At 58.8% G+C, this 57671-nt stretch carries 53 protein-coding genes, 1 tRNA gene and 1 riboswitch (1 of these 55 running past the window's edge); of the genes, 38 read left to right on the top strand and 16 right to left on the bottom strand.

The features are described 5' to 3' along the window. Window positions 1-278: the final stretch of an ABC transporter permease gene (locus tag GOW98_RS17175; RefSeq protein ID WP_170334233.1), read on the top strand. Its footprint begins 544 nt before the window's first position; 278 of the gene's 822 nt are visible here — the last part of the coding sequence; the start codon falls outside the window, past its left edge; the stop codon is at window positions 276-278. Here the strand turns inward: GOW98_RS17175 and GOW98_RS17170 are convergent. Next, window positions 275-877, bottom strand: a complete 603-nt coding sequence (locus GOW98_RS17170) for an alpha-ketoglutarate-dependent dioxygenase AlkB family protein (RefSeq protein WP_170334231.1) — start codon at window positions 875-877, stop codon at window positions 275-277. The genes GOW98_RS17175 and GOW98_RS17170 overlap by 4 nt on opposite strands. A 212-nt stretch (window positions 878-1089) precedes the next feature. Between GOW98_RS17170 and dnaK the strand changes: the two genes are divergently transcribed. From dnaK to radC, 9 genes are all read left to right on the top strand, one after another. After that, window positions 1090-2997, top strand: a complete 1908-nt coding sequence (dnaK, locus tag GOW98_RS17165) for a molecular chaperone DnaK (protein ID WP_170334229.1) — start codon at window positions 1090-1092, stop codon at window positions 2995-2997. Window positions 2998-3071: 74 nt separating this feature from the next. Beyond that, window positions 3072-4226: a molecular chaperone DnaJ gene (gene dnaJ, locus GOW98_RS17160; protein ID WP_170334226.1), complete on the top strand. Its 1155-nt coding sequence runs from the start codon at window positions 3072-3074 to the stop codon at window positions 4224-4226. 129 nt (window positions 4227-4355) lie between these two features. Then, window positions 4356-4462: riboswitch (TPP riboswitch) on the top strand. Between the two features lie 44 nt (window positions 4463-4506). After that, the gene (gene thiD, locus GOW98_RS17155) at window positions 4507-5310 is read left to right on the top strand and encodes a bifunctional hydroxymethylpyrimidine kinase/phosphomethylpyrimidine kinase (protein WP_170334224.1); all 804 of its coding nucleotides are present in this window, start codon (window positions 4507-4509) and stop codon (window positions 5308-5310) included. Further along, window positions 5307-6284 carry an FAD-dependent oxidoreductase gene (locus GOW98_RS17150; RefSeq protein ID WP_170334222.1) on the top strand — a complete coding sequence of 326 codons (978 nt, stop codon included), beginning with the start codon at window positions 5307-5309 and terminating at the stop codon, window positions 6282-6284. Before thiD ends, GOW98_RS17150 begins: the two co-directional genes overlap by 4 nt. Beyond that, a complete protein-coding gene (gene thiS, locus GOW98_RS17145) occupies window positions 6268-6462 on the top strand; it encodes a sulfur carrier protein ThiS (protein WP_170334221.1) in 195 nt (64 codons plus the stop codon). The genes GOW98_RS17150 and thiS overlap by 17 nt, the downstream gene beginning before the upstream one ends. A 2-nt stretch (window positions 6463-6464) precedes the next feature. Beyond that, the gene (locus GOW98_RS17140; RefSeq protein WP_170334219.1) at window positions 6465-7229 is read left to right on the top strand and encodes a thiazole synthase; all 765 of its coding nucleotides are present in this window, start codon (window positions 6465-6467) and stop codon (window positions 7227-7229) included. Then, window positions 7226-7822 carry a thiamine phosphate synthase gene (locus GOW98_RS17135; protein ID WP_170334217.1) on the top strand — a complete coding sequence of 199 codons (597 nt, stop codon included), beginning with the start codon at window positions 7226-7228 and terminating at the stop codon, window positions 7820-7822. Before GOW98_RS17140 ends, GOW98_RS17135 begins: the two co-directional genes overlap by 4 nt. Then, window positions 7819-8781 (top strand): HesA/MoeB/ThiF family protein, encoded by a 963-nt coding sequence (locus tag GOW98_RS17130; RefSeq protein WP_170334215.1) that lies wholly within the window; start codon window positions 7819-7821, stop codon window positions 8779-8781. Before GOW98_RS17135 ends, GOW98_RS17130 begins: the two co-directional genes overlap by 4 nt. A 214-nt stretch (window positions 8782-8995) precedes the next feature. Continuing rightward, a complete protein-coding gene (radC, locus tag GOW98_RS17125; protein ID WP_170334213.1) occupies window positions 8996-9751 on the top strand; it encodes a RadC family protein in 756 nt (251 codons plus the stop codon). A gap of 3 nt (window positions 9752-9754) precedes the next feature. Here the strand turns inward: radC and GOW98_RS17120 are convergent, their stop codons facing one another. From GOW98_RS17120 to secA, 3 genes are all read right to left on the bottom strand, one after another. After that, window positions 9755-11311 carry a phosphate ABC transporter substrate-binding/OmpA family protein gene (locus tag GOW98_RS17120; RefSeq protein WP_170334211.1) on the bottom strand — a complete coding sequence of 519 codons (1557 nt, stop codon included), beginning with the start codon at window positions 11309-11311 and terminating at the stop codon, window positions 9755-9757. Between the two features lie 25 nt (window positions 11312-11336). Beyond that, window positions 11337-12260, bottom strand: a complete 924-nt coding sequence (locus tag GOW98_RS17115) for a hypothetical protein (RefSeq protein WP_170334209.1) — start codon at window positions 12258-12260, stop codon at window positions 11337-11339. Window positions 12261-12360: 100 nt separating this feature from the next. Further along, window positions 12361-15078, bottom strand: a complete 2718-nt coding sequence (gene secA, locus GOW98_RS17110) for a preprotein translocase subunit SecA (protein ID WP_170334207.1) — start codon at window positions 15076-15078, stop codon at window positions 12361-12363. A 176-nt stretch (window positions 15079-15254) separates the two neighbouring features. Here secA and GOW98_RS17105 point away from each other — a divergent pair, with 176 nt between their 5' ends. The 3 genes from GOW98_RS17105 to mutT are packed head-to-tail and all read left to right on the top strand — an operon-like array spanning window position 15255 to window position 17731. Continuing rightward, on the top strand, window positions 15255-16103 hold the full coding sequence (locus GOW98_RS17105) for a peptidylprolyl isomerase (protein WP_170334205.1): 849 nt from the start codon (window positions 15255-15257) through the stop codon (window positions 16101-16103). Window positions 16104-16109: 6 nt separating this feature from the next. After that, window positions 16110-17336, top strand: a complete 1227-nt coding sequence (argJ, locus tag GOW98_RS17100) for a bifunctional glutamate N-acetyltransferase/amino-acid acetyltransferase ArgJ (RefSeq protein ID WP_170334203.1) — start codon at window positions 16110-16112, stop codon at window positions 17334-17336. Continuing rightward, window positions 17333-17731 (top strand): 8-oxo-dGTP diphosphatase MutT, encoded by a 399-nt coding sequence (mutT, locus tag GOW98_RS17095; protein ID WP_170334201.1) that lies wholly within the window; start codon window positions 17333-17335, stop codon window positions 17729-17731. Before argJ ends, mutT begins: the two co-directional genes overlap by 4 nt. A 76-nt stretch (window positions 17732-17807) precedes the next feature. Here the strand turns inward: mutT and GOW98_RS17090 are convergent, their stop codons facing one another. Next, window positions 17808-18227, bottom strand: a complete 420-nt coding sequence (locus GOW98_RS17090) for an antibiotic biosynthesis monooxygenase (RefSeq protein WP_170334199.1) — start codon at window positions 18225-18227, stop codon at window positions 17808-17810. A gap of 301 nt (window positions 18228-18528) precedes the next feature. Here GOW98_RS17090 and GOW98_RS17085 point away from each other — a divergent pair, with 301 nt between their 5' ends. The 10 genes from GOW98_RS17085 (at window position 18529) to GOW98_RS17040 (ending at window position 29440) form a co-directional block, all read left to right on the top strand. Beyond that, window positions 18529-20472: an AMP-binding protein gene (locus GOW98_RS17085; protein ID WP_170334495.1), complete on the top strand. Its 1944-nt coding sequence runs from the start codon at window positions 18529-18531 to the stop codon at window positions 20470-20472. 78 nt (window positions 20473-20550) lie between these two features. Further along, window positions 20551-21369 carry an ABC transporter ATP-binding protein gene (locus GOW98_RS17080; protein ID WP_170334197.1) on the top strand — a complete coding sequence of 273 codons (819 nt, stop codon included), beginning with the start codon at window positions 20551-20553 and terminating at the stop codon, window positions 21367-21369. A gap of 29 nt (window positions 21370-21398) precedes the next feature. Further along, window positions 21399-22385, top strand: a complete 987-nt coding sequence (locus GOW98_RS17075; protein WP_170334195.1) for a branched-chain amino acid ABC transporter permease — start codon at window positions 21399-21401, stop codon at window positions 22383-22385. Between the two features lie 3 nt (window positions 22386-22388). Beyond that, complete coding sequence (locus tag GOW98_RS17070) at window positions 22389-22646, top strand: hypothetical protein (RefSeq protein WP_170334193.1); 258 nt, start codon at window positions 22389-22391, stop codon at window positions 22644-22646. A 3-nt stretch (window positions 22647-22649) separates the two neighbouring features. Next, on the top strand, window positions 22650-23726 hold the full coding sequence (locus GOW98_RS17065; protein ID WP_170334191.1) for a branched-chain amino acid ABC transporter permease: 1077 nt from the start codon (window positions 22650-22652) through the stop codon (window positions 23724-23726). Between the two features lie 71 nt (window positions 23727-23797). Beyond that, window positions 23798-25081, top strand: coding sequence for an ABC transporter substrate-binding protein (locus GOW98_RS17060; protein WP_170334189.1), 1284 nt, complete (start codon window positions 23798-23800; stop codon window positions 25079-25081). A 72-nt stretch (window positions 25082-25153) separates the two neighbouring features. Then, complete coding sequence (locus GOW98_RS17055) at window positions 25154-25987, top strand: ABC transporter ATP-binding protein (protein ID WP_170334188.1); 834 nt, start codon at window positions 25154-25156, stop codon at window positions 25985-25987. 13 nt (window positions 25988-26000) lie between these two features. Continuing rightward, window positions 26001-27227, top strand: coding sequence for a phenylacetate--CoA ligase family protein (locus GOW98_RS17050; protein ID WP_437436863.1), 1227 nt, complete (start codon window positions 26001-26003; stop codon window positions 27225-27227). A 121-nt stretch (window positions 27228-27348) separates the two neighbouring features. Next, window positions 27349-29013 carry an ABC transporter permease gene (locus GOW98_RS17045; RefSeq protein WP_170334184.1) on the top strand — a complete coding sequence of 555 codons (1665 nt, stop codon included), beginning with the start codon at window positions 27349-27351 and terminating at the stop codon, window positions 29011-29013. A gap of 76 nt (window positions 29014-29089) precedes the next feature. Then, window positions 29090-29440, top strand: coding sequence for a DUF2794 domain-containing protein (locus GOW98_RS17040; RefSeq protein ID WP_170334182.1), 351 nt, complete (start codon window positions 29090-29092; stop codon window positions 29438-29440). Here the strand turns inward: GOW98_RS17040 and GOW98_RS17035 are convergent. From GOW98_RS17035 to GOW98_RS17025, 3 genes are all read right to left on the bottom strand, one after another. Continuing rightward, window positions 29437-30174, bottom strand: coding sequence for a C40 family peptidase (locus GOW98_RS17035; protein ID WP_170334180.1), 738 nt, complete (start codon window positions 30172-30174; stop codon window positions 29437-29439). The genes GOW98_RS17040 and GOW98_RS17035 overlap by 4 nt on opposite strands. Further along, on the bottom strand, window positions 30171-31553 hold the full coding sequence (locus GOW98_RS17030; protein WP_170334178.1) for a leucyl aminopeptidase family protein: 1383 nt from the start codon (window positions 31551-31553) through the stop codon (window positions 30171-30173). The genes GOW98_RS17035 and GOW98_RS17030 overlap by 4 nt, the downstream gene beginning before the upstream one ends. A gap of 63 nt (window positions 31554-31616) precedes the next feature. After that, complete coding sequence (locus GOW98_RS17025; protein ID WP_170334176.1) at window positions 31617-32006, bottom strand: hypothetical protein; 390 nt, start codon at window positions 32004-32006, stop codon at window positions 31617-31619. Between the two features lie 174 nt (window positions 32007-32180). Here GOW98_RS17025 and GOW98_RS17020 point away from each other — a divergent pair, with 174 nt between their 5' ends. The 8 genes from GOW98_RS17020 to GOW98_RS16985 all read left to right on the top strand — a co-directional run bounded on the left by GOW98_RS17020 (window position 32181) and on the right by GOW98_RS16985 (window position 40760). Next, a complete protein-coding gene (locus GOW98_RS17020; RefSeq protein WP_170334174.1) occupies window positions 32181-32654 on the top strand; it encodes a phosphoribosyl-AMP cyclohydrolase in 474 nt (157 codons plus the stop codon). 131 nt (window positions 32655-32785) lie between these two features. Continuing rightward, entirely contained in the window at window positions 32786-33322 is a 537-nt protein-coding gene (locus tag GOW98_RS17015; RefSeq protein ID WP_170334172.1) for an SRPBCC family protein, read from the top strand. 131 nt (window positions 33323-33453) lie between these two features. Beyond that, entirely contained in the window at window positions 33454-34611 is a 1158-nt protein-coding gene (locus GOW98_RS17010) for a LacI family DNA-binding transcriptional regulator (protein WP_170334494.1), read from the top strand. Next, window positions 34608-35963 (top strand): ABC transporter substrate-binding protein, encoded by a 1356-nt coding sequence (locus GOW98_RS17005; RefSeq protein ID WP_170334170.1) that lies wholly within the window; start codon window positions 34608-34610, stop codon window positions 35961-35963. Before GOW98_RS17010 ends, GOW98_RS17005 begins: the two co-directional genes overlap by 4 nt. Window positions 35964-36020: 57 nt before the next feature. Further along, window positions 36021-37253, top strand: coding sequence for a carbohydrate ABC transporter permease (locus GOW98_RS17000; protein ID WP_170334169.1), 1233 nt, complete (start codon window positions 36021-36023; stop codon window positions 37251-37253). Further along, the gene (locus GOW98_RS16995; RefSeq protein ID WP_170334167.1) at window positions 37253-38461 is read left to right on the top strand and encodes a carbohydrate ABC transporter permease; all 1209 of its coding nucleotides are present in this window, start codon (window positions 37253-37255) and stop codon (window positions 38459-38461) included. The genes GOW98_RS17000 and GOW98_RS16995 overlap by 1 nt, the downstream gene beginning before the upstream one ends. Further along, on the top strand, window positions 38458-39714 hold the full coding sequence (locus GOW98_RS16990) for an MGH1-like glycoside hydrolase domain-containing protein (protein ID WP_170334165.1): 1257 nt from the start codon (window positions 38458-38460) through the stop codon (window positions 39712-39714). Before GOW98_RS16995 ends, GOW98_RS16990 begins: the two co-directional genes overlap by 4 nt. Then, a complete protein-coding gene (locus GOW98_RS16985) occupies window positions 39714-40760 on the top strand; it encodes an ABC transporter ATP-binding protein (RefSeq protein WP_170334163.1) in 1047 nt (348 codons plus the stop codon). The genes GOW98_RS16990 and GOW98_RS16985 overlap by 1 nt, the downstream gene beginning before the upstream one ends. 547 nt (window positions 40761-41307) lie before the next feature. Here the strand turns inward: GOW98_RS16985 and GOW98_RS16980 are convergent. From GOW98_RS16980 to GOW98_RS16970, 3 genes are all read right to left on the bottom strand, one after another. Then, window positions 41308-42330, bottom strand: a complete 1023-nt coding sequence (locus GOW98_RS16980) for an aspartate-semialdehyde dehydrogenase (RefSeq protein WP_170334161.1) — start codon at window positions 42328-42330, stop codon at window positions 41308-41310. Window positions 42331-42443: 113 nt separating this feature from the next. After that, on the bottom strand, window positions 42444-43481 hold the full coding sequence (locus GOW98_RS16975) for a glycosyltransferase family 4 protein (protein ID WP_170334159.1): 1038 nt from the start codon (window positions 43479-43481) through the stop codon (window positions 42444-42446). A 20-nt stretch (window positions 43482-43501) separates the two neighbouring features. Beyond that, window positions 43502-44674: an MFS transporter gene (locus GOW98_RS16970; protein ID WP_170334158.1), complete on the bottom strand. Its 1173-nt coding sequence runs from the start codon at window positions 44672-44674 to the stop codon at window positions 43502-43504. A 142-nt stretch (window positions 44675-44816) separates the two neighbouring features. Between GOW98_RS16970 and GOW98_RS16965 the strand changes: the two genes are divergently transcribed. Beyond that, window positions 44817-45959 carry a DUF3095 domain-containing protein gene (locus GOW98_RS16965; protein ID WP_170334492.1) on the top strand — a complete coding sequence of 381 codons (1143 nt, stop codon included), beginning with the start codon at window positions 44817-44819 and terminating at the stop codon, window positions 45957-45959. Window positions 45960-45963: 4 nt separating this feature from the next. Here GOW98_RS16965 and GOW98_RS16960 read toward each other — a convergent pair whose 3' ends face one another. Continuing rightward, on the bottom strand, window positions 45964-46734 hold the full coding sequence (locus GOW98_RS16960; RefSeq protein ID WP_170334156.1) for an HpcH/HpaI aldolase family protein: 771 nt from the start codon (window positions 46732-46734) through the stop codon (window positions 45964-45966). 10 nt (window positions 46735-46744) lie between these two features. Next, a complete protein-coding gene (locus GOW98_RS16955; RefSeq protein ID WP_170334155.1) occupies window positions 46745-48157 on the bottom strand; it encodes a pyridoxal phosphate-dependent decarboxylase family protein in 1413 nt (470 codons plus the stop codon). Window positions 48158-48392: 235 nt separating this feature from the next. Here GOW98_RS16955 and hpaR point away from each other — a divergent pair, with 235 nt between their 5' ends. Then, complete coding sequence (gene hpaR / locus GOW98_RS16950; RefSeq protein WP_170334154.1) at window positions 48393-48827, top strand: homoprotocatechuate degradation operon regulator HpaR; 435 nt, start codon at window positions 48393-48395, stop codon at window positions 48825-48827. Window positions 48828-49360: 533 nt separating this feature from the next. Further along, window positions 49361-50059 (top strand): fumarylacetoacetate hydrolase family protein, encoded by a 699-nt coding sequence (locus GOW98_RS16945; RefSeq protein WP_170334153.1) that lies wholly within the window; start codon window positions 49361-49363, stop codon window positions 50057-50059. A 3-nt stretch (window positions 50060-50062) separates the two neighbouring features. Here the strand turns inward: GOW98_RS16945 and GOW98_RS16940 are convergent, their stop codons facing one another. Both GOW98_RS16940 and GOW98_RS16935 read right to left on the bottom strand, forming a co-directional pair. Continuing rightward, window positions 50063-51271, bottom strand: a complete 1209-nt coding sequence (locus GOW98_RS16940; RefSeq protein WP_170334152.1) for a winged helix-turn-helix domain-containing protein — start codon at window positions 51269-51271, stop codon at window positions 50063-50065. 4 nt (window positions 51272-51275) lie between these two features. Next, window positions 51276-52301 (bottom strand): LacI family DNA-binding transcriptional regulator, encoded by a 1026-nt coding sequence (locus GOW98_RS16935; protein ID WP_170334151.1) that lies wholly within the window; start codon window positions 52299-52301, stop codon window positions 51276-51278. A gap of 115 nt (window positions 52302-52416) precedes the next feature. On the opposite strand from GOW98_RS16935, the gene GOW98_RS16930 reads away from it, so the two are divergent. The 4 genes from GOW98_RS16930 to GOW98_RS16915 all read left to right on the top strand — a co-directional run bounded on the left by GOW98_RS16930 (window position 52417) and on the right by GOW98_RS16915 (window position 56124). Continuing rightward, window positions 52417-52493 (top strand) — tRNA-Arg (locus GOW98_RS16930). Window positions 52494-53191: 698 nt separating this feature from the next. Next, on the top strand, window positions 53192-53713 hold the full coding sequence (locus GOW98_RS16925) for a hypothetical protein (RefSeq protein ID WP_367646860.1): 522 nt from the start codon (window positions 53192-53194) through the stop codon (window positions 53711-53713). Window positions 53714-53825: 112 nt separating this feature from the next. Continuing rightward, window positions 53826-54557 (top strand): metallophosphoesterase family protein, encoded by a 732-nt coding sequence (locus GOW98_RS16920; protein WP_367646859.1) that lies wholly within the window; start codon window positions 53826-53828, stop codon window positions 54555-54557. Window positions 54558-54675: 118 nt separating this feature from the next. Further along, a complete protein-coding gene (locus tag GOW98_RS16915) occupies window positions 54676-56124 on the top strand; it encodes a mannose-1-phosphate guanylyltransferase/mannose-6-phosphate isomerase (RefSeq protein WP_170334150.1) in 1449 nt (482 codons plus the stop codon). Window positions 56125-56392: 268 nt separating this feature from the next. Here GOW98_RS16915 and GOW98_RS16910 read toward each other — a convergent pair whose 3' ends face one another. Next, window positions 56393-57559 (bottom strand): nucleotide sugar dehydrogenase, encoded by a 1167-nt coding sequence (locus GOW98_RS16910; RefSeq protein WP_170334149.1) that lies wholly within the window; start codon window positions 57557-57559, stop codon window positions 56393-56395. Between the last annotated feature and the right edge of the window lie 112 nt (window positions 57560-57671).

Genomic DNA, 57671 nt, shown 5'->3' with positions numbered 1-57671 from the left:
CAATACTAAAAACCATCTACCGCCGACTAAACATGATCTTTTCGGGAAAGATGTTTGTGGCAAACGCGCTGGGCGGTGCAATGCTGGCCATGTTTGCATGGAATCCACTGTTTCACATTATCGACCAGTGCCGGGGGTTTGTTTTTCGCAATTACTATCCCCGTAACACCAATTGGGAATACCCGCTTTGGGTGGGGTTGGCGCTGCTGCTAATCGGTTTGTTGGGGATATTCTTCACGCGGCAACACGTCTCGCAAAGCTGGAGTGCGCGCCGTTAACCTGCCACCCGCAGGGTCAGGTTGATCCGGCCACCCTTGGGCAGAAGTTTCGAAGACCCGAAGCGGATGCGATCAATCCCGTGATAGGTCAGCCGGGCGGGTCCGCCCATGATCACCACATCGCCGGAGCTCAGCCAGATCGACTCGGTTTTGCCGCCACGAGTCTGGTTGCCGATGCGAAAGAGGGCATCATCGCCCAATGAGATTGACAGAACCGGCCAGGAAAAATCGGCCTCGTCCTTGTCTTGATGCAACCCCATCCGGGCCCCTTCGCCGTAGTAGTTGATCAGGCAGCAATCGGGATCGCGGTCGGGGCTGGCCAGTGCCCGCCAGATATCGAGGATCGGATCGGGAATCTCGGGCCAATCCGCGCCTTTGGGGTGTCGTGGCTGATACCTGTAACCCGCCTTGTCCGTCACCCAGCCCAACGATCCGGCCGAAGTCATGCGTACGGACATTTCCTTGCCCGAAGGTGTGACCGGCCGGAATAAAGGGGCAGATTTCAGAATCGGGCGCAGAAGTTCGATCAACTGCATCTGTGTCTGAGTATTCAGACAGGCTTTTCTGATATCAAAACCGCGCAAGAGCAGCCGCGCCATCCAAGATTCCCCAATCCTTGCCAAAACCTTGCCAAAAAAGGTCACAGATTCCCAAAAACCTGCGATTTACACCGCTTGCAGGCCATTCATCCCGCCCTTATATACGCCGGGACGCGCGATGGTGTAGGGCTGTTGCGCATATCAGATCGGGGCCGGGTGCCATAACGGGTTCGGACCTCGGACATCGCCTTGAAGAGAAAGGGATTGAACATATGGGAAAAGTAATCGGGATTGACCTCGGAACCACCAACTCGTGTGTGGCTATCATGGACGGCTCGCAGCCGAAGGTCATCGAAAACGCCGAAGGGGCGCGGACCACGCCCTCGATCGTCGCCTTCACCGAAGATGAGCGACTGGTCGGTCAGCCTGCAAAACGTCAGGCGGTCACCAACCCCGACAACACGATCTTTGGCGTCAAGCGTCTGATCGGTCGTCGCGTGGATGATGCAGAAGTCGAAAAAGACAAGAAAATGGTGCCGTACGCCATCGTTGATGGCGGCAATGGCGACGCGTGGGTTGAAGCCCGCGGTGAAAAGTACTCCCCAAGCCAGATCTCGGCCTTCACTCTGGGCAAGATGAAGGAAACCGCCGAGAGCTATCTGGGTGAGGAAGTCACGCAGGCGGTTATCACCGTTCCGGCATACTTTAACGACGCACAGCGCCAGGCTACCAAAGACGCTGGCAAAATCGCCGGTCTGGAAGTGCTGCGGATCATCAACGAACCGACAGCGGCTGCTCTGGCCTATGGTCTGGATAAAGAAGAGACCCAAACCATCGCGGTTTATGACCTTGGTGGTGGTACCTTCGACGTGACCATCTTGGAAATCGACGACGGCCTGTTCGAGGTGAAGTCGACCAATGGTGACACCTTCCTGGGTGGTGAAGACTTTGACATGCGCATCGTCAACTACTTGGCGGATGAGTTCAAAAAGGAACACGGTGTCGATCTGTCTGCCGACAAGATGGCCCTGCAGCGTTTGAAAGAAGCCGCTGAAAAAGCCAAGATCGAGCTGTCCTCGACCTCGCAGACCGAAATCAACCAGCCGTTCATCTCGATGGGTTCGAACGGTCAGCCGCTGCACATGGTCATGAAACTGACCCGTGCCAAGCTGGAATCGCTGGTTGGCGATCTGATCAAAAAGTCGATGAAGCCCTGTGCCGCTGCCCTGAAAGACGCGGGCCTGTCGGCTGGCGACGTGGATGAGGTTGTTCTGGTCGGTGGTATGACCCGGATGCCGAAAGTGATCGAAGAGGTCACCAAGTTCTTCGGCAAAGAGCCCCACAAAGGTGTGAACCCGGACGAAGTTGTTGCCATGGGCGCCGCCATTCAGGCCGGTGTTCTGCAGGGCGATGTCAAAGACGTGGTTCTGCTGGACGTGACCCCGCTGAGCTTGGGTATCGAAACGCTGGGTGGCGTGTTCACTCGCCTGATTGACCGCAACACGACCATCCCGACCAAAAAGTCTCAGGTCTTCTCGACCGCCGAAGACAACCAGAACGCCGTTACCATCCGCGTGTTCCAGGGTGAGCGGGAAATGGCCGCGGACAACAAGATCCTTGGTCAATTCAACCTCGAAGATATCCCGCCTGCACCGCGCGGTATGCCTCAGATCGAGGTGACTTTTGACATCGACGCCAACGGCATTGTCTCGGTTTCGGCCAAGGACAAAGGCACCGGCAAAGAGCAGAAGATCACCATCCAAGCATCGGGCGGTCTGTCCGACGAGGACATCGACAAGATGGTCAAGGACGCCGAAGAGAACGCGGAAGCCGACAAGGAACGCCGCGAGCTGGTCGACGCCAAGAACCAGGCGGAAAGCCTCATCCACTCGACCGAAAAGTCGATGGAAGAGCATGCCGACAAGGTCGACCCGACCACCATCGAAGCCATCGAGCTGGCGATTGCCGCGCTGAAGGACGAGCTGGAAACCGAAAATGCCGACAAGATCAAATCCGGCATCCAGAACGTCACCGAAGCAGCCATGAAGCTGGGTGAGGCGATCTACAAGGCGCAAGCCGAAGAGGGCGAGGATGAGCCTGCTGCAGCCGATGCCGCGCCGGGTGATGACGATATTGTCGACGCCGAGTTTGAAGATCTGGACGACGACAAACGTAAGTAACGGGTAACCGGGCCAATTTGGGCCGGTCCGGTTGCCGGGCCGGCCCGATTACGTTGAGGCAGAAGGAAATACTGATGTCAAAACGCGACTACTATGATGTGCTCGGTGTTACAAAGGGCGCATCGGCGGACGAGATCAAGAAGGGCTTTCGCAAGAAGGCCAAGGAATTGCATCCCGACCGCAACAAAGACAACCCGGATGCCGAGGCGCAGTTCAAGGAAGCGAACGAAGCCTACGACGTGCTGCGCGATGCCGATAAAAAGGCTGCTTATGACCGCTTTGGTCACGCTGCCTTTGAAAACGGCATGGGTGGCGGCGGCGGCCGTCCCGGTGGCGGCTTTGGGCAGGGCGATTTCTCCAGCGCATTCTCGGACGTGTTCGACGATTTGTTCGGCGATTTCATGGGCGGCCAGCGCGGTGGTGCTGGTGGCGGACGTCGCGCTGCGCGCGGGTCCGATCTGCGCTATAACCTGCGCGTGTTTTTGGAAGAAGCCTTCTCGGGCCTGCAAAAAACCATCAGTGTTCCTGCGGCCGTAGCCTGTTCCGCCTGTGACGGTACAGGCGCCGAAGGTGGCGTGGAGCCGACCACGTGCCCGACCTGTTCGGGTATGGGCAAAGTCCGCGCGCAACAGGGTTTCTTCACCGTTGAGCGCACCTGTCCGACTTGTTCGGGACTGGGTCAGATCATCAAGAACCCCTGCAAGTCCTGCAACGGTGCTGGCCGTGTTGAAAAAGAGCGTGCGCTGTCTGTGAACATCCCCGCCGGTGTTGAAACCGGCACTCGCATTCGTTTGGCGGGCGAGGGTGAAGCCGGGATGCGCGGTGGCCCTCCAGGCGATCTGTATATCTTTGTTGAAGTTTCCGACCACAAGCTGTTCGAACGTGACAGCGTGAACCTGTATTGCCGTGTGCCTGTCAGCATGGCCAAGGCAGCGCTGGGCGGATCGATTGAAGTTCCCACCATCGACGGTGGTCGTGGCCGTGTGCAGATTCCGGCAGGCAGCCAATCCGGTCGCCAGATGCGCCTGCGCGGTAAGGGTATGCCCGCTCTGCGCGGTGGTGGCGTCGGTGACATGTTCATCGAACTGGCCGTGGAAACCCCGGTCAATCTGACCAGCCGACAAAAGGAACTGCTGCGGGAATTCGACGATTTGGGTGAGGATAACCATCCGGAATCCAAAAGCTTTTTCTCGTCCGTCAAGTCGTTCTGGGACGGCATGAAGGGCTAGGTTTCCGCCACGGAGCATCAAAGAAAAGCCGGTCCAGTGAGGCCGGCTTTTGCGTTACATAAGTCCAGATTGATTGGTGCTTGCGCCAAAATTGGCCCTTGATTCCCCTGACAACCCCTGAGATTGTCCGCCCAACCGTTGGGGTGCCTCGATCAAGGGGCTGAGAGGCGTGAATGCGCTAACCCATCGAACCTGATCCGGGCAATACCGGCGTAGGGAACGGTCTAACATACACAGACGTTTTCCATGCTGCGTTGCCCATTGATGATGGAGCAACGATATGGCGCATATTGCCCTGACTATTGCGGGCTCGGACAGCGGCGGCGGGGCCGGGATACAGGCCGACCTCAAGGCGATGTCCGCTTTGGGCGTGTATGGTGCCAGTGTGATTACTGCGGTGACGGCGCAGAATACCCGGGCCGTGACTGCGGTGCATGGGATCCCGCTGGATGTGGTTACTGCCCAGATCGAAGCGGTTCTAACCGATCTGGATGTCGGCGCGATCAAGATCGGAATGCTGGCAACGCCGGAAATCATACAGACGGTTGCGGAGGCTATTACCGGGTTTGAAGGCCCCGTGGTGCTGGACCCGGTGATGGTTGCTAAATCCGGTGATGCTTTGTTGGCGCAAGACGCGGTGCAGACTTTGCGCGACGTCCTTCTGCCGCGCGCCACCTTGTTGACCCCGAACCTGCCTGAAGCCGCCTGTCTGTTGGGTGATGCCGAAGCTGCGACACCTGACCAGATGATCGCGCAGGGGCGGGCCTTGTGTTGGTCGGGCGCAGGTTCGGTTTTGATGAAAGGCGGGCATGGGCGCGGGGACGTCTGTCACGACCTGCTGGTTGATGCCTCGGGCCTGGTGGCCGAGTACACCGCCCCCCGACGCGAGACACGGAACACGCATGGCACAGGGTGCACCTTGTCGTCGTCGATTGCAGCGGGGCTGGCTCAGGGGCTTGGCCTGACCAACGCCGTTGCGCAATCGCATGAATACTTGCAGGGGGCGATCGCCTTGGCGGACGGTCTGATGATTGGGCAGGGTCACGGACCGGTGCATCACTTCCACCGGGTTTGGTCTGCATGACGGTCTGGTCGGTCATAGGGTCCGGCGTGGCTGGCTTGGCCGTTGCCAGCGAGCTTGTCTCGCGCGGTGCCAAGGTTGAGGTGTTTGATCCCGCTGGCCCTCCGGGGCCGCATGGGTGTTCGTGGTGGGCGGGCGGTATGCTGGCCCCGTGGTGTGAGTATGAAAACGCCGAGGAACCGGTTTTGCGGTTGGGTCAGATTGCGCAGGACTGGTGGGCAGCGCGCACTCGGGTAGAACAGCGAGGAACGCTGGTTGTAGCCAATCTGCGCGACTTGCCTGATCTGCGCCGATTTGCTCGTCGGACCGAGGGGTACAGTGAAGTCGAGCAATCCAATATCGCTGAATTAGAGCCTGATTTGCATGGATTCCCCAAAGGGCTACATTTTACGAAAGAAGCCCATCTGGACCCACGCCAAGCCTTGAGGGACCTTCATAGGCAACTGTTGGATCATGGTGTTGAATTCCACCTCAAGCTCGCCCCATCGCGGCTTGAAAATGCTATCGATTGCCGGGGTTTGCACGCTCGTGAGGTGCTGCACGATTTGCGGGGCGTAAAGGGTGAGATGTTGGTGATCCGTTGCCCGGACGTGACCCTTACACGACCCGTGCGTCTGCTGCACCCAAGAATGCCGCTTTACATCGTGCCACGCGGCGACAGTGTTTACATGCTGGGCGCCACGATGATCGAAAGCGAGGATAGCAGCCGCATCACTGCGCGCTCGATGCTGGAACTGCTCAGCGCGGCTTACGCGCTGAACCCCGCGTTCGGAGAGGCCGAGGTGCTCGAGATCGGCGTCGATCTGCGCCCGGCCTTTCCTGACAATCTGCCGCGTATTCGACGGCTGGGGCGCACGATCTATGCCAATGGCCTCTATCGCCATGGTTATCTGTTGGCCCCGGCGCTGGCGCAGGGCGTGGCGGATCTGGCGCTGAACAACAAACATTCGGAGATGGTCGATGAAGATCGTGCTTAATGGCGAACCGCGCGAGGTGCGCGCCGAAACCCTCTCGGACATCTTGGTCGAGTGCGGGTTTTCGGGGCGGGTGGCAACGGCCGTGAACGAGGACTTCGTGCCATCGGGTCTGCGCGTTGCTCACAGACTGGCCGACGGCGACCGGATTGAAATCGTCGCGCCGATGCAGGGGGGCTGAGGATGAAGGTTTTTTATGGCACCCGCTTGCCCAACCCGCTGATGCTGGGCACGGCGCAATATCCCAGCCCCGCGATTCTGGAGCAGGCGTTTCGCGACAGCGGCGCCGGGGTGGCCACGGTGTCGCTGCGGCGTGAATCCGGTGCTGGGCAGACCTTTTGGCAGATGATCCGAGACCTCGGCGTGCTGCTTTTGCCGAACACGGCTGGGTGTCACACGGTCAAAGAGGCTGTAACCACTGCCCACATGGCGCGGGAGGTGTTTGATACAAAGTGGATCAAGCTGGAACTGATCGGCCATACCGACAGCCTGCAGCCGGACGTGTTTCAACTGGTCGAGGCGGCGCGCATTCTGACCGAGGACGGGTTTCAGGTTTTCCCCTACACCACGGATGATCTGATCGTGGGCGAGCGGCTGCTAACTGCAGGGTGTGAGGTGTTGATGCCTTGGGGCGCACCGATTGGCTCGGGGCGGGGGTTGAACAACGAATATGCCTTGCGCGCGATGCGGGCTGAATTCCCGGACGTGCCTTTGGTAATCGACGCCGGGATTGGATTGCCCAGCCACGCTGCGCAAGCGATGGAGTTGGGATATGACGCGGTTCTGTTGAACACCGCTGTTGCGCGGGCCGGAGACCCCGCCACCATGGCCCGAGCCATGAAGCTCGCCATCGAGGCCGGACAATTGGCCCATCAGGCCGATCCGATCGAGGCGCGCGACATGGCAGAGCCGTCTACCCCCGTGATCGGAAAGGCGTTCTTGTCATGAAACTCGACCGGTTTTACCCGATCTTCGACCATTCGGACTGGTTGCGTCGAATGCTGCCCTTGGGTGTGAAACTTTTGCAGTTGCGGACCAAGGATCAGCCCGTCGCGGCGGTGCGCGAACAAATTACTTTGTCGCGTGACCTGTGCCGCCAACATGATGCCGTTCTCGTGGTCAACGACTATTGGCAACAGGCGATTGAAGCCGGGTGCGACTGGATTCACCTCGGGCAGGAGGATCTGGATGACGCCGATTTGAAAGCCATCCGTAAGGCGGGGCTGAAACTGGGCGTCTCGACCCACGACGATGATGAGTTGGAGCGGGTTCTGGCGATGGACCCGGACTATGTCGCTCTGGGGCCGGTCTATCCGACGATCCTGAAAAAGATGAAATGGGAACAACAGGGCTTGCCCCGTGTCACCGAATGGAAGGCGCGGGTGGGTGATATCCCTTTGGTCGGGATCGGCGGGATGAGCGTTGAACGCGCTCCGGGTGTGTTGCAGGCGGGGGCGGATATCGTCTCGGTCGTCACCGATATCACGCTGAATGCCGATCCAGAGACTCGTGTGCGCCAATGGATCGAGGTCACGCGATGAACCGCTATGCCCGCCAGATGATCCTGCCTGAGGTTGGGGCAGAGGGGCAGGCTCGTTTGTCCGCCGCGCGGGTTTTAGTGGTGGGCGCTGGCGGGCTGGCAGCACCGGTGTTGCCACAGTTGGCTGGAGCCGGGGTAGGGCAGCTGACCATCATGGACCGCGATGAGATCGCCTTTTCGAACCTGCACCGGCAGGTTTTGTTTTCTGAGTCGGACTGTGGACGCCCGAAGGTAGAGGTCGCGGCGGATCGTTGCCGGGACTTGAACCGTGAGGTCACTGTAGTCGCCGAAAAACAGGCTCTAACAAGCCAAAATGCGGCTGAATTTGTAGAACAGGCGGGCATGGTTCTGGACTGTGCCGACAGCTATTCGGCCAGCTATATCCTGTCAGACACCTGTCTTTCGCTTGGTAAGCCGCTGATTTCTGCATCCGTGCTGGGGCTTTCGGGTTATGTCGGTGGCTTTTGCGGTGGCGCACCTTCCCTTCGGGCCGTGTTCCCGGATGCGCCTGACAGTGGTGCGAGCTGTGCAACGGCTGGGGTGCTTGGCCCCGTCGTTGGGATCATCGGAGCGCTGCAGGCGCAGATGGCACTAAATCTGATCCTTGGCCTGCAACCTTCACCGCTGGGGCAAATGGTGCAGGTCGATGCGCGCTCGTTCCGTAGCACTACGTTCCGATTTGATGAAGCCCCGGAACCGATGCGGTATTTCCCGTTTGTTTCGGCCAACCAACTGACCGCAGACGATCTGATCATCGAATTGCGTAACACGGATGAGGCCCCCGACCCCGTCCACCCCGATGCCCGACGTGCAACAGTGGAGTCTCTGAAATCAGAGTCGACCAAAACGAAAAGACTGGCATTTTGTTGCGCAACGGGTTTGCGCGCGTGGCGGGCCGCTGAAGAATTACATCCGGATTGGTCCGGCGAGATCGTCCTCGTCGCGGCATCAACCTCGTGACCGAAAAGAAACCGTGAGACCATAAGAAGTTGATCACAGCTTTCGCTCTGCGTGTACTGATGCCGATTGACATGCCGAGTATGAGACGTTTCCCAAAGACGGCAACATAGTCGACAGACCAAAACGGGCACATGCTTGATTATCGTTCCCCCGCGCTGAGTAAAACTCGGGCGCGTTAACCTTTCAGAAACCGATTTTGCGTCAATCTGCTTGCATGACCAAGGACGCCTTTGCCGAAGCCCCGATGCTCTTCGAAAGCGATGAAGCCCCGGTGCAGCCGCTGCCGTCCGGGCGATTACCGTCTTACATCAAGGATCACCGCAAACGCCTGCGCGAGCGGTTCATGTCCGGCGGCTCGGCGGCGATGCCGGATTACGAACTGCTGGAGCTGGTCCTGTTCCGGTCCATACCCCGGCAAGATGTAAAACCACTGGCGCGGGCGCTAATGGATACGTTCGGCGATTTCAATCGGGTTCTAACCGCGCCCGAAGAGCGGCTGCGGCAGATCAAGGGCGTTGGTGATACGGTGATCACCGACCTGAAAATACTCGAGGCCTGCGCCCACCGCATGGCCCGCGCGCGGGTGATGCAGCGGCATGTAATCTCGGGTTGGGACGCGCTGCTGGACTATTGCCACACCACCATGGCCCATCGCGAGACCGAGCAGTTTCGGGTTTTTTATCTGGATCGTAAGAACGTGCTGATCGCGGATGAGGAACAGGCCAAAGGTACTGTGGACCACGTGCCGGTCTACCCACGTGAAGTTGCAAAACGGGCGCTGGAACTGAACGCTTCGGCTCTGATCCTGGTGCACAACCACCCATCAGGCGACCCGACCCCGTCCCAGTCGGATATCGATATGACCAACCGGATTCAGGATGCCTGTCTGGCGCTGGGCCTGACGCTGCACGATCATCTGATCATCGGCAAATCGAATGAGCTGAGCTTTCGGTCTCATGGCTATCTTTGAGAGTTACTTCACCCAGACTTCGACCCTGCGATTGACCTTGCGGCCCCACTCGGTGTCATCGCAGGCCATCGGCATGGCCTCGCCAAATCCATCGACCTCCAGTTCGATACTGTCCGGAATCGCGGTTTCAACTGCGGCCAGCACCGCATTACGTACTGTTTTCGCACGCAACAAAGAAATTCGCGCATTGGCGGTCGCGGCACCGTCGCCATCGCTGAACCCCACAAAGATCAGTTTGCGCACATCAAGCGTTCCGGCCTCTAGCTGCTGCGCCAGGTGTTGGATATTCGACCGGGATTGTGCATCGGGGCGTGAGGATCCTGCCTCGAACCGGAAAGAAAGAGCCAGCCGGGCCAAAGGCCGCAATGTAGTGACCATGCGCTGCAACTCTTCCAAACCAACTTCGGACGCACCTGAGGCGACGGCATTGGCAAACCGGTTTCCCTGAAGATCGATAGGCAGAGTCTCGGGTGCCTGATCGACAAAGCCCGCGTTACGGATCACCATCTGCGCCTCGGCACTTTGGGTATAGGCCAGAAACTGACGGGCAATGCGGGGCAATCGACGTTCCGGCAGGTACAGGAACATGGGCGACGTCAGCGGATAATCCTCGGTTTTGATCGTTTGACGGTTGGCCATTAGCGCGTGACCGCATCCACCGGCTAGAGGTAGCGCGCGGGCCACATCGGCCTCTGCCTGACTGGAAATACCAATAGCAAAGGGGTCATCAGCTACCGCACGGCCCAGATCGCTGCTGCGCGTGTGTCGGAGTACGGATTCAGATAGCTTGGCCTTTGCGGGGGCCAGCAATCGATCTTCGACCCCTTGCGCCAGCCCGGACCCGGTATCGGGCAGATGCACAGAAATCGGCGCATCCGGGCCACCCAGGGCGGACCAGTTATCGATCTCACCTGAAAAAACCAACGCCAGATCGGACAGAGAAATGTACGGCACCGGGTTTTTGGGCGCAACGATGGGGACCAACGCATCCAGCGCCACAACCCGTGACCGGCGCGCATGGGTCAGGTCGCCCAACCCGGCGGCTTCGGCAGTCTCTTGCTCTTGTGGGCGGATTTCGCGCAAGGCCATCGCGATGTCGGCTTGATCCGCGATCAGATCGGAAAAACCACTACTTGTGTTGCCGATCTCAAAGTAGAACCGCCCGAGAGGAGCCGTGCGCCCGTTTTGGTGCAGTTCATAAACCAGACCTGTGCTGTCAAGCGCACGGTGAGTAACTAACAATGCTTGTTGTTCGGCAAAGCCCATCAACAAGGCGGGCAGAACTTTCTCGGCCATGACGGACGAGCCAGAGAACCTCAGTTCTGCTACGAAATCGGTCAGGTTAGGGCAGGCGGGCCCGTCGCACGTGACCCCGGAGCCGTCGACCGTCAGTTCTCCGAATTTGGTATCGACGCGGTAGAACTCACCATCGAATCCCAGAAGGGTTCCGGTTACTTCGACCTTGCCGTCATGCGAGGTGAGCGTGAGATCCTGTGCCAGAACGGCAGAGGTTATAGCTGCCGAAAACAGTGCAGCTGCCGCCACACGAAGAAATGTCATTGGAAGTTCGAGCCTGCCTGCGGTTTTAGTTTGCCGCGATTGTCAGGTTTTGAAGCAGATTATTCAACACCAGAAACTCACCGGTTTTGGAACAATCCGGAAAGCTGAGTGTCAGATCGCGCGACCGAAGGGTCCGGTCGGCGTGCAATTCCATAGATTGTACGCTCAGGTCCTGGCCGCAATTGGCTTCGGTTACCTCGGCCTCGACGGTTAATGCGATCGAACCCGATTGGTGCGATCGCGCCGCGGGGAAGGAATAGATTTCAACGTTGCGGGAATCGCTGAACGAAGACTCGGCCAGATGCATGACTTGGCCTGTGCCTTCTGTGCCCGAACCGGCTGAAACATGGCCCGCATCGCCATAGCTCGCGCCAAACTCCAACGCGTGGATCTGCAGATCAGTCTCACCCTTCCATTGCAGGGCAACGCGCGAATATTGGCCGATGTCGGGAATGTGAGTGGTGGCTACGGTCCCCTTCTGATCGTCAAGAGAGATCAGAAAGATCGCGTATTCCGACAAGGCCGGTATGGTCAGATCCAATGTGCCATTTGCGTCTGTTTCCTGCGTGACGGTCAGGCCGCTGTGATGCACCTCAATCCGTTCATTGCTATGGCAGGGGGCTTTGACGATCAGGCGAGCTGCCGCACCAGGTACGGCACGTGCCCGGGCGCTAAGGCCACAGTTGGCTCGATCAGAGGGGGCTGACCAGCTGGGGTTGAGTGTCCGTTGCGCCGAAGTGGTAGCTTGGTCTGTTTCCGGGGCAGGAGACGAGGAGGTCAGGACGATGTCCTCCAGCCCGGAAAACACGGCGGTTTGCTCAGTTGACGCAACTTCAAGATCCTGCGAACTGTTTGGTTCCGCAGGGTTTCCATTTTGCATCAGGTAACCGATAGCAAGGGCACATGCGACTGTACCGCCGGTGGTTACGTAGTTTCTAATTACAAACATGACACCCTCCCCAGTTGAAGGAGCGAGTCGCACATTGGTCACGAATCACGGCCAATATGTGGCCGTGACGGGGACTCAATGTGTCTTGATCGCCATTACGTTAGGTCAAGCGACCGTGGCAATGTTTGAACTTTTTGCCTGACCCGCAGGGGCACCGGTCATTGCGCGACGGGTTGCCCCAGGTGCTGGGGTCGTTCTCGTCAAAGCCGGGAAGAGGATCGCCCGAGGCTTCGGCTTCTGCTACCGCTTCGGCGCGGTCAGTGGCCTGATCGACGGATTTCTGAGCCTGAGCCTGCTGGGCAGCCATCTGCTCCAGCATTTCCTTTTGCTCTTCTTCCGTCAGCGGGCGCACACGGGACAATTGCTGTGTCACGGTTTCGCGCAAGGAATCGAGCATGCTTTCGAAAAGCTGGAAGCTCTCGTTCTTGTACTCGTTCAGCGGATCACGCTGGGCGTAACCGCGGAAACCTACGACCGAGCGAAGATGTTCCAGCGTCAGCAGGTGCTCGCGCCATTTGCTGTCGATGGTCTGCAGCAGTACCTGCTTTTCGATGTTGCGCATGTTTTCAGGACCGAAGGCAGCGGCCTTCTGCGCCATCATCTCGTCAGCGGATTTGATCAGGCGCTCGCGCACCTGCTCATCGTCCACGCCTTCTTCGGCGGCCCAGTCCTGAACCGGCGCGTCGATGGTCAGCTTGTCCTTGATCGCCTCGTGCAGGCCATCCGTGTCCCACTGATCGGCATAGGATTTCGGCGGCATGTATTCGTCGATCAGGTCGTCGATCACCTGTTCACGCATGTCCGAGACGACCTCAGACAGGTCATCCGAGGACATGATCTCGCGACGTTGGCTGAAGACCACTTTTCGCTGGTCGTTCATCACGTCGTCGAATTTCAGAACATTCTTGCGCATGTCAAAGTTGCGGCCTTCGACCTTGGACTGCGCCCGTTCCAGCGACTTGTTCACCCAGGGGTGGATGATGGCCTCGCCCTCTTTCATACCCAGCGTGGTCAGCACCTTGTCCAGACGTTCTGAGCCAAAGATGCGCATCAGATCGTCTTCGAGGCTCAGGTAGAACACCGTGCGGCCCGGGTCACCCTGACGACCAGACCGACCGCGCAGCTGGTTGTCGATCCGGCGGCTTTCATGGCGTTCGGACGCCATCACATACAGACCACCGGCGGCCAGAACCTTTTCTTTTTCTTCCGCATGGCGGGCCTCTTCGGCGGCGCGCAACTGGGCCGGATCGGCCTCGGGGTTATCGGCCAGAGCCTTCAGCACCTTCATTTCCACATTGCCGCCCAGCTGAATGTCGGTGCCGCGACCAGCCATGTTGGTGGCAATGGTCACCGCGCCCAGACGACCGGCATCAGCGACGATCTGCGCCTCTTGCTCGTGTTGGCGGGCGTTCAGAACGTTGTGCTGGATGCCTTCTTTTTGCAGCAACTGGCTCAGCAGTTCGGATTTCTCGATCGATGTGGTGCCCAACAGGACCGGTTGGCCTTTCTCCTGCGCCTCTTTGGTTTGTTCGATCATCGCGCCGTATTTCTCGGCAGCGGTGCGATAGACCTGGTCGTCCTCGTCCACACGGGCGATCGGCTTGTTGGTCGGAACCTCGACCACGCCAAGGCCATAAATTTCGGCAAATTCCTCGGCTTCGGTCAGTGCGGTGCCGGTCATGCCTCCCAACTTGTCATAGAGGCGGAAATAGTTCTGGAAGGTCACACTAGCCAGCGTCACGTTTTCTGGCTGGATCGGAACACCTTCCTTGGCTTCGATGGCTTGATGCAGACCTTCGGACAAACGACGGCCCGGCATCATACGACCGGTGAATTCGTCGATCAGAACGACGTTGTTGTCACGCACGATATAGTCCTTGTCGCGCTGGAACAGCTTGTGCGCGCGCAGGCCCTGGTTCACGTGGTGAACAACCGTGGTGCTTTCGGGATCGTAGAGCGAATGGCCTTCGGGGATCAGGCCGACGGCGATCAACTGCTGCTCGAGAAACTCGTTGCCCTCGTCGGTGAAGGTCACGTTGCGGGATTTCTCATCTAGCGTGAAGTGATCATCGCTCAGCGACGGGATCAGCGCGTCGATGGCAGTATACAGGTCCGAGCGGTCCTGCGACGGACCCGAGATGATAAGCGGTGTCCGCGCCTCGTCGATCAGGATCGAGTCGACCTCGTCCACAATCGCGAAATTGTGGTATTTCTGGTAAATCTCGGCCAGATCGGCCTTCATGTTGTCGCGCAGATAGTCAAAACCCAACTCATTGTTGGTAGCATAGGTGATGTCACAGGCGTAGGCGGCTTTTTTCTCGGCATCGGGCTGACCCGCCCAGATCACGCCGGTGGTCATGCCCACGGCCGCAAACACCTTGCCCATCCATTCCGAGTCCCGCTTGGCCAGGTATTCGTTCACAGTGACCACATGCACACCCTTGCCGGTCAGCGCGTTCAGATAGGCGGGGAAGGTAGCGACCAGCGTCTTGCCTTCACCCGTTTTCATCTCTGAGATGTTGCCCTGATGCAGGAAGGCACCACCCATCAACTGTACGTCAAAGGCACGCAGACCCAGCGCACGCTTGGCGCCTTCGCGGACGTTGGCAAAGGCCTCGGGCAGCAGATTGTCCAGGCTTTCGCCATTCAGCGCGCGTTTGCGCAGTTCCTCGGTCTTTTCGATCAGGCCTTCGTCGGACAGTTTCTCGAACTCGGGTTCCAGCGCGTTGATCTTTTCGATCAGCGGGCGGGTCGCCTTGATCTTGCGGTCGTTCGGTGTTCCGAACACCTTTTTGGCGAGCGTTCCGAGTCCCAGCATGTTCACTCCAGCGGATCTGTTCTTGTCTTGGTTGCGACAGGCTTGCCCACCTTGCGCGCAACCCATAGATACGGGGGGTGAAAGGCGGCCCTGTCCAAGGCTTCAAAGCGATGTAAGCGGCAGGTTCCAGAGTGTCAACGCTGCGCCCTGTCGCGGCAAAGAAATAGGATAAATCCATGCCCAAAGGCCTCACTTTTCTGCCATCTCTGGCACTTGCTGCCGTGATGGCTCTGCCATTGGCCGCCGAAACAAAGCCCGATGCCGCAACCGTTGTGGCGCGTGTGAACGGGGATGAAATCACATTGGGTCACATCATCGCCACCGCCGCTGCGCTGCCCGAGCAATTCCAGCAAGTCGAAGATGACGTGCTGTATGACCTGATTATTGACCAACTTATTCAACAGGCGCTTCTGGGTCAGCAGCAGGACGCACTGTCCAAGCTGAATTCGCTGGCATTGGAGAATGAGACGCGTTCGTTGCTGGCGGTTCAGACGGCAAATGCGCTGCTTGAGGCAGAGTTGACGGACGAGGCGATCCAGGCTGCTTATGATGCGCAATACGCCGATTTCCAAGGCGCGGATGAGTACAACGCCAGCCACATCCTTGTGAAAACCGAAGAAGAGGCCAAAGAGATCAAGGCGCAGCTGGACGACGGTGCCGATTTCGCAGAACTGGCGAAAGAGAAATCCACTGGACCGTCAGGCCCCAACGGTGGTGAACTGGGCTGGTTCGGGTCGGGTCAGATGGTGCCTGCATTCGAAGCCGCTGTGATCAGCCTGGAAAAAGGGCAAATGTCCGAGCCTGTGAAAACCCAGTTCGGCTGGCACGTTGTCACCCTGAACGACAAGCGCAAATCCGAAGCGCCCGAACTGGATCAGGTGCGCGCTGAACTGACTCAGGCCCTGCAGCAAGAGGTCATTCAGGCCCGTATCGACGAACTGACCCAGCAGGCCGAGATCGAACGTCCGGCGCTGGAAGGCGTTGGTCCCGAAGTTCTGCGTCAGACAGACCTGATTCAGGAGTAAAAGCCCGTGGCCACGATCACCAAGGTCTCGCCGCTGGCTCCGGCGGCTTTCCCCGAATTGCCTGCAATTGACGGTGTGCGTTTCGCCACCGTCGAAGCCGGCGTGCGCTATCAGGGCCGTACAGACGTCATGCTGACTGTCCTCGATCCGGGCACGTCGGTGGCCGGAGTGTTCACCCGATCGGCCACGCGCGCCGCCCCGGTGCTGGATTGTCAGGACAAGATTGGCGGTGCCAGTGATGGCCCGGCGGCGATTTTGGTGAACTCGGGCAATGCAAACGCTTTCACCGGGCACTATGGTCAGACCTCGGTGGCAGAAGTGACGCAGGCCGTCTCCAAAACCACCGGCGTTCCGGTTGAACGGGTCTTTACCTCGTCCACCGGCGTGATTGGCGAACCGCTGCCCCATGACCGTATCGTATCGCAGCTTGAAGCGCTGAAATCGGGACTCAGCCGCCACGCCATCGAAGACGCCGCGCGGGCGATCATGACCACGGACACCTTCCCGAAAGGCGCAAGCGCGCAGGTCGAGATTGATGGCAAAACAGTCTCTATTGCAGGGATTGCCAAGGGATCGGGTATGATCGCGCCGGATATGGCGACGATGCTGGTCTATATCTTCACCGATGCGCAGATTGAACAATCAGCGTTGCAGGCGATGTTGGGCGCGCAGACCGACCGCACGTTCAACTGTATCACTGTGGACAGCGACACTTCGACCTCGGACAGCCTGTTGCTGTGCGCGACCGGTGCGTCGGGTGTGGATGCCACCGACAATTCGGCTTTTGCCGAAGCGTTGGAAACCGTGATGCTGAACCTTGCGCAGCAAGTGGTGCGCGACGGAGAAGGCGCCACGAAATTCGTTGAAATCCGCGTGACCGGAGCGGCCTCGGACGCCGATGCCAAGGTGCACGGTCTGGCGATTGCGAACTCGCCGCTGGTGAAAACCGCGATCGCCGGTGAAGACCCGAACTGGGGCCGTGTAGTCATGGCCATCGGCAAATCCGGTGCGGCGGCGGACCGCGACCTGCTGAGCATTTCCTTCGGTGATATTCTGGTGGCCGAAAAAGGCTGGGTCAGTCCCGATTACCGCGAGGAAGACGCTGCCGCCTATATGAAAGGTCAGGATCTGGTGATTGCCGTCGATCTGGGTCTGGGCGAGGGGAAATCCACCGTTTGGACCTGCGATCTGACCCATGGCTATATCGAGATCAACGCGGATTATCGCTCGTGAAAACTGTCTTAGTTTCTGCTGTCGCCCTGATCGACATCGAGGGCCGGGTGCTGCTGGCGCAGCGCCCCGAGGGCAAGTCCATGGCCGGTTTGTGGGAATTCCCCGGCGGCAAGATCGAACCCGGCGAAACCCCCGAGGCCGCTCTGATCCGCGAATTGCACGAGGAACTGGGCATCGACACCTGGGCCTCGTGCCTTGCGCCGCTGACCTTTGCCAGTCACAGCTATGATGACTTTCACCTGCTGATGCCACTGTTTGCCTGCCGCAAGTGGGAGGGGATTCCGCAGTCCAAGGAAGGACAGGCTCTGAAATGGGTGCGGGCGAACGATCTGAGGAATTATCCGATGCCCGCAGCGGACGTGCCGCTGATACCTATCCTGCGGGATTGGTTGTAGCGCGAAATGCCGAGGTTACTTGTTGGCTATCTTATCAGTTCGGACCCGCACGTTTGGCTGAATACACTAACCAAGGTCAGCGGGCAAAGCCCGCGATCTTCTCCAGGTAGACAGCAGGAGCGTCTGCAAAGACCTCTTTGAGATCATCCTCGGCCGGGCCATAGACGGCTATGCTCTCGACAGTGAAAGTAGCAAAAAAATCGTCCGCGAAATTGGAACCAAAGTTTCCCATATGAACCATTGCCGCCGCATTATTGGCGTAACGTTCGTAGATATGTACCGCGTCCCCGGACCGCATATATTCATAGATCAAAGCATCGGGTTCATTGGTCATCGTTGCATCTGACATCCGCGTCAATAGCGGCACAACATTGTCCTCCATACCCTCGTTGATGGACATGACAATGCTCCAATGGACGTCGTCGGAACTCTGATCTTCCGCCAATGCGCCGGTTGATGCAAAAGCCAGTAGTGCCGTTGTGAAAATAAGTTTCATAACACTCTCCCAAAGAAAATAAGGTTTAGGATCGCATTGGGGTGCCCTTACGTCAACTTTTCTGCTTCCCGATCCATTCTCGTTAAAAGCACATCAGGCAACATAGGCGCCTCTTCTGCCCCTGTTACAATTCGTAAGAATTGAGAAAACATCAGGCAAAAGTTGACGCTGATCGTGCCACTGTCCCTTAAACGGGGCATTGGTGTCCGGGTTTATGCTCGGACCTGCCATTTCCGGCCCGGGGAGGGGTCGGATGGGGAGGAGAGAGAGATTGGCTCAGACGCAGTCGGGCGCGGACGGGATGGCCTCCCTTCCGGCGCTGCTACATCGTAATGCGACACAGTTCGGGGACGCCCCGGCCTATCGGGAAAAGGAATTTGGCATCTGGCAATGCTGGACCTGGGCGGAAACGGCCAGGGAGATTCGGGCAATTGCGCTTGGTTTTCTGGAGATTGGCGTTGAAAAGGGTGACCATATTGCCGTGATCGGTCGCAACCGTCCGGCGCATTACTGGTCGATGGTGGCCGCGCAGATGGTGGGCGCGGTGCCGGTGCCTTTGTATCAGGATTCCGTGGCCGAAGAGATGGCCTATGTTCTGGAACACTGTGGCGCAAAATACGTGGTCTGCGGTGATCAGGAGCAGGTCGACAAGGTCATTGAGATTCAGGAAAACCTGCATCAGGTCAAACACATCCTCTATACCGACAAGCGTGGGATGCGGAAATACGACCATTCCCAGATGAACGCGCTTGACGACATCATGGCCGAAGGAAGCGCGGGTCACGCGCGCTTCGACGCGGAACTGGACAAGCGGACTGCAGCGATCACCTATGACGATACCTGCGTGATGCTATATACCTCGGGTACAACGGGCAAGCCCAAAGGTGTTGTGCTGTCGAACCGCAACGTAATCGAAAGCGCCAAAAACTCGGCCGAGTTCGATCACCTGACCCGGAACGAGGACATCCTGTCTTACCTGCCGATGGCATGGGTCGGCGACTTCATCTTTTCCATCGGTCAGGCTTATTGGTGCGGTTTCTGCGTGAACTGTCCTGAAAGCGCTGACACGATGATGACTGACCTGCGTGAGATCGGGCCAACCTATTTCTTCGCCCCGCCGCGCGTGTTCGAGACTCAGCTGACCAACGTGATGATCCGGATGGAGGATGCGGGCAAGCTGAAGCAGCGCATGTTCCACCATTTCATGGCGCACGCCAAGAAAGTCGGGGGTCTGTTGCTGGATGGAAAGCCTGTGGGTTTTGGTGACCGCCTGAAATACGCGCTGGGCAATCTGCTGGTCTACGGGCCGCTGAAGGATACACTGGGTTATGGCCGGTTCCGTGTGGGATATACGGCCGGTGAGGCGATCGGGCCGGAGATTTTCGATTTCTACCGCTCGCTTGGCATCAACCTGAAACAGCTCTACGGCCAGACCGAGGCGACTGTGTTCATCACCGTCCAGCCGGATGGTGAGGTGCGCGCGGATACGGTGGGTGTACCAGCCCCGGCGGTTGAGTTGAAGATCGACGACAATGGTGAGATCCACTACCGCTCGCCCGGTGTGTTCGTCGAGTATTACAACAATCCGGATTCAACCGCCTCGACCAAAGATGCCGAGGGCTGGGTGGCCACCGGTGATGCCGGGTTCATCGAAGAGAATTCGGGTCATCTGCGGATTATCGACCGCGCCAAGGACGTGGGCAAAATGGCCGATGGGTCAATGTTCGCGCCGAAATATGTTGAGAACAAGCTGAAGTTCTATCCCGACATTTTGGAAGTTGTGCTGTTTGGCAATGGCCGGGATCAATGCGTGGCCTTCATCAATATCGACCTGACCGCAGTGGGTAACTGGGCGGAACGCAACAACGTGGCTTATGCGTCTTACCAAGAGTTGGCGGGCCATCCGCGTGTGTTAGAGACGATTCGCAGCCATGTGGAAGAGGTGAACAAGTCCGTCGCTGCCGATGAAATGCTGTCGGGCTGCCAGGTGCATCGCTTTGTGGTGCTGCACAAGGAACTGGACGCGGATGACGGCGAGATGACGCGGACGCGGAAGGTGCGGCGCGGGTTCGTCGAGGAGAAGTTCAGCGACATTATCGCAGCGCTGTATGACGGATCCGAAACGGTCTCGACCACAACCGAGGTGACTTATGAGGACGGTCGCAAGGGGTCGATCTCAGCGACATTGCAGATTGTGGATGCGCCGGTTGTGCCGGTCGCGCAGCACAAGGTGGCTGCGGAATGAGGGCCGGTCATGCGCCGCTCGACCTGCGGTCGTCGCCCCGCCCGCCGTCCCATGTTTGCGTAAGTCTGGGAGGGGCTGATGCTGGATAGAACCGAAGGATATGTCACCGAGGACGGCCGCAAAATCGGCGGCGTGGTGATGGAGATGAAGAACATAACCCTGCGTTTCGGCGGTGTCGTGGCAATCAAGGATATCTCGTTCGACATTCGCGAGGGTGAGATCCGCGCCATTATTGGACCGAACGGGGCGGGCAAGTCCTCGATGCTGAACGTGATCTCGGGGTTTTATGTCCCGCAGGAGGGCGAGGTCTGGTTTCATGGGTCAAAGCGCCCGCCGATGCGCCCCTATGAGGTAGCGCGGCAGGGGATCGCGCGTACGTTCCAGAACATCGCCCTTTTCGAAGGCATGAGCGTTTTGGACAACGTCATGACCGGGCGGCTGAACTACATGAAGACCAACATGTTCCAGCAAGCCTGGTGGAAAGGCAAAGCCGAGGCGGAAGAGGTTGAAAACCGCGAAGCTGTCGAAAAGATCATCGACTTTCTGGAAATCCAGCACATCCGCAAGACGCCGGTATCGCGCCTGCCTTACGGGTTGAAAAAGCGGGTCGAGCTGGCGCGCGCGCTGGCGGCAGAGCCCAAACTGTTGCTGCTGGATGAACCGATGGCAGGCATGAACGTGGAAGAGAAAGAGGACATGAGCCGCTTTATCCTCGACGTGAATGACGAGTTCGGCACCACCATCGCGCTGATCGAACACGATATGGGCGTGGTGATGGACCTGAGCGACCGGGTGGTCGTGATGGATTACGGCAAGAAGATCGGCGACGGCACACCGGATGAGGTGCGCAGCAACCAGGACGTCATCGACGCCTATCTGGGGGTCAGTCATGACTGAGCATCGGACAGACATGTGGGGAGGCACAGATGCCTGAACAACTCGTATTCGCGATGGAGGTCATCCTCAACGGTCTGATGGCCGGGGTTCTTTATGCGCTGGTCGCGCTGGGCTTTGTGCTGATCTACAAGGCCTCGGGGATATTCAATTATGCTCAAGGTGTTATGGCCCTGTTCGCGGCGATGACACTGGTCGGGATCATGAATGGGCAGGTTCCTTTTGCGCATCTGATCAACGCGACTTTTGGTACGCATATCCACTATTTCGGCTGGAACGTCCCGGCGCTGCTGGCGATCATCCTGACTATGGTCGTCATGGTACTTCTGGCCTGGGCGGTGCAGCGGTTCGTCATGCGCCATCTGGTCGGGCAGGAACCGATCATCCTGTTCATGGCCACCATTGGTCTGGCCTATTTCCTTGAAGGCGTGGCTGACCTGATGTGGGGGTCTGAGATCAAGACACTGGATGTGGGCCTGCCTCAGGGTATCAACCTGTGGATCGATGAGACGACATTCAACATCTTCGGGTATGGCTTCTTCATCGACAATCTGGACATTGTGGCGACGGTGATTGCGGCGCTGCTGGTGGCGGCTCTGGTCGCGTTCAGCCAGTACACCAAACAGGGTCGGGCGATGCGCGCTGTGGCGGATGACCATCAGGCGGCGCTGTCTGTTGGGATTTCGCTGAACTTCATCTGGATCATGGTCTGGTCGGTTGCGGGTTTCGTGGCGCTGGTCGCAGGCATCATGTGGGGCACCAAGTCGGGCGTGCAGTTCTCGTTGTCGTTGATCGCGCTCAAGGCGCTGCCAGTGCTGATGCTGGGCGGGTTCACCTCTATCCCTGGAGCCATCGTGGGCGGGCTGATCATCGGCGTGGGTGAGAAGCTTTTCGAGTTCGCCATTGGCCCGCTGGTCGGCGGCGCGACCGAGAACTGGTTCGCCTATGTGCTGGCGCTGATCTTCCTAGTGTTCCGTCCACAGGGTCTGTTCGGCGAGAAAATCATCGAGAGGGTGTAGGGCATGACCAAATTCATCGCCATCATCAACGTCATCTCGTGGGCCGGGTTCTGGGCCTTTGGATACATCGCCATCACCTCGGACGATCTGACGGATGGTCAGCTGACTATCGCCGCGATCCTGGCCTTTGCCGGGCTGATCATGGGCGTGCTGGCCTATCTGAAACTGGTGCGCGCCTCTGAGGCGAGCGGATATGCCAAAGGGTCCAACCAACTGGACGCTGAAGCCCGCAACAAAGCGCAGGAACAATGGGGAAAGTAAGACATGTTCTATCGTGAGGCCGGGGATTTCAAAACCTCGTACATTGATGACAGCCAGACCTTCCCGATCAAGTTCGACCGGTATCGATACTATGTCGTGCTGGCGGTGGCGTTTGGGATCATTCCGTTCCTGATCAACGACTATCTGGCCAACGCGCTGTTGCTGCCGTTCCTGATCTACGCGATTGCCGCGATCGGGCTGAACATACTGGTGGGTTATTGCGGGCAGGTCTCGCTGGGCACCGGGGGGTTCATGGCCGTGGGGGCCTATGCCTGCTACAAGCTGATGACCGCCTTCCCGGATGTCAGCATGTTCATCCATGTGCTGCTGGCCGGAGGGATCACAGCTATTGTCGGTGTGCTGTTCGGCCTGCCGAGCCTTCGGATCAAGGGGTTCTATCTGGCGGTGGCAACGCTGGCGGCGCAGTTCTTTCTGGTGTGGTTGTTCAACCGGGTGCCGTGGTTCTACAACTATTCGGCCTCTGGCCAGATCAACGCACCGGAACGTGACGTGTTCGGTATCATCATCACCGGGCCGAACGCGCCTGCTTGGGCGACCTATTTATTCTGCCTGATCTTCCTGAGCCTCTGCGCCCTGATCGCGCGCAACCTGACGCGCGGAACCACCGGCCGCACATGGATGGCGATCCGCGACATGGATATCGCGGCCGAGATCATCGGGGTGAACCCGCTCAAGGCGAAACTGACCGCCTTTGCCGTCAGCTCGTTCTTTGTGGGCATTGCGGGCGCGCTGTTCTTCGCGGTCTATCTGGGCGCGGTCGAGGTCGGCGAGGTCTTCGGCATCCAGAAATCGTTCCTGGTGCTGTTCATGATCATTATCGGCGGGTTAGGGTCTATTTTCGGCTCGTTTGCCGGGGCAGCGTTCCTGGTGCTGCTGCCGGTAGTGCTGAAAGTGGTCGGTGCCGACTGGCTGGGCTGGCCGACCGATATCGTCGCGCATCTGCAGCTGGTGATCGTCGGCGGGCTGATCATCCTGTTCCTGATCCTTGAACCACACGGTCTGGCGCAGTTGTGGCGCGTGGCGAAAGAGAAACTCAGACTCTGGCCGTTCCCGCACTAGGGCAGGCCCAATCAGATAACGGGTGCAAAGCCCGAACCCAACATCGGATCAACCAAGGGAGGAGACACCCGATGAAATTGAAACTGGCAACCGTGGCGCTTGGCGCCGCAATGGCAGCGGGGCCGGTCATGGCCGATCTTGTGTTCCCGTCGCTCAGCTATCGTACTGGCCCATATGCGGCGGGCGGGATTCCGTTTGCAGACGGCTATGCGGACTATTTCACTCTGCTGAATGAACGGGATGGCGGGATCGGCGGCGTTCCGATCAAGGTCATCGAGTGTGAAACCGGCTATAACACCGAAAAGGGTGTGGAATGCTATGAATCCACCAAGGGCGAAGGCTCGTTGGTGTATCAGCCCTTGTCCACCGGGATTACCTATCAGCTGATCCCGAAAACCACCGCTGATGGCATTCCGATGCACACGATGGGGTACGGGCGCACCTCGGCCAAGAACGGCGACGTGTTCAGCCATACCTTCAACTACCCGGCGAACTACTGGGACGGAGCTTCGGGTGCGGTCAACTATCTGCTCGAGGAAAACGGCGGCGATCTGAGCGGCAAGAAGATCGCGCTGGTCTACCACAACTCGGCCTATGGCAAGGAACCGATCCGTACGCTGGAAGAACTGTCAGCCAAGCACGGCTTCGAGCTGGCCGCCCTGCCGGTGGATCACCCGGGTCAGGAGCAGAAATCGCAATGGTTGCAAATCCGTCGCGACCGTCCCGACTATGTCCTGATGTGGGGCTGGGGTGTGATGAATCAGGTCGCCGTACAGGAAGCCGCCAATATCCGTTTCCCGATGGAGAACTTCATCGGTATCTGGTGGTCGGGTTCGGAAAACGATGTGCTGCCTGCGGGCGAGGCCGCGAATGGCTATAAGGCACTGACCTTCCACAATGTAGGCACCGACTTCCCGGTTTTTGATGATCTTCAGAAACATGTGATCGACGCTGGCAAAGCCGCCGGTGCAGGTGATCAGGTCGGTACTGCCCTGTATAACCGTGGCCTCTATGCCGCGATGCTTGCCGCCGAAGCTGCGAAAACGGCGCAGGAAATACACGGCACCGCCGAAATCACCCCCGCGATGATGCGCGATGGCATGGAAGCCCTTGAGATGACCGAGGCGAAGATGACCGAGCTGGGTCTGCCGAACTTTGGTCCGACATTCTCGGTCTCGTGCGACAACCATGGCGGTGACGCTCTGGTGGGCGTGACGCAGTGGGATGCGGCGAATAAGGCCTGGACGCTGATCTCGGAGTTTAAACCGACCGATGGTGACGTGATCGGCGGGCTGATTGGCGAAGATTCCGCAGCCTACGCGTCGGAAAACAACATCGACTCGCGCTGCAACTAAGGCGCTTTGACAAACCCGGGGCGGCGGTCAGCTGCCGCCCCGAACCCCACACTCGCACAAGGACACGCGCAGATGCTGGATGCGGCTCAAACCACCGAAGTTCAGGCGGAAACCCTGCTTGAGGTGAACAATATCGAGGTGATCTACAACCACGTCATCCTAGTTCTGAAGGGTGTCAGCCTGACCGTGCCCAAAGGGGGCATTACCGCGCTGCTCGGCGGAAACGGGGCGGGAAAGACGACGACGCTTAAGGCGGTGTCGAACCTACTGCATTCGGAACGCGGCGAGGTCACCAAAGGGACGATCAAGTATCGCGGGACCAGCGTACATGAAAGCGATCCGGCCGATTTGGTGGAAAAGGGCGTTATCCAGGTGATGGAAGGCCGCCATTGTTTCGAACACCTGACGGTCGAGGAAAACCTGCTGACCGGCGCCTATACCCGTAAGGACGGCAAGGCCGCGATCCAGCAGGATCTTGAGCTGGTTTATACCTATTTCCCCCGCCTCAAGGAACGCCGCCGATCACAGGCAGGCTATACCTCTGGCGGTGAGCAACAGATGGTGGCGATGGGCCGGGCGCTGATGTCGCGCCCCGAGACGATCCTGCTGGACGAACCCTCAATGGGTCTGGCGCCGCAGCTGGTCGAAGAGATTTTCGGCATCGTGAAGGATCTGAACGAGAAAGAGGGCGTGTCCTTCCTGCTGGCTGAACAGAACACCAATGTGGCGCTGCGATTTGCCCATTACGGCTACATTTTGGAATCGGGTCGCGTGGTGATGGATGGCCCGGCGGCGGAATTGCGCGAGAATCCAGACGTGAAGGAATTCTATCTCGGCATGTCGGATGAGGGGCGCAAAAGCTTCCGCGATGTGCGCTCGTATCGCCGCCGCAAGAGGTGGCTGTAAGCGGATGGAGGATATGGTCATGACAAAGTATTACGACGCTCTCGAAACCCGCTCAGCCGACCAACGTGCCTCCGATCAGGCGCAGGCATTGCGTGTGCAGCTTCAACGGGTGCTGTCCGCGCCAGGGTTTGAGGCACATCTGGCTGGGATTGATAGCAACGCTGTCGCATCGGTTGAGGATCTGGTGAAACTGCCGGTTCTACGCAAATCCGATCTGGCACAGGCACAGGCCTCGCGGCCCCCGTTCGGCGGCTTTACCGTCAAACCGGCGCGGCATTTCCACCATGTGTTCCAATCCCCCGGTCCGATTTACGAACCCGGCAGCACCGATCCCGATTGGTGGCGCATGGGGCGGTTCCTGCATGCGGCGGGCGTGGGTCCGGGCGACATCGTGCAGAATTGCTTTGGCTATCATCTGACCCCTGCGGGGATGATCTTTGAAAGCGGTGCGCGCGCTGTGGGCGCGGCAGTTCTACCCGCCGGTACCGGCCAGACCGAGCTGCAGGTGACCGCCGCGCGCGACGTGGGCTGTACTGCCTATGCGGGTACACCAGACTATCTGAAGGTCATTCTGGACAAGGCGGATGAGATGGGCGTGGCGCTTGGATTTACGTCTGCCGTAGTGGGCGGCGGCGCGCTGTTCCCGTCCTTGCGTCAGGAATATGCCGACCGCGGCATTTCCTGCCTGCAATGCTATGCCACCGCCGATCTGGGGAATATCGCCTATGAAAGCCCCGCGATGGAAGGGATGATCATCGACGAACATGTCATCGTCGAGATCGTTACCCCAGGCACCGGAACCCCTGTGGCCGAGGGTGAAGTGGGTGAGGTCGTGGTGACCTCGCTGAACCCCGATTATCCGCTGATCCGGTTTGCGACTGGCGATTTGTCGGCGATTATGCCGGGGGAGTCCCCCTGTGGCCGCACCAATCTGAGGATCAAGGGCTGGATGGGCCGGGCCGATCAGACCACTAAGATCAAGGGCATGTTCGTGCGCCCCGAGCAAGTGGCCGCGCTGGTCGACAAACATGAAGAGATCGTCAAGGCCCGAGTCATCGCCGCCCGTCAGGGCGAGATGGACACCATGACCGTTCAGATCGAAAGCCCCCGCGACGACGACGTGGCCTATGCCAAATCTGTCATCGAAGTCCTGAAACTGAAAGGCGCGATCGAGGTCGTGGCCCCCGGATCGCTGCCCAAGGACGGCTTGGTGATCGAGGATCAGCGCGTCTACGAATGACCCTGTAAAACAGCTCTGCGGCAGTATGTGCCGCAGAATTGTGTCGCCGCCCACTGGTGTTTCTTAGCGTTTTGGTCAATTAAAGGCGGAACCTGCGCCTTAGCCTGTCACAACCGGAAACATGGCCGAAATCGAGTATTCAGAACACGGAACGCGCCATAAGGGCGTGTTTGGCACCCGGCTGGTGGGCACGGTGGCCTGTCTGGTGGCTGCCGCATGTCTATTACCGATGGTGGCGGTTGTTCTGGCGGCGGTAACCGGTGGGACGGACACAATCTCGCACCTGCTGGACACGGTTCTGCCGCGCTATGCTCTGACGACTGTGGTTTTGGTGGTTCTGGTAGCCATTGGCACCTTTTCCATCGGCGTCGGCGCGGCGTGGTTGGTGACGATGTGCCGTTTTCCCGGTGTACGCTTCCTTGAGATTGCACTGGTCCTGCCGCTTGCCTTTCCGGCCTATGTGTTGGCCTATGCTTATACTTTCATTCTGGATCATCCCGGCATCGTTCAATCCACCCTGCGCGAGGTAACCGGGTGGGGCCCTCGCGATTATTGGTTCCCCGAGATCCGCTCGACCGAGGGCGCGGCGGTGATGCTGATCCTCGTACTTTACCCTTACGTCTATCTGCTGGCCCGTGCGGCGTTCCTGCAGCAAAGCGCCACCGCTTTTCTGGCCGCCCGCGCGCTGGGCAAAAGCCCATGGCTGGCCTTCTGGCACGTGTCGCTGCCGATGGCGCGTCCGGCGATTGCGGGGGGTGTCCTGCTGGCCATCATGGAGACTATCGCCGATTTCGGCACGGTGGCCTATTTCGGCGTGCAGACCTTTGCCACCGGCATCTATACCAGCTGGTTCTCGATCGGAGACCGCGCCGCCGCCGCGCAGCTTGCTCTGTGCCTGCTGGGGTTCGCGCTGGTCATGGCTATGGCCGAGCGGATACAACGCGGCAAGGCGAAGTATTACCAGGCGGGCAAAAGCCATGCGTCCTTGCCCTCAGCGCAGCTGAAAGGCTGGCAATCTTTGGCAGCCTTTACGCTCTGCGCTATTCCGGTTTTTCTGGGATTTTTGCTGCCGGTCTTCATTCTGATCCAGATGGGCCTGCAATCGGAACAGAACCTGCTGTCGCGGCGTTATATCGGGTTCATCCAGAACTCCCTGACTTTGGCGGGCACAGCGGCGGTGGTCACGGTATTTGCCGCGATCTGCGTGGGGTTCTTTCAACGTCTGCGCCCGGGGCGGGGATCGGCCACCGCGGGGTATCTGGCACGGCTGGGTTATGCGGTGCCGGGTGGGGTGATCGCCGTGGGCCTGATGGTGCCGTTTGCCAGTTTTGATAACGCGCTGGATGCGTGGATGCGGCAAACCTTCGATATCTCGACCGGGCTTCTGGTGACGGGGTCGATTTGGCTGCTGATCGCGGCCTATATGGTGCGCTTTCTGGCCGCCGCGCTCAGCGCTTATGAGGGTGGGCAGAGCACGGTTCACGCCAATATGGACGCCGCCGCGCGATCGCTGGGCCAGACGCCCTTGGGCACGCTGCGCCGGGTGCACCTACCGATCCTGACGCCGTCACTTTTGACGGCGCTGCTGATCGTCTTTGTTGATGTGATGAAAGAGCTTCCCGCGACCCTGATCATGCGCCCTTTCAACTTTGACACATTGGCGGTGCAGGCCTATCGGCTGGCCTCGGACGAGCGGCTCGAAGGGGCGGCCGTGCCTTCGCTGGTGATCCTTGCGGTGGGGCTGTTGCCGGTGATTCTGATCTGCCGTCAGGTCGGGCGGCGCTAGGTCACAATTGACCAAAAAAACACACCATCTCGTGCTCGGGCTTGATTCAAACGCATTTTCCGGCAAGGCTGAGGATATGAACATGCAGCCTCCCAGCCGGTTTTCTGCTAACTCGGCACAGATGCCCGTCGCGTTCGACCGGCGCGAGATGTCCCATATCCTGTCCGTCTATGGCCGGATGGTCGCCGCCGGAGAAATGCGGGATTACGGTATTTCCAACCTACGGGACATGGCGGTTTTTTCCATCTTTCGACGCACGGCCGAACATCCGATCTACCGGGTCGAGAAACATCCGCGCCTGCGGCAGAAGCAGGGAATGTATTCGGTGATTGGCATGGACGGTCGCATCCTGAAACGCGGCCATGATCTGCGCACTGTGTTGCGGGTGTTGGAACGCAAGCTGATCCGCTCAGTCGACCTTGATTAGAGCCTTTTGTGGGATGTAACAGGCCCGTCGCCCTGATCCAAAATACGCGCGATTGCCTGATCCATCGGCTCAAACGTCACGTCCATGTGATAGGCATTGGCGTGCAGTAGCATGTTGTCGTCATAGACCCAGGCGACATGGCCTTTCCAGAACATCAGATCGCCATGTTTCGGGTCTGTGCCTGCAGGCAGGGCCTGACCCAGTTCCCGTTCCTGATCGCCGCTGTCGCCGGGGCAGGGGATACCGCAGGCCAACAGCCCGGCCTGCACCAGACCCGAGCAATCCAGCCCGAACCGGCTGTTGCCGCCCCACAGATAGGGTGTGCCCAGAAACAGCTCGGCCACGGCGACCGGGTCGGTCAGGTGTGTGGCGTTAAACTTGGCGTGGACAGCAGGGATAAAGCCTAGTTCCGTTTCCAGAAACCGGCCCTGTTCCGACAGGACCTGAATCTTGCTGCCGAAACTCAGCGAGACCCGGTCGGGGCTTTTCATATCCGGCTCTGCATAGGCATGGGTCGCGGGGGCGGTGATCCAATGCGTATCGGGAACCGCTGCTCCCAATTGGTCCGAGGCGACCCAGCCGGTGTAACTGTCCTTGTTCGCGGTCACCCGACTCCAGCCGTCCTGAGTTTCCGATACGGAGACCGTGTCCCCGAACAACAACTGCCGGTCCCGGAGGCCATCTGGGCGGCGCATCAGATTGACCACGGGTTTTATGATGCGCTGTTGGGTCATAGGTCCAGAATCTCGGGCAGGGCAGTCAGCAGCGCGCGCGGGCCTTGGCCAAGGCCGCCTTTGCTGCGACCCGGTGCTTTGCTGGGTTGCCAGGAATAGATGTCGAAATGCATGTAGCGGCTGTCGCCGACAAACCGGCGCAGGAACAGCGCGGCCGTGATCGATCCCGCAAACCCGCCCGAGGGCGCATTGTCCAGATCGGCAATGCCCGGTTCTATCATCGCTTCATAGGGTTCGTGGAACGGCATCCGCCAGACCGGATCAGCGGCCTGTTGTGCGACCCGCGCTAAGGCATTGGCGGCCCTGTCGTCATCGGTGTAGAACGGCGCCAGATCACCGCCAACGGCCACCCGTGCCGCGCCGGTTAGTGTGGCCATTGAGATCACCATGTCCGGATTGCCCTCATCCGCCAACGTCAGCGCATCGGCCAGCACCAGCCGCCCCTCGGCATCGGTGTTGTTGATCTCGACCGTCAGACCCTTGCGTGAGGTCAGGATATCGCCGGGGCGGAAGGCGTTTCCGGCGACCGAGTTCTCAACCGCCGGGATCAGTACCCGTAGTTGCAACGGCAGCTTCAACGCCATGATCATTCGCGCCAGACCCAGCACATTGGCCGACCCGCCCATGTCTTTCTTCATCAGCGCCATTGAATTTCCGGGCTTCAGGTTCAGGCCCCCGGTATCGAAACATACGCCCTTGCCGACCAAAGTCAGCTTCGGACCCGAGTCGCCCCAGTTCATCTCGATCAGGCGCGGTTCCTGCGCGGCGGCGCGGCCAACGGCGTGGATCATCGGAAAGTTCTGATCCAGCAGGGCTTGCCCCTTGATCACGTCGCAGGAGGCACCAAACTCCTGCGCCAACGTCTCGGCGGCAGCTTGCAATTGATCGGGACCCATATCTGCGGTGGGCGTGTTGACCAGATCGCGGGTCAGGGCCTCGGCTTGGGCCAGAACCTCGATCCGCGCTGAATCCACGTTTTGAGGAGCAACCAGACGGGCCTTGGCCCCGGATTGCGCGGCATAGCGGTCAAACGCATAGCCGGTCAGCAGCCAGCCCAGACATTCAGTGTCCTGCGCATCCGCAGGCACGCCAGATGCGATGTGATAGGTGCCTTTGGGCAGTGCTTCGGCGGCGGCGGCCAGCGGAAACCGTTTGCGTGCGCGGCCTGCTACTTTGCCATAGCCCGCCACGGCAAACTCTGGATCGCCGTCTGAACCCGGAATTAAGGCGACTTGCCCAAGTGCGCCGGTAAAGCCGCTGGCCTGTACCCAGTTCGACACATGATCCGGCTGGCCTGCCAGCCAGTCATCCAGATCGGGTTGCGCGATGACGTGCAGCGGCAGCGAGGGTTCAGAGGGCGAAGCAAAGGACAGGGTCATGGAAATCTCGGCTGGTTGGGTTTGCGCCCAGCCTAGCCGCCCACGGCCCGTCCGCAAGCCCCGTCAGACGGAAAGATCCTGCTGATCCCAGATCACGGTCAGCGATTTTTCTCCGACCCGGATCAGCCGCGACAGGGTGGCCCCAGTGGCCACTGCATCGCCGGTGTCCACGGTCTGCGCCACATCCCCGGCAACCCGCGCCAATGCGACCATGCCGACTTGATCCGCGATCGCCACCAGCGACCGCGCGCATTTGCGCAGCCCCGCCCAGTCGCGCTGTCGCCAGAACCGCTCGCAATTCGACAGGCGAACAGCAAGTTCCTCGACTGTGCGGCACAGCACATCCAGCGCGTTCTTGTCGCCCAGTTGGCGATACAATCCGCTTAACTGGTCCGGATCCAGCCGGACGGTTTCCTTGTGTTCAAGCGTTAGTATCTTATCCACCACATTCACCCCAATTCATTACGCCCCCACGGCATGGGCCGACATTGACGGCCAATTCCTTTGCAAAACCTTGCTTTCGCGCTGGATAATGGCTCGAATTTTCGGCGAATTCCGGGTAGTGCGGTGCTTGAAACGCTACTCGATTGTTACCATTTGCCAAAAAACCGCGAAAAGGACAGACCCATGCCGATCACCACCGACGAATTGACCGCTGCGCGCGAAGCCTGGGGTCAGGGGCTGATTGCAATTTCGAAAGCCTATGAAGAAGGCGGTATAGACGCGGCGCGTCCCGTTGCCGAAGGTGTTCTGGACGCGGCCTATGGCTATAATCTGGGATCGGTTCTTTTCAAGCCGACCTTGGCCTCGGGGGACCAGACCTTTCGTCCGACGCGCCATGGCGCGCTTGCCTATTTTGTCGGCCATGACGCCGAATACCCGCTGGATGGTGGGTTCGGTATTAAGGGCTGGCGTTCGATGGAGAGCGTGACATCTGCCAGCTTTGTCGAAGGCGACGTTGGCATGTGGATGGGTGCGGTCATACTGACGGACAAAGATGGCAACGTTACGCAGGTCGACAAAAGCTTTGGCTACAAGAAGGATGCCGAAGGGGTGCTGCGCATTGTGTTGCACCACTCGTCCTTGCCCTATCAGCCGTGACCGCGCGCTGAGGCAAATAGAAATCCGGTGACGGGTTGTTCCGAATATTCGATGGGCGCGGGATCAGGTCTCTGATTCCGCGCGATTTTTTGCTATAGTTGCCCCATCCGGGTTTGGATCGGGGACGTCTCATGCGATTCATCAAACGCATTCTTCTGGCTCTGCTTGTGCTTGTTTTGCTGCTGATCGGGGTTTCCTATCTGCTACCCGGGCGGGCCGAAGTGTCGCGCAGCATTGTCATCGACGCCCCGCCCGCGACCATCTTTCCTTATGTAAACTCGATGCAGGAGACCGAGAAATGGTCGCCCTGGCTGGAGCGTGATCCTGCAACACAGCTAACCTATAGCGGTCCCGAGGCCGGGGTAGGCAATACCCTGAACTGGAGCTCGGAAAATCCGCAGGTCGGGACCGGATCGCAGGAGATCATTGAAAGCACCCCCGATCAGACGGTCAGAACAGCGCTGGATTTCGGATCGATGGGCACCGCTTCGGCGTCGTTTGACCTGGTGCCCGAGGGTGATCAGACGCAGGTGACCTGGGGATTCGTCACAGATCTGGGCCTGAATCCGATGGCCCGCTGGATGGGATTGATGATGGATGAATGGGTGGGCGGCGACTATGAACGCGGCCTGTCCAATCTGAAAGCGGTGGTCGAAACGCAGAGTTAGCGGAGTCCGCCCCCCGCTAAGTTGTGACCTCAGAATAAAAAAATCAGCAAAGGCGCTAAAAAATGACCAGTTTGCATCTTTTTTAACTTTTTCGTTGCCGAAACCGGTTTCGGAGCAAACAAATGGAAAAAATGGCTACGAATCTCTCATATCGATCCTTCGCGTCAGCGAATCGCACCTCGGTCTCTGGCCGGGTGAAGCTAGACGAGTTGGCGGCGCATCTGGGCTTGTCGAAAAGCACGGTGTCGCGGGCTTTGAACGGCTATTCCGATATCTCCGAAGTGACGCGGACCCGGGTCGAAACCGCCGCGCGCAAACTGGGTTACCGGCCGCTCAGCCACGCGCAGGCGATCCGAACCGGGCAGGTGCGCGCCATTGCGATGGTGCTGAACAGCGAAGAGCCGGATCAGCACAACCCGTTCTTGCAGGACTTTCTGGCCGGAGCTTGTGAGGCCGCCAGCAGCCTGGACTGGACGATGACGATTTCCACCGCGACCTCGGAACGCGACACGCTGACGGTGCTCAGCCGCCTGTTCGAGGAACGCAAGGCAGATGGTTTCATCCTGCCGCGAACGATGGTCAAGGATGCGCGCGTCGGGCTTTTGCGCAATCTTGAGGTGCCGCATATCTTGTATGGCCGCACCGGGTACGGGCAGCCAAACACGTGGGAGGAGACCTCATGGTTCGACATCGCGGGCGAAACTGCCATGCGCAAGGCCGTGCTGCGGCTGGCCGGGTTCGGACATACGCGCATCGGCTTCGTCGGAAGTGATCCCAAGTTCAACTACAGCCACCTGCGTCGCGATGGGTACACCGAAGGTCTGCATCAGGCGGGTCTGCCTCTTGATCCCGACCTGATCCGCGAAGGCGCCCGCACGCGCGAAGATGGCGCCGCACAGGCAATGGCGCTGATGCAGTTGGATCAGCCGCCGACCGCGATTGTCTTTGCCACCGATCTGGCCGCGTTGGGCTTTTGTGCCGCCGCGCAGGATCTGGGGTTTGAGATTGGCCGCGACGTGTCGGTCATCGGCTATGACGGTATTCCGGAATGCCGTTACGCGCGCCCCGCGCTGACCACATTCGCCGTCGATTCCCGCATGGCCGGGCAGCGGCTGGCAACCTTGCTGATCCGCCAGATCCGGGGCGAAGACCCCGCCGACCTGCGCGAGTTAACCGAGGCGACTTTGATCGAAGGGGAATCGGACGGGCCGCCGCATCTGACACCGGCGGAACTGGCGATCAAACACACTGAATTCAATAAGGAAAAAACGGGAGGAGACCACAAATGAAACTGACACCCAAAGCTGCCAGGCTGATGTTTGGATCGTCGCTGGCCCTAGCGCTGACCGCTCTGTCCGTGCAGGCCGATACGATCCGGTTCTGGACCACTGAAGAACAGCCCGAGCGTCTGGCCAAACAGCAAGAGATGGCAGACCAGTTCAAGGCGGAAACCGGCACCACGGTCGAGGTGATCCCCGTCACCGAAAGCGATCTGGGCACCCGCGCAACTGCGGCCTTTGCCGCCGGAGACCTGCCGGACGTGGTCTATCACACGCTGCAATACGCTCTGCCATGGGCCGAGGCTGGCATTCTGGACACCGAAGCCGCCACCGAAGTGATCGAGGAACTGGGTGCCGACACCTTTGCCCCCGGAGCGCTGGCCATGGCTGCGTTCAATGACGAAACCGCATCCGTGCCGGTGGATGGCTGGACCCAGATGGTCGTCTATCGCAAGGACCTGTTTGACGAAGCAGGATTGGAAGCGCCCGACAGCTTTGCCGACATTCAGGCCGCGCTTGAGGCTTTGCATAACCCGCCCGATATGTATGGTTTTGTTTCGGCCACCAAGGTTGACGAGAACTTCATGAGCCAGGTTCTGGAGCATGTTTTCCTCGCCAATGGCGTCTCGCCGGTCGGCCCCGACGGGTTCCAGCCGCTGGATGAGGCCAAGACCACCGAAGTTTTGGATTTCTACAAGGCGATCTCCAAAGCGTCGCCCCCGGGTGAGCTGTACTGGAAGCAATCGCGCGAGCTGTATTTTGACGGCAAGGCCGCGATGATCATTTGGTCGCCTTTCATTCTGGACGAACTCGCCGGTCTGCGTGACAGCGCCCCGCCGACCATTACCGATGACCCGACCTCGCGCGATCTGGCGGGTAAGACCGGTATCGTCACCAAACTGTCCGGCCCGTCGAACCCCGATGGCGCGGCCTGGGGTGACGTTCGCTACTTTGGCATCACCAACGATGCAGATACCGATGCGGCGATGGAATTCGTGAAATACGCCATGGATCAGGGCTATACCCAGACCCTGGCCATCGCGCCCGAGGGTAAGTTCCCGGTTCGTCGCGGCAACGCCGATAACCCCACTGCGTTCTCGGAAGCCTGGGCCGAGCTGCCCGTTGGTGTGGACCGCAAAGCGCCGCTGGGCGAGCTGTATGAACAGGCGATGATCGACGAGATTGTCGGCGGTCTGGATGTGGCACAACGCTGGGGCGTGGCTGAGGGGCAGCTGTCGCTGGCCTCGAAGATGATCAACTCTCAGGCCATCAACCGGATCGTGCGTCAGTATATCGACGACGAGATCGACGCCGCCGCCGCTGTTGCGGCCATGAACGAAGAGCTGGCCAAGGTTCAGTAATCCACCAGCACCAGCAGCGGCGTCCGCGCCGCTGCGCACAACCCTTCGAGGTATCCCATGTCTTCGGCCACCCCACCGACCGGAACCGGGGCGCTCGCCAAACGCGAGGCGCGTCTGGCCTGGGCGCTGCTGGCTCCGACCGTGATCAGCGTGTCGCTTGTTGTGATCCTGCCCCTGCTGGCAATCATCTGGATCAGCTTCAAGCCGTTTACCCTGTCGGACCTGCGCCCTCCTGCGCCGGTTGTCCGCGAAAGCCTGCGCGGATCGGGCGACGATCTGCGGATCGAATACCGTCTGCGCAACTCCAGCCAGGAGATCGCCATCGAAGGCGTGACCCTGAGCGATGTGTTGCCCGACGGAGTAACCGCCGGAGAAGTTGCCGCGCCCTGTGTTTTGGATGGGCATGAGCTGTTCTGCGATTTCGGCACTTTGGAAGGCGGTCAACGGGAACGCATCCGCATCCCGGTCACGTTTGATGGTGACCCCGATGCCTTCGAGGACGTGGTCGAAGGATCGGAACCGCGCGTCACCGGTAGCGGACCGAGCGTTCTGACCAATCTGGAATTCAGCCTCGAAAACTTTGCCCGGGTGTTTGACGGGTCCGAGTTCTGGGGCGTCCTGTGGGTGACCCTGTTCTACACCGTGTTCGGTACCATCGGCGCGCTTGTCATGGGTCTGTTTGCCGCGCTGCTGCTGAACAAAAGCTTCAAGGGGCAAGGCTTCATTCGTGGCCTTTACCTGTTCCCCTATGTCGCGCCGGTGATCGCCGTAGCGTTTACCTGGGTCACGCTGTTCGATCCGTTCTCGGGCTCGGCCAATGCGCTGCTGGTGCAAATGGGCCTGAGCAGCGAGCCGATCAATTTCTTCGGCGAACGCCCCTTGGCCCTGATCATGGTCACCGTGTTCGAGATCTGGCGCTATTTCCCGCTGTCCTTCCTGTTCATCCTTGCGCGCATGCAGTCCATCGATAGCAGCATGTATGAGGCGGCGGATATGGATGGCGCCTCACCATTCCAGAAGTTTTGGCTGCTGAGCATCCCGCAACTGCTGGGCATCCTGTCGGTGCTGTTTCTGCTACGCTTCATTTGGACGTTCAACAAGTTCGACGACATTTTCCTGCTGACCGGCGGCAATGCGGGCACCCGCACGCTGACCGTGAATGTCTATGAACAGGCCTTTGCAGTCTCGAACATCGGGGCGGGCGCGGCGGTGGCCGTGGTGATCCTGATGTGCTTGATCGCCTTCAGCTTTGTCTTCTTCCGTTTCATCAGCCGAGAGGAGGGCCTGTGATGCGCAAAGGGTATATCACCGGCCCCGTTTTGGGCGCGCTGTGGATGTTGGTGATCGCCACCACCATCGCGGTCACCATGTCATTTGCCACGGGCGCAGCGTTTCGCCCGCAGGTGCTGCTGAGCTTGATCTGGGGCGCGGTGGCCGGGCTGATCTATGTCCGCTTTCCCGCGCGGCGTGCTCCTGCCCGTCTGGGTGTAGCGGCCTTACTGGGCCTGTCCTGCCTGACCGGTTTTGGCCCGGTTCTGATCGGATCGGACACCACGCTGCAGGCGGTTCTGATCACCGTGATCGCGGTCGCCGTGGTGATGCATGTCTCAATGGCCGCGATCCTCAAGGAGCTGCCATTTGCAGAACTCACCCGTCACGAATTCGAAGATGCGGTGATCCGTTTCTGCACCGGCTTCGGTTACATCTTCTTTACCGCCATCGTGGTCATCCCCTTCTATGTGATGGTGATGACCAGCCTGAAATCGCAGCAGGCTTTGCTGCAGAACCCGCTGGATTTCTCTGTCGACCTGAGCCAGGGCACGGCGCTGTTCCGCAGCTACACGGAACTGTTCCGGGATTTCAATTTCGGCACCTACCTGTGGACGTCCTTTTACGTTTCGTGCCTGACCGTGTTCATCACCCTGCTGTTCAGCGTGCCCGGAGCCTATGCAGTGGCACGGTTCCGGTTTCAGGGGCAAAAGGCGTTTTCACGCTCGATCCTGCTGATCTACATGGTGCCGATGATCGTCCTGGCGCTGCCGATCTATATTGCGTTCTCGCTGACAGGTCTGCGCAACTCGATCCTTGGCATTGTGATGATATACCCGGTCACCACGATTCCGGTCGCGCTCTATATGCTGCAGGGATACTTCCGCGGCCTGCCGACTGAGGTGGAGGAGGCCGGTCTGATGGACGGCCTGTCGCGTCTGGCCGTGATCTGGAAGATCACCCTGCCGCTCAGCCTGCCAGCGCTGGCGTCGGTGTCGCTCTATGTTTTCATGATCGCGTGGAATGAATTCCTTCTGGCCTTCATGCTGCTGGACGACCCGTCGAAATTTACCCTGACCCGAGGCGTCACGATGCTGAACTCCTCGGAAATACCCCGCCAACACCTTATGGCCGGCGCGGTGATAGCCACCGTTCCGATCATGGCCCTGTTCCTGGGGCTTGAACGTTTCATGACCAAAGGCCTGACAGCAGGCTCGGTCAAAGGATGACTGAAATGAACTACTATACGACGCCGAGTGAATCGGCCCGCAACATCCTGATCGCGAATGATCGGGGCGGCTATACGATCCCGACCAGCGGGCTTTACCCCTATCAATGGAACTGGGATAGCGCAGTTGCGGCGCTGGGTTTTGCCGAGTTCGATATCGACCGCGCCTGGATCGAGCTTGAGACACTATTCTCGGGCCAGTGGGACGACGGAATGGTCCCCCACATCCTGTTCCACAAACCCGATCCCGGGTACTTTCCCGGGCCGGATGTCTGGGGCGGTACCGGGCCGATTGCGTCTTCGGGTGTGACCCAGCCGCCGCTGGCCGCCACCATGGCGCGGCGGGTCTGGGACAAGGACCGCGCGGCGGGTGAGGCGCGCCTTCGCACCCTGTTTCCGGCTATGCTGGCCTGGCACCGCTGGTTCATGGCGTGGCGTCTGGATGAACACGGTGCCGTCTGCACTACCCATCCGTGGGAGGCCGGTCGTGACAACGCGCCGGACTGGGATGGCGCGATGGCGGGGATCGATGCCTCGGACGTGGGCGAATACCAGCGCCGCGACACAAGCCATGTGAACAGCGCCGACCGGCCCACGAAATACGACTATGACCGCTATATCAAACTGGTGCAGATCGGGCGTGAGGTCGGATGGGATCAGCAGAAATTGCTGGACCTCAACCCGTTCCGCGTGGCCGACCCGACCATGAGCTTCACCACCCTGCGCGCCGCCCGCGATTTGCTGGTGATCAGCGAGGAACTAGGGATCGAAGCTGAAGGTTTGAGTGCCGATGTAGCCCTGCTTGAGGACGGTGCGTTGTCGCTGTGGAACGAGTCGCTGGGCGCTTTTGATGCCCGCGATGCGCATACAGGCGAATGGGCCGAAAGTGTCTCTAACGCGAGCTATTTGTGCTGGTATGCGGGCATTCAATCCCCGCAGATGCTGGACCGTGTGAAGATCGTTTTGACCACCGTACCGCATCCGATCCCCAGCTATGATCCGAACATGCCCAAGTTCGATGAACGCCGCTATTGGCGCGGGCCGACCTGGGCCTTCATGAACATGCTAGCGGGCTTTGGTCTTGAGGAAATGGGCCACGGCGTCGAGGCCGAAGCCCTGCGCCTGAAAACCGCGCGTCTGATTGCGGGCCACGGCTTTGCTGAATATTACGACCCGATCACCGGCAGCCCGGCCGGGGGCAATTCATTTACTTGGACAGCCGCCGTCTGGCTGCATTGGGCAGGGAGGAACTGATGGGCAGCATCGAGCTTAAATCCGTCGAGAAATGGTTCGGCGAAGTGCAGGTGATCAAAGGCATCGACCTGCAGATTGAAGAGGGTGAGTTCGTCGTCTTCGTCGGCCCCTCGGGCTGTGGCAAGTCCACGCTGTTGCGGATGATCGGCGGGCTCGAGGATATCTCGCGCGGGTCACTTTTGATCAACGGGAATGACGTCACCGACCACCCACCATCGAAACGCGGGTTGACCATGGTGTTCCAGTCTTATGCGCTCTATCCGCACTTGACGGTGGCCGAGAATATGGGGTTCTCGTTGAAGGTTGCCGGTGTATCCAAGGCTGAGATCGCCGAACGCGTTGGCACTGCTGCCGAGGTGCTGAAGCTGGAACCTTATCTGGAGCGCCGCCCAAAGGATCTGTCCGGCGGCCAACGTCAGCGTGTTGCTATCGGCCGCTCGATCGTGCGTGACCCGACTGCGTTTTTGTTCGATGAGCCGCTGTCCAACCTCGACGCCGCCCTGCGGGTCGAGATGCGGTATGAGATCGCCAAGCTACACCAGAGCCTCAACCGCACAATGATCTACGTGACCCACGATCAGGTCGAAGCGATGACGCTTGCCGACCGCATCGTGGTGCTGGAATTCGGCAAGATCGCGCAAGTTGGCACGCCCCGAGAGCTGTACGAACGCCCCGCCAACCTGTTCGTGGCGCAGTTCATCGGCAGCCCGAAAATGAACGTCCTGCCCTGCACCGTGGCCGGAGATCGCTTCCGCCTTGAAAACGGCGGCAGCGGCCCGTTTGATCGCACCGGCGCGGCCACGATGTTGGGCATCCGCCCGGAACATATCAACGTGGTCGAACCCGGCGCAGGTCACAGCGACGGGCTGGTCGAGGTGGTCGAATACCTCGGCGCCGATATGTTCGTCATCGTTGATTGCGGAACCGAGGAGAAAGTCACTGTCCGCCTTGGTGGCGATACCGAGATCAAGGCTGGTTCAAAGATCGGTCTGCACTTTGCGCCGGAGAAGCTGCAGTTTTTTGATGGCGAAGGGCAAGCGTTGTAAAGTTGAGCGCGGCAGAAAAATTCTGTCGGCTCGTCAGTTCCTCTCGCCACAAATGCCAGTCACAGTTCCATCTTGGGATGTTTGCGTTATCCCAAGGACTCAGTGTTTCGCGTTCAACTCGAACAAGAGGTAGGACAAAACCATAGTCATCGCGAAGGGCCCGAAGAAAAGCACTGCGTTTCTGAAAAGCTCCTGACTTGCGTTTGCATTCCCTTTGTAGCGCAATACCCGCCATACAGATCCGCAACCGCCGGTCAGAATGCTCTCAGAGGGCCTGTCAATGCTGGTGCTGTTCGAGGCGAAAATCAGGCTCGAAAAAGAGGCTAGGAACAGGAAAAACCGAATGAGGGTGGTGACAAACCCAATCAGGATCAGAATGACCAGTAATAGGACTAGGAACCTCACTTGAACTGTGTCTTTCTGATCTGAACTTGTTTGGGTCGCTTGTGCGCGTGACCAATGCGGACATAATCTAAGTCTTTTCGGAGAAACAAAAAAACCCCGCCGGTGGTACGGCGGGGTTTCTTTGATTTCCTGAGTTTCAACCTCAGCCCTTTTTCAGAACCTCACGGCCCAGCAGCTCGGCGATTTGGACCGCGTTCAGGGCAGCACCCTTGCGCAGATTGTCCGAGACGCACCACAGGTTGATGCCGTTCTCAACGGTCGAGTCCTGACGGATACGGCTGATGAACGTGGCAAAGTCGCCCGCGCATTCGACCGGCGAGACGTAGCCGCCAGCTTCGCGCTTGTCGATCACCATGATGCCCGGTGCTTCGCGCAGGATGTCGCGGGCTTCGTCTTCGTCCAGGAATTCCTCGAACTCGATGTTCACGGCCTCGGAATGGCCGACGAAAACCGGTACGCGGACACAGGTGGCCGTGACCTTGATCGACGGGTCGACGATCTTCTTGGTTTCCACAACCATCTTCCACTCTTCCTTGGTCGAGCCGTCTTCCATGAAGACATCGATCTGCGGAATGACGTTGAAGGCGATCTGCTTCTGGAACTTCTTCGGTTCAACTTCGGTGGTCGGGTTGTAGACCGCTTTGGTCTGATCCCACAGCTCGTCCATGCCCTCTTTACCGGCACCCGAAACCGACTGATAGGTCGACACGACAACGCGCTTGATCTTGGCACGGTCATGCAGCGGTTTCAGCGCGACAACCATCTGCGCGGTCGAGCAGTTGGGGTTGGCGATGATGTTCATGTTTTTGTAGTCGTGGATCGCCTCGGGGTTACATTCCGGCACGATCAGCGGAATCTCCGGGTCATAGCGATAGAGCGATGAGTTATCGATCACCACGCAGCCAGCGGCCGCCGCCTTGGGGGCGTAGACCTTGGTTGCGTCCGAGCCGATGGCGAATAGCGCCATGTCCCAACCGGTGAAATCGAAGGTATCGATGTCCTGGGTTGTCAGTGTCTTGTCGCCAAAGCTTACTTCTGTGCCCAGCGAACGACGGCTTGCCAGAACGGCGAGCTCATCGACTGGGAACTGGCGTTCTGCCAGAATGTTCAGCATTTCGCGGCCCACGTTACCCGTGGCGCCGGCGACAACGACGCGATAGCCCATTTCATGTCTCCAAAGTTAAGGACGCGCGTTCATAGCCGCGTTGCAGCAAAGAAAAAAGGGTTTTCAGTTCCAATTTTCAGGATTAACGGCGAATTGATACGGTTCGGTGCGACTTAGGCGGTGTTCAGCAGCGATCTGTAGACTTTTACGATGGCTTCGGCCTCGCCCTCGATTCGAAAATTCTGTTCGACATGCGTTCGGGCCGCTCGCCCCTCAGTCGCCAATTGATCCGGGTCTTCCAGCATTTGGGCAAGCGCATTGGCCAGAGCTGCGGCGTTGTCTTTTTCGATCAGACGACCGGTCTCACCATCTTTGATCTGCGCGCTGAATGCACCGACATCGTGGCAGGCGATGGCAGGCACGCCCGAAGCCATCGCTTCGAGAGGGGTCAGGCCAAAGCCTTCGTGGCGGGCTGGGGCGACGAACAGGTCCAGCGCGCGATAGGTCTCGACGATTTCCTCCCATGGGCGTTCGCCCAAAAACTTCACCCGGTCGGCCAACCCGGCCTGTTTAAGCTTGGCTTCCTGCTCACGCTGGAAGGATTCGAACTCTTTCGTCGCATTGCCGGTAAAAACGATCTTGGCATTCGGAAAGGAGGGCAGCACTTCAATCGCTGCGTCCACCAACAAATCAACACCCTTCTGTGGACGAATACGACCGAAACACCCAATCAGCGTGCCGCCGGGCAACCCCAGCTTGTCACGCAGTGTCTGCTTGTCGTCAGCAGGGTGAAACAGTTCGGTGTTCACGCCGTGCATGATTACTGTCGACGGGTGTTTCAGGAATGAGGCCGCTTGTGGTGTTGTGGCGATCAGTGCATCCATTTTCGAGATCAGCCACTTGGTGAACCCGGAATGATCTCGTTGTGCGGCTGAAGTGAACAGCAACTTCAGGTTCCGGCGCAGGACGTAACGCAGGAACAGGCCCATCAGCATTTCGGTGTTGCGGCGCGCATGCCAGATACGCAGTCGGCGATTGGATAGAAACGGAACTTTGATCAGTCTGATATGGGGCAAATCCTCAGGCAGGCCAGGCCCCGTAGCGACAATACCGATCATCTCTTTCTGGATTGGCAGCAGGCGGATGACCGTTGTCGTGACACCTGACAGGCTGTGTTTCAGGTTTGGCGCGATCACCTCGATTTCCTGCACAGCGCTCTCCACTTTTGATGTCAGTCCACATTGTCCCGGCTGAACATGTAAATCACACAGCCAATGGCAAGCGTGACCGCGAAAAAGCCGAATATCGCTGTGTAGGGCGCGGTTGGGCTGATGTCCACCGTGGCCGCATGGATGCGGCCCGTGACGAATTGCGCGATACCAACGCCGCCGATGCCGAAGAGATTCAGAAGGGTCATGCCACGTCCGACCAGATGTGGCGCCACAAAGGCGCGGCCATGGGCCATGATGACCGGAAAGCTGGCCCCCATGAATCCGATCACAGCCATCAGCACCACCGCCAGCCAGACTGCGTTATCGATCCACAAGCACAGCAGAACCAGCGCCGCCGTGCCCAGCGCATTGCCACCGAAGATCACCCATTTCCGCGTACCCAACATCCGGTCAAGCGGGCCATAGACAAAGGTCCCGGCAATCATCGCGGCCCCCATGATCAGCGTCGCCGTACCGATCTGCGTGGTGCTGAGGGCGAAGATATCGCTCAAGTAAGGCCCGGCCCATAGGCCGCGCGTCGCGGCCGAGGGTGCATAAGCCACCAGCATCAGCGGCAGGATCGCCCACAAAGCGGGCTCTTTCAGCAGATCCAGTACCGATCCCCGGTGCTCGGTCTCAACCCGTTTGGGATCATGCACGGTGATCCAGATGCCCAGCGCAATGGCGCCCGAGAACAGCGCCAGCACCCACATCGTCGCGCGCCAGCCCATCAGCTCGACCGCCAGCGCGGTGGGGTAAGAGGCCACCAGATTGCCAACCGACCCGACGCCCAGCATCACCGCAGCCAGCGTCGCAAACCGCGCAGGCGGGTATTCCCGCGCAAAGATGTAGTACGACGCCATCAGCACCGGAGAGCACCCGACCCCGATCAGCCCCATCGCAATCGCGATATGAAACGGCGTGCTGGCCACGGCGAACAACGCGGCACCGCCCGCGCCGCCGACCAGTAGCAACGCCGCTGCCGTCAGGCGCGGTCCGATCTGATCCAGCGCCCAGCCCACCGGCAGCTGCATCGCCGCAAAGACCAGAAACCAAAGCCCCGAAGCAAAGGCCAGATCCTCGGGTGTGGCGCCGATATCACGACCGAGATCAACGCTCAGCACCGCCAGAAAGGCGCGAAAAAACTGGCTGAGCACATAGCCCAGGCACAAGACCACCAGACCTGCCTTCATGAACTGCCCCTTCCTCCCCAGGTTGCGCGGAAATGCTTGGCACGTCCCGGTGCGCCACACAAGCTTGTGTGCTATACTGTTTTCACCGGACAGCGTTCACATTCGGGCTATCTGTTCCAAGACCCATCACCCCGAGGTGCCGATGAAAGACGCACAGGCCGCCTTTTATGACAGCCTTCCCCGACAGCGGGACTTCACCAGCCTGGCGCAGCCAGCGCGGTTTACGCCTGTGCCCGGTGACTGGGTGCTGGGCGTGGCCGATATCGTCGATTCCACGGGTGAGATCGCGCGGGGCCGCTATAAAACCGTCAACATGGTGGGCGCGGCAGTGATCTCGGCCATGATCAACGCGCTGAAAGGGCAGGAGTTTCCCTATGTCTTTGGTGGCGACGGGGCTGGGTTTGCCGTGCCCGCAAGCGCCGTTGACACTGCTCGAACCGTTTTGGCCGAGTTGCGGCGCTGGGCCGACGAAGAATTCTCGATCACGCTGCGCGGGGCATTGGTGCCGGTGTCCGAAATCCGACTTGCGGGTAAGGACCTGCGGGTCGCGCGCTATGCGCCATCGGACGGGGTGGACTACGCCATGTTCTCGGGCGGCGGGCTGGTCTGGGCCGAAGCGCAGATGAAATCCGGCGCGTTTGAGGTGCCACCCGCCGATCCGGGCGCCTTGCCCGAACTGACCGGTCTGTCCTGCCGTTGGTCCAACAGCAAAGCGCGTCACGGTCAGATTGTCTCGCTTGTAGTCCAGCCGACGCAGAAATCGACCGAGAGCGATTTTGCAGACCTGGCTCGGTCGGTTCTGACGGCCTCGGAACGGTTGGAGCGCGCAGGCCACCCGGTGCCGGAAAGCGGCCCTCCGATCAGCTGGCCACCGCCGGATGTCGAGTTGGACGCCCGAGTCTCGCGCGCGGGGCGCAACCTGCTTGGACAAAGGATAAAGCTGCTGGGGCAAAACCTGCTGATCGCGCTGTTGTTCAAAACCGGCAAACAGCTGGGTGAGTTCGATCCCGGGCATTACAAACACATGGTCAGCCGCAACGCCGATTTTCGCAAGTTCGATGACGGGCTGAAGATGACGCTGGATTGCGATCCGGCTACGCTCAAACAAATCAAGATCATGCTGGAACAGGCGCGCGAACAGGGCAAGGTCCGCTATGGGCTGCACGCACAGGATGAGGCGATGATGACCTGTTTTGTGCCCTCGGCCATGCGGGATGACCATGTTCATTTCGTCGATGGTGCCTCAGGCGGGTATGCACAGGCCGCCGCCGCAATGCAGGGTTAGGGCGTTATTTTGCCTTCCATTGTGCCGCTAGGGCCCGCGCAGCTTGCGCCAGCAGCATCACGTCGATCCCCACTGCCAGAAATTGCGCACCCATCTCAAGATAGGCCTGGTTGGCTTCGTCATTGGTGCCCAAAATGCCGGGCGCTTTGCCTGCCGCATTGATCCGCGTTATGGCATCAGCGATGGTGGCACGGACCTCGGGGGCGGCGCTGTTGCCCTGAAACCCCATATCAGTGGACAGATCCGCCGGGCCGATGAACACGCCGTCGACGCCCTCGACCTGCAAAATATCGTCTAGCGCCGCCATCCCGGCGCGGTTTTCGACCTGCACCAGCAGACAAATCTGCTCATCGGCGGTCTGAATGTAGTCCGTGACCGAGCCATATCCCGTGGCCCGCGCTGCGCCAGCGCCAACCCCGCGCAGCCCTTCAGGCGGATAGCGGCAGGCCCGCACCAGTTCGCGCGCCTGTTCGGCGCTGTTGACCATCGGCACCAGAATGGTTTGTGCGCCGATATCCAGCACCATCTTGATCAGCGCCGTATCGCCCACCGGTACCCGCACCACCGGATGCGACGGGCTGGCCGCCAGTGCCATCAGTTGATCCCGCAGCGAACGGATGTCGTTCGGCGCGTGTTCCCCATCCACAACCAGCCAGTCAAACCCGGCGGTACCCATGATCTCGGCCGCGACGGGTTCGGCAAAGCTGTTCCAGCAGCCAATCACGCGCTTTCCCTTGATTAAAGCCTGTTTGAACGTGTTTGTGGGCGCAGCCATTTGGGAACCTCTAGGTGAGTGAACGGGCAATTTCGGTGATGACATCATAGGCCATGCGGACGTCATCCTCGGTGGTTTCGAACTGACCAGCCTGAAAGCGGATTACCAGATCACCATCGACTCGGGTCTGGGTCAGATAGATGCGGCCATCATCGTTGATTGCATTGATCAGCCGCAGGTTCAGGTCGTCCAGATCCGTGTGCCCATCGGGGGTGTAGCGGAAGGTCCAAAGCGACCACATTGGCGGGGTGACGATCTGGAAATCCGGCTCGGCTGCCAGCCGGTCATGCAGATCGTTAGACCAGTTCACATGGTTGCGCAGCCGGTCGCGCAGCCCCTCCAGCCCATAGGCGCGCAGCACGAACCACAGTTTCAGCGCCCGGAACCGGCGGCCCAGAGGAACCGACCATTCCGAATAATTGATGATCCCGTCCTTGCCATGCGTCTTGAGGTATTCCGGGCTGATTGCCAGTGTCTGTACCAGATCGTCGGGGTTTTTCAGGAAATGCGCGCAGCAGTCGAACTGCACGCCCAGCCACTTATGCGGGTTGAACACGATGCTGTCAGCCTGCGCGATCCCGGGCCAATAGTGGCGGTATTCCGGACAGATCATCGCCGACCCGGCCCAGGCCGCGTCTACATGCGAATAAAGCCCGTACTTCTGCGCGATCTTCAGACATTCATCCACCGGATCGGTTGCCCCGGTGCCGGTCCCGCCGACACAGAGAATGACGCCCGCAGGTTGCAAACCAGAGTCTAAATCGGCCTGAATCGCCGTTTCCAGCGCCGCGGGGTCCATGCCGCGCCAGTCGCCTTTGATCGGGATACGCACCAGATTGTCCTGTCCGATCCCGGCCACCCAGATGGCGCGATCCACCGAGGTGTGCACCTCGGCCGAGCAATAGACGCGCAGCGGTTTCTGCCCGAACAATCCCTGCTGGTTGCCCTGCCAGTTCAACGCCTTTTCCCGCATGGTCAGAACTGCGGCCAGCGTTGCTGAGGAAGCAGAGTCCTGTATGACGCCGGCAAACCCCTCGGATAGGTCCAGCGCTTGACGCAGCCAGTCCATCATCCGCGTCTCCATTTCGGTCGCGGCGGGCGAGGTCTGCCACAACATGCATTGCGGCGCGATGGCGCTGGTCAGGAACTCTGCCAGAACCGATGGGGGTGACGTGTTGGCATTGAAATAGGCGAAAAATCGGGGGTGTTGCCAATGGGTGATCCCCGGCATCACGATATCTTCAAAGTCGCGGAAGATGTCCTCCATCGCCTGCGCCTGCTCCGGCGGTTGAGCGGGCAGGGCGTTCAGAATCTCACCCGGTTCGGTCCGGGCGCGCACGGGTTTGTCCCCTACAGTCAAGTGGTAGTCCTGCGCCCATTCGGAAATTTTTTTACCCCATTCGGTGAACTCATCCCACTTCATGCCAAACCTCGGATATCTGTCAGACCCGGATTTGCCCCAGGCTGAATTTCTTCATTGTGCCAGTCATGGCTATTTAGCGCCAAGGGTCAATATTAATTGCTATGTTTACTAAATTTAGATTGCATTGACTCAATGCACGTCAACTCGAAAGACTCTAATAAAGGCGAATGGTAACATTACAACGAGGAAAAGATTGGCCCGTTGCAGTATCGCGTGAATTCGGTGAAAATTCCTTATGACCAATGAAGTACCATTGACGTCACGTTCATTGCCCATTGCACTCCTGCGGGCCAGAGAACGGGTCATGGGGCCTATTCGCAAGATGCTGGCGGATGTCGGCGTAACCGAACAGCAATGGCGCGTGCTGCGCGTTCTGGATGAAGAAGGCCCGCAAGAGCCGACCCATCTTGCTGACCGCGCGTGCCTGCTGTTGCCCAGCCTTACCCGCATTCTGCAAAAGCTCGAAGCAAAGGGGCTGATCCTCAGGGAAACCCACCCCGGCGACAAACGCCGTCAGATCGTCGACATCTCAGCCAACGGGAAGCAGATTATTCGCGACAATATTCAGGTCACCATTCATATGGCCGAGGATTTGCGCGCCAAGTTGGGTCCGGAACGCCATGAGGCTTTGCTGGACCTGCTCAATGAATTGCGTGATCTGGAAACGTGACACCTGACGCACGAACCCCGCCGGAGATAGGCATTTTCTCCGGCGGGGCGGCCAGACGTGTACTGGATTGATTGCCTGGCCCGAGGCCGGTTGCGTCGAAGAGGTCCCGACGGTCCAGCCTGCGATTCAGAGAACACGCCGGACTGAATAAACCGACTATGTGGCGCAAAGACTCAGGGGGTGTGGTCTTTCGCCGTAGTTCTCTGAAGTATTCGCATCCAATACATCCGCGCGGTTCGCAGATGAATGGGATGTCTTGACGTCAGACGGGTTTTATTCCCCCGCCGTACCTGTGAGCGGCGGCCAAAGCGCGGCACCCCGATGTGCCGAACCTCTCGCTTTGCCATTCCTCAACTTAGCATTGTTTCTGTGATTTCCAAGACACAGCACCCGGATTGTGATCAGACATGGGTCGGATTCTTACGGTCCCAAGACTGACTTGCAGCCCGTTAGCAGTTATGTGCAAGGCGGGTGTCTTGCCCTGTCAGATCGCTGCATTAAGATGCGCGATACTTGAATTTAAAGGGGTCGGTATGCGAGACACTCTGTTTACTCTTCCCGAACAGATTGCCATTCCGGTTCAGGGGCAGCAGGCGGCTTATCCAGTAGGCCGGATTTTCTGTGTCGGCCGAAACTATGCGGCACACGCAGCCGAGATGGGGCACGAAGTCGATCGCGAAGCGCCGTTCTATTTTACCAAATCCGCCCCAAATGCGGTATTGACCGGGGCAACCGTGCGCTACCTGCCGGGAACCGAAGACTTCCACCACGAGATGGAGCTTGCCGTCGCCATCGGCAAACCCGTCTTCCGCGCCACCAGCGCACAGGCCTGGGATGCAGTTTACGCTTATGGTTGTGCGCTCGACATGACTCGCCGAGACTTGCAAATTCGCGAGCGCAACAAGCAGCGTCCTTGGGATCTGGGCAAGGACCTTGAGGCCGGTGCAGTGTTTGCACCATTGACCCTAGCTGCGGATTGGTCGCCACGGGACGACACCCGCATTCAACTGAGCGTGAATGGTGAAATCCGTCAGGATGCCACGTTGAGTGAGCTGATCTGGAAGATCGACGAAATCATCAGCTATCTGTCCGGCTATTACCATCTGCGACCCGGAGACCTGATCCTGACCGGCACGCCCGCCGGTGTTGGCCCGGTGCAGGCCGGTGATGTGATCGAGGGCGGCATTGATGGGCTGCAGCCGGTCATTTTCACGTTGGCGGGTGCGGAATAGACCCTATTTAAAGGTTTTCAGCCAGTCTTTGGCGAATTCCACATCGTCCAGCCCGGCAAAACGCCGGACCCGATCCAGTTCCGATTGCAGCCTCCGGGTGCGGGCATCTGACCAGCGAACGGATCGCTCCGGCCACAACGCGCTAACCAGCAGGACACCTCGGTCCCGCTGGGCCTTCATGTCGATACGACCGACCATTTTGTCGCCTTCCAGTAGCGGAAAAACGTAATAACCATAGGTCCGCTTGGCGGCGGGAACAAACACCTCAATCCGATAGTGAAACCCGAAGAGCCGCTCGGCTCGGTTACGGTCGCGCAGCATTGGATCGAACGGGCTAAGCACCCGGATACGGCCCGGCGGAACGGGCGTGTCAGCTCTGCTCAACCCTGGGCGGGCCAACTGTTTCCGCACCTGCCCATTGGCACAGGTGACTTCGATTTCCTCCAAAAATCCCTGTGTTAGACCCTTTTCGCACCAGTTTTTCGCCTCGGTCACGCTGACCGTGTCCCAGAAGGCGGCTAATTCTCCCGATGTCGCAAATCCCAACCGGTCCAATGCGGAGTTGCACAGCCAATCCACGGTTGCCTGAGCGTCGCAGGCCATGTTGCCCGGGCACAGATGTGTGTCGATCACTCGTTCGGTCAGATCGTAGCGTTTTTGAAACCCGTTGCGGCCAATTACCGTCAACGCACCGGACCGCCACAGAAACTCCAGCGCGGTTTTGGACGGATGCCAGTCCCACCACCCGCCGGACCCTTTCTTTTCGTCCTTGCCCACATCCGAGGACGATACCGGCCCGTGGTCGCGGATATGCTGCAGAACGGTGGCGAATTGCTGTTCGAACCCGTCCCGACGCCAGTTTTTCCAGCGGGATTTCAGCAGCGTTTCGTCCCGTTGAAACCTCAGATGCCAATGGGGATAGAACTCCATCGGAATGACCGCGGCGTCATGGGTCCAGTGCTCGAACAGCGCCTTGTCGCGCTCATAGAGGTGTTTGAGATTATTCGCGCGATAGGATGGTCGCCGCGAAAACAGGATCATGTCATGAGCACGTGCGACCGTGTTGATGCTGTCCAGCTGCACAAAACCCAGCCGGTGGATCAGATCCAGCAGGTCAGCCCCTTTGGCCCCGCCCGAAGGCTGTTCGGCCAGCGCATGACGGTCCATGAACAGCGCACGGGCCACCTTGTTGTCTAGCCGTTGCAGCGCCACGGCGTCAGCGCCGTTTCAGCGTATCGCCATAGCTGATCTTGGGGGTCAGGGTCACGCGGGTGTCGAATTCGGCCTCCGGCTCGGCCAGTTGTCCGGAGATGATCTCGGCCGCCTTGCGCCCGATTTCCAACCGGCAGGCATCCATCGTGGCCAGCTTACGCGGCAAGCCCTGCAGCAGTTCGACATTGTTGAAACCGGCCAGACCGATCTGCCCCGGCACCTCGATGCCTTGTTCCAACAGATACAGCAAGCCGCCAGCGCCGATCATGTCATTGGAATAATACAGGAAATCCAGCTCGGGCGAACGCTCCAGCATGGCCTGTGTCATCTCGCGCCCCTTGGCCAGGGCCGAACCGCCGGAATAGAACTCCCGATCTTCGATCTCTATCCCGTTCTTGCCCAGAACTTCGGTGAAGCCTTCGAACCGCTTCCGCGCACGGTGGTCCAGCGGCATCTTGGTGCCCATAAAGCCGATATGTTCGTAACCCGCCTTCAGGATTGCCTCGGCCATTTCACGACCGGCGCGCCGGTGCGAAATACCAACCATCGCGTCCACCGGCTTGCCGTCGGTATCCATGATCTCAACCACCGGGATACCCGCCGAATCCAACATGGCGCGCGCCGCTTCCGTATGCTCAAGCCCTGCGATGATTACGCCTGAAGGCCGCCATGAAAGCATCTCGTACAGGACTTTTTCTTCCTTCTCAGGCAGGTAATCGGTGACGCCGACAACCGGTTGCAGTTCGGTATCTTCCAACACCTGATTGATGCCGGTCAGAACCTCGGGGAACACCATGTTCGACAACGACGGGATGATCACCGCAACCAGATTGACCCGGCTTGACGCCAAAGCGCCAGCGATCTTGTTGGGCACATACCCCAGCTCTTTCGCGGCGGCCAGAACACGGGTGCGTGTGGCGTCAGACACGTCGCCTCGGTTTCTTAGCACCCGGCTCACTGTCATCTCGGAAACTCCCGAAGCCTCAGACACGTCGCGAAGGGTAAGCGGGCGTTTTGTTTCTGTTGTCACGGAGGGCACCTGCGCTGTTGTTTTGCCCGATGGTAGCGTGAACACGACGTGTTTTACAACTGTTGTGCAAAACTCATGACATCCCAAAAAAACCGCGTTACAGAGGACCTTGCGCGGCCCCGTGGCTCAACTGGATAGAGCAGCCCCCTCCTAAGGGGCAGGTTGCAGGTTCGAATCCTGCCGGGGTCGCCAGACTAATCTAACAAAGTATTTTCTTTCAATGCCTTAGATGCTTCCTGTACCCCGATAGGTGACACATGTCGAAGAAGTGTCTCAGATGACCCTGTGTGGGTTACAGGCAAACTTTTCATTCGCCAGAGTCAGAGCGAACTCGCGCCTTCAATATATAGGATTAAAGCTTCGGAAATAATAATAGCCGCAACCATTCCTGACGTCTCAGCCGCCGAGCAAGGTCTTCCGCTGCGAGGCCAATTACCGCTATGGACTTGTTGCGGATACTTGATCCGGGTTCATGATCGCTAGTAATGCCGGACACAGCGGTCATTTGTCGAAAACAGTCTTGTCAAAATGCAGCAAAAGACCGAGCCGACAGGCTTCCCTAGAAAAGGAGTTTCGTTGACGTTCAGCAAAGGCCAAGTCCTACTCCCGAAACCAATCTTCTAGGTTTAAAAACAAACAGTTAAAGCCCAAAAGGGAGCATTCTGCGTTTGGGCTTCAATACTACAGCGGTGTTGTGCCGGAAGCTGCCTTGGAAGGGCCAAGTGCAACACTTACGACATAGTAACTTAGAAACAGGAAGCCGAAAAATTTAGTAAAAATTTAATTAAAACAAGTATTTAAGGCAAAATTTTACCACACGGCGCACACGGCTGAGGCGTCGCAGCTTTCTAGTTTTGATCCAGACCAACTCTGGAACTGGAGAACTGACTGTGCCAAGCCTGATCGATACTTTAGTCAAAGCGTCACTGCATGCCAAAAACCCTTTTAATGGCAGAGCCTCCCGGTTCGTTTCAGCTTTCCTGGCTGCGGCGGTGATGATTTCTACCCTGAGTGCACCTTCAGGTGTTGAGGCGCAGCAGTTGTTGGTCGTGGGCAGTGACCGTGGCGGATATTTGCATGACCGATTGGCAGAACTTGAAAACCTTAAGGTCCACGGTATCAAGGTCGAGATACGTGGGCGCGTCTGCTATTCAACATGCACGATGTTTCTCGGGCTACCCGAAACCTGCGTGGATCCGAATACGACCTTTGGATTTCACGGTCCGTCGCGTGGCGGTCGCAAACTCGCGCCCGAGGATTTCGAGTATTTCAGCAAAGTCATGGCTGACTACTATCCGGAGCCACTGAAATCGTGGTTCATGAACACGGCGCGTAAACGCATCAACGGAGTCCACAAAGTCAAAGGTAGCGAACTCATACGTATGGGCGTACCAGCTTGTCGAGCCGCCTGACGTCGAACTTGCCCACAGGCCAGAGCGCAGGTATCTATTTTCAAGCCGAGAACCAACGTCGGATTTTCGTGGTGGGAACTGACGTGACCACAAGTCAGGAGACCAGCGCTTCGTGCTGACATCGCTTTTCCAACGGTTTATGCGTCGTGGCGACTTCTTGCCACCGAACCCAGACGTTCCACTTTGCGTGATCGGAGATGTGCACGGTTGCCTCGTGCAGCTTGAAAAGCTGTTGTCTGAGGTACCACAGGGCCACCGGATCATTTTGGTGGGTGACTACGTCGATCGCGGAGAGCACAGCGCCGAGGTCCTGCGCCTGATCAGTGCTCGTTCAGACCTGACTTGTCTGATGGGGAACCACGAAGAAATGCTGCTTCGATTTCTGAAGGATCCCACGGGGCAGGGCCTGCGTTGGTTGCGTTTTGGTGGATTGCAAACTCTGGCCTCATTCGGTGTACACGGGGCGCGCTCTGAGATGAGCAGTGACGAATTGACGGACTGTCGGGACAGGTTGCAAGAAGCGATGGGTGACGCGCTGTGCCAATGGGTTGCGGGTTTGAAGACCTGGGAAATGTCGGGCAACGTCCTTGTTGTTCACGCTGGTGCTGACCCTTACGCTCCGCCCAGAGAGCAGTCGGCCAAGACTCTCATCTGGGGGCATCCATCGTTTCAGTCGAAGACGCGGCGCGACGGTGTCTGGGTTGTGCATGGGCATACGATTGTCGGAACGCCCGGAGCGAAAAAGGGACGAATTGCCATTGATACCGGAGCCTTCGCCACGGGTGTGCTGAGTGCGGTTTGCCTGGACGGAACCGAGCCCAAGTTCTTGTCGGCCTATCCTTGAAGGTCTGACACTTTAGCGATGGTAACAGGTCTTTTTCCGATCGAATCCGCCACTAGCCTTATCTCAGCAAATCGCATTTATTAGGACCAATGAAAGCAGATCGGATTTTGAGCTTATTATGTTGATCACTCCTGTCCTCCTCTGTGGAGGGTCCGGAACACGTCTTTGGCCGTTGTCCCGGAAAAGCTATCCCAAACAATTCGTCCCGTTGGTGGGTGAGGAGACCCTTTTTCAATCCTCGGCACGCCGCCTGTCCGGCGCGACGGGCAACCTGAGTTTTACAGCACCTGTTGTTCTGACGAATTCGGACTTCCGCTTTATCGTTGTTGAGCAATTGCAGGCGGTTGGAATCGACCCCGGCGCTATTCTCATCGAGCCCGAGGGCCGCAATACCGCACCGGCGGTTCTGGCCGCTGCCCTGCGTGCGGTGGCGGAAGATCCGGACGCGGTACTGTTGGTGGCCCCGTCTGATCATGTTGTTCCCGACAAGGCCGCGTTCCACGCTGCCATTGCGTGCGGGTTGGAGGCTGTGGCGCAGGGGCAATTGGTGACCTTCGGGATCACACCAACGCATCCTGAAACCGCTTACGGGTATCTCGAACTGACAAGCGCGGCCAATACTGACGGGTCCCCAGTCCCGCTGAAGAAGTTTGTCGAAAAACCGAACCGAGCCCGCGCGACCGAGATGCTTGCGGCCGGCAACTTCAAGTGGAACGCCGGGATTTTCCTGTTCCGTGCGGCAGATATGATTGCTGCGTTCCGGACCTACGCGCCGGAACTGATGACGCCGGTTGAAGCGGCGGTTGAAACAGCCACGCCGGATTTGGGCTTTCTGCGTCTGAACCCCGAACCTTGGGGTCAGGCTGAAGATATCTCGATTGACTACGCGGTAATGGAAAAAGCAGACAACCTTTCGGTTGTGCCGTTTGACGCCGCCTGGTCCGATCTTGGTGGTTGGGATGCCGTTTGGCGTGAAAGCGGGCCGGATGCCGATGGCGTGGTGATCAGTGGCGATGCGACTGCAATCGAGTGCCAAAACACGCTTTTGCGGTCGGATAGTGACCAGATGGAACTGGTTGGTATCGGTCTGGAAAATATCATTGCAGTGGCGATGAACGATGCGGTGCTGGTGGCGGATTCCTCGCGGGCTCAGGATGTCAAGAAAGCCGTGACCGCGCTGAAGGAAAAAGGTGCGCCGCAGGCTACGGCCTTCCCCAAGGATCACCGGCCCTGGGGCTGGTTCGAAAGCCTTGTGGTGGGCGAGCGCTTTCAGGTGAAACGCATCCATGTCCACCCGGGTGCCTCGCTGAGTTTGCAAAGCCACTTCCACCGATCCGAGCACTGGATCGTAGTTGAAGGCACAGCCCTAGTGAAGATTGACGATCATGAGCAGCTGGTGACCGAGAACCAATCCGTGTACATCCCTCTGGGGGCCGTGCACCGGATGGAAAACCCTGGCCAAGTGCCTATGGTACTGATCGAGGTTCAAACCGGCACCTATTTGGGCGAGGACGATATCGTACGCTACGAGGATATCTACGCACGTGGTCAGGGCGCGAAGGGCTGACCGCAAGCGCAAATTGACCCCCGGCCAGGTTCAATACCAAGGCTTAAAGGACAAGAGGCCTCCGCACGGAGGCCTTTTTGGTGACAGGGCATTCAACAATCCTGAATGGCCCCGATTGCGCGAAATCAAAAAAGCCTATTCTTCGGCACGGTGGTTCCGGGACTCCACGCCCTTGTGGTGATCTAAACGGGAGCGAAACCTGCCGCTTGTTCCCGGGCGGCAGGTCTGCGTTTTGGACCGGGTATACGCACTGTCGAGTTCTTCAGTACTAATCAGCGCCGAACAGGTCTCGGGTGAAGACCTTGTCGCTCACGTCGCGTATGTCGTCCGACAATCGGTTTGCGACGATGAGGTCCGCCATCTGTTTGAACGCGTCCAGGTCTCGGATCACCGGCGAATGAAAGAAGTGATCCTCGCTTAGGGCAGGTTCGTAGACGATGACCTGAATGCCTTTGGCCTTGATCCGTTTCATGATGCCCTGAACCGAACTTTGGCGGAAGTTATCACTGCCTTCTTTCATTACCAGCCGGTAGATCCCGACGATCTTCGGCCCTTTCATCAGGATCTGATCGCTCAGGAAATTCTTGCGGGTGCGATTGGCATCAACGATGGCGCGGATCAGGTTCTGCGGCACGTGGTTGTAATTGGCCAATAGCTGCTTGGTATCCTTGGGCAGGCAGTAACCACCATAGCCGAACGAGGGGTTATTGTAATGCGCGCCGATGCGCGGGTCGAGGCTGACGCCTTCGATGATCTGGCGCGGGTCCATGCCTCCGGCAAGGGAATAGCTGTCCAACTCGTTGAAGAAGGCAACGCGCATGGCAAGATAGGTGTTGGCGAACAGCTTGATCGCCTCGGCCTCGTCAGCATCGGTGAATAGCACCGGCACATCCTTTTCCACCGCCCCTTCCAGCAAAAGATCGGCAAAGGTTTTTGCCCGGTCTGACCGTTCACCGACGATGATACGGCTGGGGTGGAGGTTGTCATAGAGTGCCCGCCCCTCGCGCAGGAACTCGGGCGAGAAGATAACGTTGTCGGTGCCGAACCGTACGCGGGCCTCGGTAATAAACCCCACGGGTATGGTGGATTTGATCACAATGACGGCGTCGGGGTTCAGAGCCGTTACCTGTTCAATCACTGTATCGACCGAACTGGTGTCGAAATAGTTGCTGCGGGGATCGTAATTGGTGGGCGTTGCTACAATGACGAATTCTGCCCCCGCATAGGCGGCTTCGGCGTCAGTCGTGGCAGTCAGGTTCAGGGTGCGGTTAGAAAGAAACTCAGTGATTTCGGCATCCTGAATCGGACTTTGGCGCTGGTTCAGCAAGGCGACGCGTTCTTCGGACACATCCAACGCCACGATTTCGTGGTTTTGTGCCAGCAGCACCGCATTGGACAAGCCCACATAGCCGATACCGGCGACGGCAATCTTCATTGTTTCATTCCTTTTGTAACCAGGGCCCGTATCTCGTGTCGGGATGTTGTAGTTTTGTCAATTCACTGCGGCGTTTATGGGTGTTGTAATGATTGAGGGTGTGATTTGAGAG

The organism is Ruegeria arenilitoris (assembly GCF_013032445.1).
In the GTDB taxonomy this organism is placed as follows: domain Bacteria; phylum Pseudomonadota; class Alphaproteobacteria; order Rhodobacterales; family Rhodobacteraceae; genus Ruegeria; species Ruegeria arenilitoris_F.
This window is presented reverse-complemented; position numbering and strand designations above follow the sequence as displayed.

Excerpts from the sequence above, each read along its gene's own strand:
- GOW98_RS17170 (WP_170334231.1), bottom strand. The coding sequence starts at position 877 with ATGGCGCGGCTGCTCTTGCGCGGTTTTGATATCAGAAAAGCCTGTCTG.
- dnaK (WP_170334229.1), top strand. The coding sequence starts at position 1,090 with ATGGGAAAAGTAATCGGGATTGACCTCGGAACCACCAACTCGTGTGTG.
- dnaJ (WP_170334226.1), top strand. The coding sequence starts at position 3,072 with ATGTCAAAACGCGACTACTATGATGTGCTCGGTGTTACAAAGGGCGCA.
- thiD (WP_170334224.1), top strand. The coding sequence starts at position 4,507 with ATGGCGCATATTGCCCTGACTATTGCGGGCTCGGACAGCGGCGGCGGG.
- GOW98_RS17150 (WP_170334222.1), top strand. The coding sequence starts at position 5,307 with ATGACGGTCTGGTCGGTCATAGGGTCCGGCGTGGCTGGCTTGGCCGTT.
- thiS (WP_170334221.1), top strand. The coding sequence starts at position 6,268 with ATGAAGATCGTGCTTAATGGCGAACCGCGCGAGGTGCGCGCCGAAACC.
- GOW98_RS17140 (WP_170334219.1), top strand. The coding sequence starts at position 6,465 with ATGAAGGTTTTTTATGGCACCCGCTTGCCCAACCCGCTGATGCTGGGC.
- GOW98_RS17135 (WP_170334217.1), top strand. The coding sequence starts at position 7,226 with ATGAAACTCGACCGGTTTTACCCGATCTTCGACCATTCGGACTGGTTG.
- GOW98_RS17130 (WP_170334215.1), top strand. The coding sequence starts at position 7,819 with ATGAACCGCTATGCCCGCCAGATGATCCTGCCTGAGGTTGGGGCAGAG.
- radC (WP_170334213.1), top strand. The coding sequence starts at position 8,996 with ATGACCAAGGACGCCTTTGCCGAAGCCCCGATGCTCTTCGAAAGCGAT.
- GOW98_RS17120 (WP_170334211.1), bottom strand. The coding sequence starts at position 11,311 with ATGACATTTCTTCGTGTGGCGGCAGCTGCACTGTTTTCGGCAGCTATA.
- GOW98_RS17115 (WP_170334209.1), bottom strand. The coding sequence starts at position 12,260 with ATGTTTGTAATTAGAAACTACGTAACCACCGGCGGTACAGTCGCATGT.
- secA (WP_170334207.1), bottom strand. The coding sequence starts at position 15,078 with ATGCTGGGACTCGGAACGCTCGCCAAAAAGGTGTTCGGAACACCGAAC.
- GOW98_RS17105 (WP_170334205.1), top strand. The coding sequence starts at position 15,255 with ATGCCCAAAGGCCTCACTTTTCTGCCATCTCTGGCACTTGCTGCCGTG.
- GOW98_RS17090 (WP_170334199.1), bottom strand. The coding sequence starts at position 18,227 with ATGAAACTTATTTTCACAACGGCACTACTGGCTTTTGCATCAACCGGC.
- GOW98_RS17085 (WP_170334495.1), top strand. The coding sequence starts at position 18,529 with ATGGCCTCCCTTCCGGCGCTGCTACATCGTAATGCGACACAGTTCGGG.
- GOW98_RS17080 (WP_170334197.1), top strand. The coding sequence starts at position 20,551 with ATGCTGGATAGAACCGAAGGATATGTCACCGAGGACGGCCGCAAAATC.
- GOW98_RS17075 (WP_170334195.1), top strand. The coding sequence starts at position 21,399 with ATGCCTGAACAACTCGTATTCGCGATGGAGGTCATCCTCAACGGTCTG.
- GOW98_RS17070 (WP_170334193.1), top strand. The coding sequence starts at position 22,389 with ATGACCAAATTCATCGCCATCATCAACGTCATCTCGTGGGCCGGGTTC.
- GOW98_RS17065 (WP_170334191.1), top strand. The coding sequence starts at position 22,650 with ATGTTCTATCGTGAGGCCGGGGATTTCAAAACCTCGTACATTGATGAC.
- GOW98_RS17060 (WP_170334189.1), top strand. The coding sequence starts at position 23,798 with ATGAAATTGAAACTGGCAACCGTGGCGCTTGGCGCCGCAATGGCAGCG.
- GOW98_RS17055 (WP_170334188.1), top strand. The coding sequence starts at position 25,154 with ATGCTGGATGCGGCTCAAACCACCGAAGTTCAGGCGGAAACCCTGCTT.
- GOW98_RS17050 (WP_437436863.1), top strand. The coding sequence starts at position 26,001 with ATGGTCATGACAAAGTATTACGACGCTCTCGAAACCCGCTCAGCCGAC.
- GOW98_RS17045 (WP_170334184.1), top strand. The coding sequence starts at position 27,349 with ATGGCCGAAATCGAGTATTCAGAACACGGAACGCGCCATAAGGGCGTG.
- GOW98_RS17040 (WP_170334182.1), top strand. The coding sequence starts at position 29,090 with ATGAACATGCAGCCTCCCAGCCGGTTTTCTGCTAACTCGGCACAGATG.
- GOW98_RS17035 (WP_170334180.1), bottom strand. The coding sequence starts at position 30,174 with ATGACCCAACAGCGCATCATAAAACCCGTGGTCAATCTGATGCGCCGC.
- GOW98_RS17030 (WP_170334178.1), bottom strand. The coding sequence starts at position 31,553 with ATGACCCTGTCCTTTGCTTCGCCCTCTGAACCCTCGCTGCCGCTGCAC.
- GOW98_RS17020 (WP_170334174.1), top strand. The coding sequence starts at position 32,181 with ATGCCGATCACCACCGACGAATTGACCGCTGCGCGCGAAGCCTGGGGT.
- GOW98_RS17015 (WP_170334172.1), top strand. The coding sequence starts at position 32,786 with ATGCGATTCATCAAACGCATTCTTCTGGCTCTGCTTGTGCTTGTTTTG.
- GOW98_RS17010 (WP_170334494.1), top strand. The coding sequence starts at position 33,454 with ATGGCTACGAATCTCTCATATCGATCCTTCGCGTCAGCGAATCGCACC.
- GOW98_RS17005 (WP_170334170.1), top strand. The coding sequence starts at position 34,608 with ATGAAACTGACACCCAAAGCTGCCAGGCTGATGTTTGGATCGTCGCTG.
- GOW98_RS17000 (WP_170334169.1), top strand. The coding sequence starts at position 36,021 with ATGTCTTCGGCCACCCCACCGACCGGAACCGGGGCGCTCGCCAAACGC.
- GOW98_RS16995 (WP_170334167.1), top strand. The coding sequence starts at position 37,253 with ATGCGCAAAGGGTATATCACCGGCCCCGTTTTGGGCGCGCTGTGGATG.
- GOW98_RS16990 (WP_170334165.1), top strand. The coding sequence starts at position 38,458 with ATGACTGAAATGAACTACTATACGACGCCGAGTGAATCGGCCCGCAAC.
- GOW98_RS16985 (WP_170334163.1), top strand. The coding sequence starts at position 39,714 with ATGGGCAGCATCGAGCTTAAATCCGTCGAGAAATGGTTCGGCGAAGTG.
- GOW98_RS16980 (WP_170334161.1), bottom strand. The coding sequence starts at position 42,330 with ATGGGCTATCGCGTCGTTGTCGCCGGCGCCACGGGTAACGTGGGCCGC.
- GOW98_RS16970 (WP_170334158.1), bottom strand. The coding sequence starts at position 44,674 with ATGAAGGCAGGTCTGGTGGTCTTGTGCCTGGGCTATGTGCTCAGCCAG.
- GOW98_RS16965 (WP_170334492.1), top strand. The coding sequence starts at position 44,817 with ATGAAAGACGCACAGGCCGCCTTTTATGACAGCCTTCCCCGACAGCGG.
- GOW98_RS16960 (WP_170334156.1), bottom strand. The coding sequence starts at position 46,734 with ATGGCTGCGCCCACAAACACGTTCAAACAGGCTTTAATCAAGGGAAAG.
- GOW98_RS16955 (WP_170334155.1), bottom strand. The coding sequence starts at position 48,157 with ATGAAGTGGGATGAGTTCACCGAATGGGGTAAAAAAATTTCCGAATGG.
- hpaR (WP_170334154.1), top strand. The coding sequence starts at position 48,393 with ATGACCAATGAAGTACCATTGACGTCACGTTCATTGCCCATTGCACTC.
- GOW98_RS16945 (WP_170334153.1), top strand. The coding sequence starts at position 49,361 with ATGCGAGACACTCTGTTTACTCTTCCCGAACAGATTGCCATTCCGGTT.
- GOW98_RS16915 (WP_170334150.1), top strand. The coding sequence starts at position 54,676 with ATGTTGATCACTCCTGTCCTCCTCTGTGGAGGGTCCGGAACACGTCTT.
- GOW98_RS16910 (WP_170334149.1), bottom strand. The coding sequence starts at position 57,559 with ATGAAGATTGCCGTCGCCGGTATCGGCTATGTGGGCTTGTCCAATGCG.